Source organism: Klebsiella grimontii (assembly GCF_042137965.1).
GTDB lineage: Bacteria > Pseudomonadota > Gammaproteobacteria > Enterobacterales > Enterobacteriaceae > Klebsiella > Klebsiella grimontii.
On the sequence record NZ_CP169721.1, the window covers coordinates 1020771 to 1075854 of the forward strand.

General features: G+C 60.2%; 59 protein-coding genes, 3 tRNA genes and 1 riboswitch (2 of these 63 only partly in view). Of the genes, 31 read left to right on the forward strand and 31 right to left on the reverse strand.

Annotated features, from left to right (window positions below; all coding sequences use genetic code 11):
* The 19 genes in view from pduV to pduA are tightly spaced (at most 19 nt apart) and all read right to left on the reverse strand, a layout consistent with a single transcriptional unit that may run on beyond the window.
* On the reverse strand, positions 1-150 hold the beginning of the coding sequence (gene pduV, locus ACE3MN_RS04920) for a propanediol utilization protein PduV (protein ID WP_049087291.1). 303 nt of this gene lie to the left of the window's left edge; only the first 150 of its 453 coding nucleotides appear in the window; its start codon is at positions 148-150; the stop codon falls past the left edge of the window.
* A gap of 4 nt (positions 151-154) precedes the next feature.
* A complete protein-coding gene (gene pduU / locus ACE3MN_RS04925) occupies positions 155-505 on the reverse strand; it encodes a propanediol utilization microcompartment protein PduU (protein WP_000441103.1) in 351 nt (116 codons plus the stop codon).
* A complete protein-coding gene (pduT, locus tag ACE3MN_RS04930) occupies positions 505-1059 on the reverse strand; it encodes a propanediol utilization microcompartment protein PduT (RefSeq protein WP_004124543.1) in 555 nt (184 codons plus the stop codon). Before pduT ends, pduU begins: the two co-directional genes overlap by 1 nt.
* Positions 1060-1061: 2 nt before the next feature.
* Positions 1062-2417 (reverse strand): cobalamin reductase PduS, encoded by a 1356-nt coding sequence (gene pduS / locus ACE3MN_RS04935; RefSeq protein ID WP_049131153.1) that lies wholly within the window; start codon positions 2415-2417, stop codon positions 1062-1064.
* The gene (gene pduQ, locus ACE3MN_RS04940) at positions 2414-3526 is read right to left on the reverse strand and encodes a 1-propanol dehydrogenase PduQ (RefSeq protein WP_049131152.1); all 1113 of its coding nucleotides are present in this window, start codon (positions 3524-3526) and stop codon (positions 2414-2416) included. Before pduQ ends, pduS begins: the two co-directional genes overlap by 4 nt.
* 11 nt (positions 3527-3537) lie before the next feature.
* Positions 3538-4929, reverse strand: coding sequence for a CoA-acylating propionaldehyde dehydrogenase PduP (pduP, locus tag ACE3MN_RS04945; RefSeq protein ID WP_004133639.1), 1392 nt, complete (start codon positions 4927-4929; stop codon positions 3538-3540).
* Positions 4926-5936: a two-domain cob(I)yrinic acid a,c-diamide adenosyltransferase PduO gene (gene pduO, locus ACE3MN_RS04950; protein WP_064343162.1), complete on the reverse strand. Its 1011-nt coding sequence runs from the start codon at positions 5934-5936 to the stop codon at positions 4926-4928. The genes pduP and pduO overlap by 4 nt, the downstream gene beginning before the upstream one ends.
* Before the next feature lie 9 nt (positions 5937-5945).
* Positions 5946-6221: a propanediol utilization microcompartment protein PduN gene (pduN, locus tag ACE3MN_RS04955; RefSeq protein ID WP_004133641.1), complete on the reverse strand. Its 276-nt coding sequence runs from the start codon at positions 6219-6221 to the stop codon at positions 5946-5948.
* Positions 6222-6224: 3 nt separating this feature from the next.
* Positions 6225-6716, reverse strand: a complete 492-nt coding sequence (gene pduM, locus ACE3MN_RS04960) for a microcompartment protein PduM (protein WP_049090122.1) — start codon at positions 6714-6716, stop codon at positions 6225-6227.
* Positions 6713-7345: a phosphate propanoyltransferase gene (locus tag ACE3MN_RS04965; RefSeq protein WP_049090121.1), complete on the reverse strand. Its 633-nt coding sequence runs from the start codon at positions 7343-7345 to the stop codon at positions 6713-6715. Before ACE3MN_RS04965 ends, pduM begins: the two co-directional genes overlap by 4 nt.
* Positions 7345-7827, reverse strand: a complete 483-nt coding sequence (locus tag ACE3MN_RS04970; protein WP_098067190.1) for a BMC domain-containing protein — start codon at positions 7825-7827, stop codon at positions 7345-7347. Before ACE3MN_RS04970 ends, ACE3MN_RS04965 begins: the two co-directional genes overlap by 1 nt.
* A gap of 3 nt (positions 7828-7830) precedes the next feature.
* Positions 7831-8106 (reverse strand): propanediol utilization microcompartment protein PduJ, encoded by a 276-nt coding sequence (gene pduJ, locus ACE3MN_RS04975; RefSeq protein WP_001057755.1) that lies wholly within the window; start codon positions 8104-8106, stop codon positions 7831-7833.
* Between the two features lie 19 nt (positions 8107-8125).
* Positions 8126-8476, reverse strand: a complete 351-nt coding sequence (gene pduH, locus ACE3MN_RS04980; RefSeq protein ID WP_049090120.1) for a propanediol dehydratase reactivase beta subunit PduH — start codon at positions 8474-8476, stop codon at positions 8126-8128.
* Entirely contained in the window at positions 8466-10298 is a 1833-nt protein-coding gene (gene pduG / locus ACE3MN_RS04985; RefSeq protein ID WP_049090119.1) for a propanediol dehydratase reactivase alpha subunit PduG, read from the reverse strand. Before pduG ends, pduH begins: the two co-directional genes overlap by 11 nt.
* Positions 10299-10313: 15 nt before the next feature.
* On the reverse strand, positions 10314-10835 hold the full coding sequence (pduE, locus tag ACE3MN_RS04990; protein WP_004133648.1) for a propanediol dehydratase small subunit PduE: 522 nt from the start codon (positions 10833-10835) through the stop codon (positions 10314-10316).
* Between the two features lie 14 nt (positions 10836-10849).
* Positions 10850-11509, reverse strand: a complete 660-nt coding sequence (gene pduD, locus ACE3MN_RS04995; RefSeq protein WP_004124509.1) for a propanediol dehydratase medium subunit PduD — start codon at positions 11507-11509, stop codon at positions 10850-10852.
* Between the two features lie 10 nt (positions 11510-11519).
* Positions 11520-13184, reverse strand: coding sequence for a propanediol dehydratase large subunit PduC (pduC, locus tag ACE3MN_RS05000; protein ID WP_004124506.1), 1665 nt, complete (start codon positions 13182-13184; stop codon positions 11520-11522).
* A gap of 18 nt (positions 13185-13202) precedes the next feature.
* Positions 13203-14015, reverse strand: coding sequence for a propanediol utilization microcompartment protein PduB (gene pduB, locus ACE3MN_RS05005; protein WP_004133650.1), 813 nt, complete (start codon positions 14013-14015; stop codon positions 13203-13205).
* A complete protein-coding gene (pduA, locus tag ACE3MN_RS05010; RefSeq protein WP_001183618.1) occupies positions 14012-14296 on the reverse strand; it encodes a propanediol utilization microcompartment protein PduA in 285 nt (94 codons plus the stop codon). The genes pduB and pduA overlap by 4 nt, the downstream gene beginning before the upstream one ends.
* A 524-nt stretch (positions 14297-14820) precedes the next feature.
* On the opposite strand from pduA, the gene pduF reads away from it, so the two are divergent.
* The 21 genes from pduF (at position 14821) to cobT (ending at position 33049) form a co-directional block, all read left to right on the forward strand.
* Complete coding sequence (gene pduF / locus ACE3MN_RS05015) at positions 14821-15621, forward strand: propanediol diffusion facilitator PduF (protein WP_004105118.1); 801 nt, start codon at positions 14821-14823, stop codon at positions 15619-15621.
* A gap of 188 nt (positions 15622-15809) precedes the next feature.
* Positions 15810-16721 (forward strand): transcriptional regulator PocR, encoded by a 912-nt coding sequence (pocR, locus tag ACE3MN_RS05020; RefSeq protein ID WP_004133653.1) that lies wholly within the window; start codon positions 15810-15812, stop codon positions 16719-16721.
* Between the two features lie 287 nt (positions 16722-17008).
* Positions 17009-17177, forward strand: a riboswitch (cobalamin riboswitch).
* Between the two features lie 87 nt (positions 17178-17264).
* Entirely contained in the window at positions 17265-18644 is a 1380-nt protein-coding gene (locus ACE3MN_RS05025) for a cobyrinate a,c-diamide synthase (protein WP_049085269.1), read from the forward strand.
* The gene (gene cbiB / locus ACE3MN_RS05030; protein ID WP_082237685.1) at positions 18641-19600 is read left to right on the forward strand and encodes an adenosylcobinamide-phosphate synthase CbiB; all 960 of its coding nucleotides are present in this window, start codon (positions 18641-18643) and stop codon (positions 19598-19600) included. Before ACE3MN_RS05025 ends, cbiB begins: the two co-directional genes overlap by 4 nt.
* A 10-nt stretch (positions 19601-19610) precedes the next feature.
* Positions 19611-20243 (forward strand): cobalt-precorrin-8 methylmutase, encoded by a 633-nt coding sequence (locus tag ACE3MN_RS05035; protein ID WP_004133657.1) that lies wholly within the window; start codon positions 19611-19613, stop codon positions 20241-20243.
* Positions 20240-21379 carry a cobalt-precorrin-5B (C(1))-methyltransferase CbiD gene (gene cbiD, locus ACE3MN_RS05040; protein ID WP_024358529.1) on the forward strand — a complete coding sequence of 380 codons (1140 nt, stop codon included), beginning with the start codon at positions 20240-20242 and terminating at the stop codon, positions 21377-21379. Before ACE3MN_RS05035 ends, cbiD begins: the two co-directional genes overlap by 4 nt.
* On the forward strand, positions 21373-21978 hold the full coding sequence (locus tag ACE3MN_RS05045) for a cobalt-precorrin-7 (C(5))-methyltransferase (protein ID WP_004133663.1): 606 nt from the start codon (positions 21373-21375) through the stop codon (positions 21976-21978). Before cbiD ends, ACE3MN_RS05045 begins: the two co-directional genes overlap by 7 nt.
* Positions 21968-22537 carry a decarboxylating cobalt-precorrin-6B (C(15))-methyltransferase gene (locus ACE3MN_RS05050; protein ID WP_004133665.1) on the forward strand — a complete coding sequence of 190 codons (570 nt, stop codon included), beginning with the start codon at positions 21968-21970 and terminating at the stop codon, positions 22535-22537. Before ACE3MN_RS05045 ends, ACE3MN_RS05050 begins: the two co-directional genes overlap by 11 nt.
* A complete protein-coding gene (locus ACE3MN_RS05055) occupies positions 22530-23303 on the forward strand; it encodes a cobalt-precorrin-4 methyltransferase (RefSeq protein ID WP_004124472.1) in 774 nt (257 codons plus the stop codon). The genes ACE3MN_RS05050 and ACE3MN_RS05055 overlap by 8 nt, the downstream gene beginning before the upstream one ends.
* The gene (cbiG, locus tag ACE3MN_RS05060; protein ID WP_004133670.1) at positions 23284-24339 is read left to right on the forward strand and encodes a cobalt-precorrin 5A hydrolase; all 1056 of its coding nucleotides are present in this window, start codon (positions 23284-23286) and stop codon (positions 24337-24339) included. The genes ACE3MN_RS05055 and cbiG overlap by 20 nt, the downstream gene beginning before the upstream one ends.
* Positions 24339-25064 carry a precorrin-3B C(17)-methyltransferase gene (locus ACE3MN_RS05065; protein ID WP_004124467.1) on the forward strand — a complete coding sequence of 242 codons (726 nt, stop codon included), beginning with the start codon at positions 24339-24341 and terminating at the stop codon, positions 25062-25064. The genes cbiG and ACE3MN_RS05065 overlap by 1 nt, the downstream gene beginning before the upstream one ends.
* A complete protein-coding gene (locus ACE3MN_RS05070) occupies positions 25061-25840 on the forward strand; it encodes a cobalt-precorrin-6A reductase (protein ID WP_102650041.1) in 780 nt (259 codons plus the stop codon). The genes ACE3MN_RS05065 and ACE3MN_RS05070 overlap by 4 nt, the downstream gene beginning before the upstream one ends.
* Before the next feature lie 10 nt (positions 25841-25850).
* Positions 25851-26645, forward strand: a complete 795-nt coding sequence (gene cbiK / locus ACE3MN_RS05075) for a sirohydrochlorin cobaltochelatase (protein ID WP_004133681.1) — start codon at positions 25851-25853, stop codon at positions 26643-26645.
* Positions 26642-27355: a cobalt-factor II C(20)-methyltransferase gene (locus ACE3MN_RS05080; RefSeq protein ID WP_101868246.1), complete on the forward strand. Its 714-nt coding sequence runs from the start codon at positions 26642-26644 to the stop codon at positions 27353-27355. Before cbiK ends, ACE3MN_RS05080 begins: the two co-directional genes overlap by 4 nt.
* Positions 27352-28089, forward strand: a complete 738-nt coding sequence (gene cbiM / locus ACE3MN_RS05085; protein ID WP_004124457.1) for a cobalt ECF transporter S component CbiM — start codon at positions 27352-27354, stop codon at positions 28087-28089. Before ACE3MN_RS05080 ends, cbiM begins: the two co-directional genes overlap by 4 nt.
* A gap of 1 nt (position 28090) precedes the next feature.
* The gene (locus ACE3MN_RS05090) at positions 28091-28372 is read left to right on the forward strand and encodes an energy-coupling factor ABC transporter substrate-binding protein (protein ID WP_004133685.1); all 282 of its coding nucleotides are present in this window, start codon (positions 28091-28093) and stop codon (positions 28370-28372) included.
* A complete protein-coding gene (locus ACE3MN_RS05095) occupies positions 28359-29036 on the forward strand; it encodes an energy-coupling factor ABC transporter transmembrane protein (RefSeq protein WP_024358525.1) in 678 nt (225 codons plus the stop codon). Before ACE3MN_RS05090 ends, ACE3MN_RS05095 begins: the two co-directional genes overlap by 14 nt.
* Positions 29037-29044: 8 nt before the next feature.
* On the forward strand, positions 29045-29860 hold the full coding sequence (locus ACE3MN_RS05100; RefSeq protein WP_024358524.1) for an energy-coupling factor ABC transporter ATP-binding protein: 816 nt from the start codon (positions 29045-29047) through the stop codon (positions 29858-29860).
* On the forward strand, positions 29857-31380 hold the full coding sequence (locus tag ACE3MN_RS05105) for a cobyric acid synthase (RefSeq protein ID WP_082237688.1): 1524 nt from the start codon (positions 29857-29859) through the stop codon (positions 31378-31380). Before ACE3MN_RS05100 ends, ACE3MN_RS05105 begins: the two co-directional genes overlap by 4 nt.
* Positions 31374-31919, forward strand: coding sequence for a bifunctional adenosylcobinamide kinase/adenosylcobinamide-phosphate guanylyltransferase (gene cobU, locus ACE3MN_RS05110; protein WP_102650040.1), 546 nt, complete (start codon positions 31374-31376; stop codon positions 31917-31919). Before ACE3MN_RS05105 ends, cobU begins: the two co-directional genes overlap by 7 nt.
* Positions 31920-31993: 74 nt before the next feature.
* Positions 31994-33049 carry a nicotinate-nucleotide--dimethylbenzimidazole phosphoribosyltransferase gene (gene cobT / locus ACE3MN_RS05115; protein WP_024358521.1) on the forward strand — a complete coding sequence of 352 codons (1056 nt, stop codon included), beginning with the start codon at positions 31994-31996 and terminating at the stop codon, positions 33047-33049.
* A 100-nt stretch (positions 33050-33149) separates the two neighbouring features.
* Here cobT and ACE3MN_RS05120 read toward each other — a convergent pair.
* From ACE3MN_RS05120 to ACE3MN_RS05130, 3 genes are all read right to left on the reverse strand, one after another.
* Positions 33150-33226: transfer RNA gene (locus tag ACE3MN_RS05120), tRNA-Met, on the reverse strand.
* Between the two features lie 44 nt (positions 33227-33270).
* Positions 33271-33347, reverse strand: a tRNA-Met gene (locus ACE3MN_RS05125).
* A 47-nt stretch (positions 33348-33394) separates the two neighbouring features.
* A tRNA-Met gene (locus ACE3MN_RS05130) sits at positions 33395-33471 on the reverse strand.
* Positions 33472-33682: 211 nt separating this feature from the next.
* Between ACE3MN_RS05130 and mltA the strand changes: the two genes are divergently transcribed.
* Positions 33683-34780, forward strand: a complete 1098-nt coding sequence (gene mltA / locus ACE3MN_RS05135) for a murein transglycosylase A (RefSeq protein ID WP_004124438.1) — start codon at positions 33683-33685, stop codon at positions 34778-34780.
* Positions 34781-34885: 105 nt separating this feature from the next.
* Positions 34886-35695, forward strand: a complete 810-nt coding sequence (tcdA, locus tag ACE3MN_RS05140) for a tRNA cyclic N6-threonylcarbamoyladenosine(37) synthase TcdA (RefSeq protein ID WP_004133704.1) — start codon at positions 34886-34888, stop codon at positions 35693-35695.
* 139 nt (positions 35696-35834) lie between these two features.
* On the opposite strand, the gene csdE is transcribed toward tcdA, so the two are convergent.
* Both csdE and csdA read right to left on the reverse strand, forming a co-directional pair.
* Positions 35835-36275, reverse strand: coding sequence for a cysteine desulfurase sulfur acceptor subunit CsdE (csdE, locus tag ACE3MN_RS05145; RefSeq protein ID WP_004132798.1), 441 nt, complete (start codon positions 36273-36275; stop codon positions 35835-35837).
* Positions 36275-37480 (reverse strand): cysteine desulfurase CsdA, encoded by a 1206-nt coding sequence (gene csdA, locus ACE3MN_RS05150; protein ID WP_004132800.1) that lies wholly within the window; start codon positions 37478-37480, stop codon positions 36275-36277. The genes csdE and csdA overlap by 1 nt, the downstream gene beginning before the upstream one ends.
* Positions 37481-37678: 198 nt before the next feature.
* Here csdA and ACE3MN_RS05155 point away from each other — a divergent pair, with 198 nt between their 5' ends.
* The 4 genes from ACE3MN_RS05155 (at position 37679) to rlmM (ending at position 40682) form a co-directional block, all read left to right on the forward strand.
* A complete protein-coding gene (locus tag ACE3MN_RS05155) occupies positions 37679-37903 on the forward strand; it encodes a YgdI/YgdR family lipoprotein (protein ID WP_004132801.1) in 225 nt (74 codons plus the stop codon).
* A 353-nt stretch (positions 37904-38256) separates the two neighbouring features.
* Positions 38257-39174 carry a glycine cleavage system transcriptional regulator GcvA gene (gene gcvA, locus ACE3MN_RS05160; protein WP_004114967.1) on the forward strand — a complete coding sequence of 306 codons (918 nt, stop codon included), beginning with the start codon at positions 38257-38259 and terminating at the stop codon, positions 39172-39174.
* Positions 39175-39193: 19 nt separating this feature from the next.
* A complete protein-coding gene (locus ACE3MN_RS05165; RefSeq protein ID WP_004105073.1) occupies positions 39194-39589 on the forward strand; it encodes a DUF423 domain-containing protein in 396 nt (131 codons plus the stop codon).
* On the forward strand, positions 39582-40682 hold the full coding sequence (rlmM, locus tag ACE3MN_RS05170; protein ID WP_004124420.1) for a 23S rRNA (cytidine(2498)-2'-O)-methyltransferase RlmM: 1101 nt from the start codon (positions 39582-39584) through the stop codon (positions 40680-40682). Before ACE3MN_RS05165 ends, rlmM begins: the two co-directional genes overlap by 8 nt.
* A gap of 61 nt (positions 40683-40743) precedes the next feature.
* Here rlmM and fucR read toward each other — a convergent pair whose 3' ends face one another.
* From fucR to fucP, 5 genes are all read right to left on the reverse strand, one after another.
* Positions 40744-41454 (reverse strand): L-fucose operon activator, encoded by a 711-nt coding sequence (gene fucR / locus ACE3MN_RS05175; RefSeq protein ID WP_102650039.1) that lies wholly within the window; start codon positions 41452-41454, stop codon positions 40744-40746.
* 57 nt (positions 41455-41511) lie between these two features.
* Positions 41512-41934, reverse strand: a complete 423-nt coding sequence (gene fucU / locus ACE3MN_RS05180) for an L-fucose mutarotase (RefSeq protein WP_024358518.1) — start codon at positions 41932-41934, stop codon at positions 41512-41514.
* A gap of 1 nt (position 41935) precedes the next feature.
* Complete coding sequence (gene fucK / locus ACE3MN_RS05185) at positions 41936-43354, reverse strand: L-fuculokinase (protein ID WP_004870061.1); 1419 nt, start codon at positions 43352-43354, stop codon at positions 41936-41938.
* A gap of 93 nt (positions 43355-43447) precedes the next feature.
* Entirely contained in the window at positions 43448-45223 is a 1776-nt protein-coding gene (fucI, locus tag ACE3MN_RS05190; RefSeq protein WP_004870066.1) for an L-fucose isomerase, read from the reverse strand.
* A 31-nt stretch (positions 45224-45254) separates the two neighbouring features.
* Positions 45255-46565 carry an L-fucose:H+ symporter permease gene (fucP, locus tag ACE3MN_RS05195; RefSeq protein ID WP_004870069.1) on the reverse strand — a complete coding sequence of 437 codons (1311 nt, stop codon included), beginning with the start codon at positions 46563-46565 and terminating at the stop codon, positions 45255-45257.
* Positions 46566-47124: 559 nt separating this feature from the next.
* On the opposite strand from fucP, the gene fucA reads away from it, so the two are divergent.
* Complete coding sequence (gene fucA / locus ACE3MN_RS05200) at positions 47125-47772, forward strand: L-fuculose-phosphate aldolase (RefSeq protein WP_004124398.1); 648 nt, start codon at positions 47125-47127, stop codon at positions 47770-47772.
* A gap of 220 nt (positions 47773-47992) precedes the next feature.
* Here the strand turns inward: fucA and xni are convergent, their stop codons facing one another.
* Positions 47993-48748, reverse strand: a complete 756-nt coding sequence (gene xni / locus ACE3MN_RS05205) for a flap endonuclease Xni (RefSeq protein ID WP_004124395.1) — start codon at positions 48746-48748, stop codon at positions 47993-47995.
* 97 nt (positions 48749-48845) lie between these two features.
* Positions 48846-50789: an aliphatic sulfonate ABC transporter substrate-binding protein gene (locus tag ACE3MN_RS05210; protein ID WP_375364279.1), complete on the reverse strand. Its 1944-nt coding sequence runs from the start codon at positions 50787-50789 to the stop codon at positions 48846-48848.
* A gap of 271 nt (positions 50790-51060) precedes the next feature.
* Between ACE3MN_RS05210 and ssuD the strand changes: the two genes are divergently transcribed.
* The 3 genes from ssuD to ACE3MN_RS05225 form a co-directional block, all read left to right on the forward strand.
* Positions 51061-52233 (forward strand): FMNH2-dependent alkanesulfonate monooxygenase, encoded by a 1173-nt coding sequence (gene ssuD / locus ACE3MN_RS05215; protein WP_004870076.1) that lies wholly within the window; start codon positions 51061-51063, stop codon positions 52231-52233.
* A gap of 41 nt (positions 52234-52274) precedes the next feature.
* Positions 52275-53672 (forward strand): FAD/NAD(P)-binding protein, encoded by a 1398-nt coding sequence (locus tag ACE3MN_RS05220; RefSeq protein WP_102650038.1) that lies wholly within the window; start codon positions 52275-52277, stop codon positions 53670-53672.
* Between the two features lie 73 nt (positions 53673-53745).
* On the forward strand, positions 53746-55084 hold the 5' portion of the coding sequence (locus tag ACE3MN_RS05225) for an LLM class flavin-dependent oxidoreductase (RefSeq protein WP_024358514.1). Its footprint extends 68 nt past the window's final position; the window shows 1339 of its 1407 coding nt (coding positions 1-1339); its start codon is at positions 53746-53748; its stop codon lies off the right edge, out of view.

Consider the following 55084-nt stretch of genomic DNA (forward strand, 5'->3'; position numbering starts at 1 on the left):
GTTCTCCAGATATTCCCCCGGCGTATCGATGGCCATCGGCGACCATTCAATGGCCTGGGTTTTCTTATAATGGAGCGCTTCGCCGCGCAGGCTCTGGGTTAGCGAGGTCTTGCCGCACTGACTCGGGCCGATAAACATCAGACGCTTCATCGCGCTACGTCCGGGTTATTGAGCAGGTAGTAAACTGCATCATCTCGCCCAGGGTGCGCGTCACCTGCTTGAGGGCATATTCCACGGCGGAAACGTCGCCGGTCAGCACCACGGCGCCGGTAAAACGGTCGAGAAAACCGATCTCCACCGCGCCGGATTTGGTGGCGATATCGCAGGCGATAATCGACGCCTCGCTGGGTGTAATGGTGAGGATGCCAATGGCGGAAACCGCATCCTGCAGACCGAGCTTCTTAAAGAGATCTTTCCCTGGATTGGCAATCAGGTGCGCGAGGGTGACCTGTTTCCCCGGCACGTACTCCTGAATCATGCGATCCGTTGTCGGCTGTCTTTCCATTATCCCTCCACCATCTGTCGCCACATCGCTTCATGCGGGCGCGGGATCACCGAACGATAAACCAGCAGCCCTTTTTCGCCTGCGCTTTCGCTGGCAACCGTAACCGCGTTATTGACGTCGGAAACGTCGCCCGCCACCACCATGTAGCATTTACCGCCGATGCCGAAGGCCATATGCACCCGCACCAGGGTGACGTTTGAGCCTTTTACCGCCCGATCGGCGGCGCTGATGCAGGCCGCAACGCTCCAGGTTTCAACGATGCCGACCGCCTGGCGCTTGTCCACGCTGTTCAGGCCGCTGATGGCCGGCAGTACGCTGGGGTGAATATTCGCCAGCACCAGGCTGTCGACGAGCATTTCGCCGGCCTGCGACGCGCCGGTTTCAATGGCCTGTTGGATAGCGCCGATATCCCCGCCGAGCATCAGCAAAAACTTACCCGGACAGATAGTCTTGCTGACCAGCAGATTGACGTTGGCGCTTTTCAGCATCGCATCGCCGAGCTCCATTCCTTTGGCAATGCTGGTGAGTTCTAAAATTCCTATAGCCTGAGACATGGTTAACCTCTTACCACCGTGATGGCCTGTTCGCTGATGGCCGCAACCACGCCGTCGATGCTGGCGTGAATCGGCGCGCCTAACGCGCCTGCCGGGATATCGGCAACGCATTGCCCGCGCGTGACGCTTTCTCCCACTGCAACGTTGGCTACCGCGCTGGCGCCGATATGCTGGCGCAGCAGCAACGTTACGGTTTCGACCGCCGGTTCGTCTTCCACCAGCGGCGCCTCCTGATACCAGGGGCTTAGCCCCAGTTTGGCGATCAGCCGCTTCACCGGCACCAGGCGATACTTCGCCATCTCATCGGCCGGATAGAGCGGCCCTTCGTAGCGCTGGTTTTGCGCCCGCAGCTCGCGTTTCAGCATCCGGTTGATGCGCATCGGCGAGATCCCCACCGGGCAGGCCACGCTTTCGCAGACGTTGCATTCCGAGCAGGTGAGGGCGCTCAGCAGCAGCTGCGGCGTGGCGGCCTGGTGAAAGTTCACCGCCCGCACCAGCAGGTGCGGAGAGAGTTCGTGGCCGATCAGATGTCGCGGGCAGAGATCGGTACACAGTCGGCACTGCTCGCAGACGGTGCGGGCGACGGAAAGTACCGTGCGCTCATCCTGCATCCGCCGCTGAATAAGCGGATGGCTTTTCGGCAGCACCAGCAGGCCGCCGGTGGTTTTGGTCACCGGATTATCGAGAGAGGTAATCAGCCCGCCCATCATCGGGCCGCCGTTAATAAAACCGGGGTCGTCGACCGTCGCGCCGCCCGCCAATGCCAGCACTTCGCGCAGCGGCATGCCGATAGGAACGGTGACGGTCAGCGGCCTGGCGACTGCGCCGTTAACGGTCAGCGTTCGGCGGGTGACCGGAAACTGCTGTTCGACCGCGCGGGCAATGTTAAGGACCGTTTGTACGTTATTGACCACCACGCCAACGCTGGCCGGCAGCGCGGCGGGCGCGACCCGGCGGCCGGTCGCTAGCCAGATAGTCAGCACCTCATCGCCCGCCGGATAGACATCCGGCAGAATATGCAGGCGGATACCGGCAGGCAGCAGCGGGGTGAGGGCGTCGATAGCCCGGCGGTACTTCTCTTTCAGGGCGATCACCCCTTCGCGCGCGCCGGTTGCCGTCATTGCGTACTGCACGCCGCGGACAAGGCGCGAAGCCTGCTGCCACATCAGCTGCTGGTCGACCTTGAGCATCGGTTCGCACTCGGCGGCGTTGACCAGGAAAATCTCTACCTGCGCCTGTAGCTTCACGTGGGCGGGAAATCCCGCGCCCCCCGCGCCGACCACGCCCGCCGCGCGAACGCGCTCGCGGATGTCATCGGCGCTCAGGGCCATTTCAACAGCGTTGACGGCGCGACTCATAGCAGTTCCTCCAGCAGTTCCCGAATCTCCTCGGTGCTGGCCGGGCGAGGATTGGTGCGTAGCGTGACGTCAGCCAGCGCGGCCTGCACCATGGCCGGAATACGCGCGGAAAACTCAGAGCGTCCTTCTTTCAGCGCGATCGCCAGTGACGGCAGCGCGCAGCGTTGCTTGAGTCGTTCGATTTGCTGGATCAGGGCATTGATCGCCGTGACGTCGTTGGCCTCTGCCGGGCAAAATCCACAGGCTTTGGCCAACCGCGCGTAGCGTTTGCCAGCACGGGGAACAGCGGCGTTAAAGCGGATAACCGTGGTTAACAGCAGCGCGTTGGCCAGGCCGTGCGGCAGATGAAACTGTCCGCCAAGCTGGTGGGCGATGGCGTGGTTAAGCCCCAGCCCCGCCTGGCTGAACGCCATGCCGGCGAGCGTCGAGGCGTTGTGCATTTTCCCGCGCGTCGCCACGCAGTCGCCTTTTTCCACCGCGGTGGGCAGATACTGAAACACCAGTTTGGCGGCTTTTTCCGCCAGCGCGTCGGTAAAGTCGCTGGCGTGCGGAGAGACCCACGCCTCCAGCGCGTGAGTTAACACGTCCATGCCGGTGTTGGCCGTAATCTGCGGCGGCACGCTGACCACCAGTTCCGGATCAAGGATCGCCATATCCGGGTACAGCGCGTTGTTGAACAGCGGGTACTTGATGCCTTTATCCGGGTCGCTAATCACGCAGGCGCTGGTCACTTCTGAACCGGTACCGCTGGTGGTCGGTATCGCCACGCAGGTTTCGATGCTGATGCCGCTCTGCTGGCTGAACCAGACGATAGCTTTCGCCGCATCCATTGCCGATCCGCCGCCGAAGCCGATGACCACCTGCGGTTGCAGGGCCTGCATTTGCGCAATGCCCTGTACCACGGTGTGGATAGTGGGGTCCGGGGTTATCTCGCTAAAGACGCTAATGCGGTTATCTGCGGGCAACGCGTTGCGCAGGGTCTCCAGCAGCGGCGAGCGCGCAAGAAAGCCATCGCAGATAATCCAGATGTGCTTGTTGGTAAAGCGCTTGAGCGCCGCCAGGCTCCCCTGACCGCTGTACAACCGCGTTTGTAGTGAGAAAGTCTTCATCGCGACCTCGGTTAGCGAATGGAAAAGCCGTTGGTCAGCACGCAGCGACGGGAACGGGCAAACGTACGCGCCGAGGTTGTTCCTTCTCCGGTTGGCGTGGCGATAGTAAAGGTGGTAAAGCCTTCTCCACCGACGCCGATCCCGGCATAAGAGGGGCCGTTCTTAACGAATATCGAGGTTTGCAGAGTGCGGGCCGCGAGGTTCAGGCGCGAGACGTTTTGCGAGTGCATAATGGCGGTATGGTGCAGGCCTTCTTCAACCTTCAGCGCCAGCGCCAGCGCGCTATCGAAATCGCTGACTTTGACCACCGGCAGCATCGGCATCAGCTGTTCGCTGGTGACCCACGGATCGTCAGCGTTGACGATAGCGATCAGCAGGCGCGGCGCTTTCGCCGGAACGGCGATCCCGGCGGCTTCCAGCATCGCCGATGGGCTTTTGCCGACCAGCTTCTTATTGGCCAGGCCTTCAGGCAGGCAGGCGGCGCGGAGTTTATCGGTATCGGCCGGGCTCAGCAGCAGCGCGCCGAAGGCTTGCATTTGTTGCACCAGACGTTCGGCGACGCTCTCCACCACAATCAGGCTCTTCTCGGCAATGCAGGGCAGGTTGTAATCGAACGAGGCGCCGTTGATGATATCCTCCGCCGCTTTGACCAGATCCGCCGTTTCATCGACGATGCAGGGCGGGTTGCCCGCGCCGGCGCCAATCACTTTTTTACCGCTCTTCATGCCCATTGCCACAATGCCGGGGCCGCCGGTAATAGCGAGGACCGCAATGCGCGGATGGGCCATCATCTGCTGGGTGGCTTCAAACGTCGGTTCCGCCACGGTGACCACCAGGTTGCGAATGCCGCAGCAGCGGAAGGCAATCTCTTCAATCAGGCTGATGAGCTTGAGTGAGACCTTTTTCGCCCCCGGATGCGGGCTGAAGTAGACGCTGTTGCCCGCCGCCAGCATGCTGATGCTGTTGTTGATGATGGTCTCCGTTGGGTTGGTGCTCGGCGCGACCGACCCGATTACGCCAAACGGCGAATATTCAAACAGCACCATTCCGCCGTCGCCGGTCAGCGCGGTGGTGGTGAGATCTTCCACGCCGGGGGTGTTGTCCAGCGCAGCCTTGTTTTTCAGGTATTTGTCTTCTTTGTTGCCCATGCCCGTTTCATTGGCGCTCTCTTCCGCCAGCGCGGCCAGCAGCGGCGTCAGCTCCTGGCGCATTGCGCTGATGATGGCGCTGCGGGTTTTCAGCGGGCACTGCTGATAACGTAAGAACGCCTGGTGCGCAGCGTCGATAGCCTCGCTGACGGACTGAAATATCCCTTTGCCCTGCGGCTGCTCCGGCGTTTGCGCCGGGGTTAACTGTTCGCTAAGAATGGTGCGAATAAGGGTTTCGAGTTCAGAAGTATTCATTGATGAGTTCCCACGTTAATGGCCGCGATGGCGGTCCGTGCTATGTCCATGTCCTGCTCAACGCTGCCGCCGCTGATGCCAAGACCCCCGATTAATAAGCCGTCGCGCCACAGGGCGTAACCGCCGCCAAAGGTGACCACTTTTCCCTGCAAATGCGTTTCGAGGCCATAAAGCGCGGCGCCCGGCTGAACCACATCGTTCAGCTCATGGGTCGCCGTTTTCATCGCCACCGCGGTCCAGGCCTTTTTCGGCGCCAGTTCGCTGCTGACCAGCAGGGCGTCCGGCATCCGCCAGGTCACGGTTTCGGTGCCGTGGGCGTCAACGATGCTGATCACCACCGGCACCTGTAGCTGCTGCGCGCGCTCGACGGCGGCGCGGGTGAGCTGGTGTAGATCGTGGAATGAGAGGGCCACGGGCGTCGTCTCCTTGCTGCGGCTCGGCTGGCTGGCGGCCAGATAGCGCCGGCTTATTTCACGGATAAGGTTGTTCTGGTGCGCGTCGCTATCTTCGGCGCGGGCCAGGGCGTACAGGCAGTCTGATAAGCGATTGATGTAGCGCATCAGCACCTGGCGCACGTTGACTTCCGCCGCCAGCTCCACCAGGCGGCGTTCGGCCCGGCGGGCCAGCGTGCGGGCAAAATGCAGGCGGCTCGCGGCTTCGCAGCGGCCGGGTAAAATAAAGCTGTGCAGCGGTTCAACGCGGGCCATGGCCCGATCGATGGCGGCTTCCAGGGCGGAAATCTCTTCGCTGCTGATGTAGCGCTGTTTAGGCGACGGCCGTTCGCTGTCGCTGGCCAGTTCCGCGCTAAACCAGAAAATTTGCTGCTGGATGGCCTCGAGCAGGGCGCGGTGGTTTTCATCCGCGGCGGCGCAGGCGCACAGGCTCAGCGCGGCGTTCAGCTCGTCCAGCGTGCCGTAGGCTTCAACCCGCGGGTGGGTTTTGCTCACCCGCTGGCCGGTAAAGAGTGAGGTGGTGCCAGCGTCACCCGTTCGGGTATAAATCGCCATAGTCGCTCCTTAACGTGAAAGCGTATCGACAATGCCGACAACGGCGAGGTCGATGGCCTCGTTTGGTCCGGAAAAAACGTGCCTGGCGCTGGAGCCGCCGCTGAGCAGAACCAGCTCGCCGACGCCTGCGCCGACGGAGTCCACGGCGACTTCATCGCCGGAGGTGGGCGAGGCGGGAAGTTCGCCATCGGCGCTGACCCGCCGCACCAACAGAAGCTTTTTCCCGACCAGGGAAGGCGATTTTTGCGTGGAGACAACCGCGCCCGTGACTCGTGCCAGATGCATGATTTACTCCTGCTTAATTAATTGAATATTCCGCGCGCGCGCCGCGTCGCGCGCCAGGGCGGTCACGAGGCATTTGCGCTGAATAACCAGACGCCCCTGACCCAGCGGCGCGACGTCGCGATAGCTGAGCACCGAACCTGCGTGCAGAACCAGCGGCAGCCCGCGTTCATCGGCAAAGGTCAGCGGCAGGCGAGCCAGTTTTTTAACCGGGATAACCGGCAGCAGCTGGCCGTGCAGGGTGAGCTGCACGCGGATGCCGAAAGCCAGCGCGTCGTGAATGTTGCTGGCGGCGGCATCGTCGGTGTCCGCCTCCGCCAACTGGTTCAGCAGCGGCAGGTCGACGAGCAGAACGCGCAGCGACGCGTGCTGGCAGAACAGACTCCGGCAGTCGGCATCACGTAGCTGCGCCACGCTCAACGTCGCCGTGCTTTCGGCGCGCCGCTGCAGCCGGGAGACGATCGTCTCCACAATGCGCTGCAGAAGTTCGCCGTTCATCGCGGGCCTACCAGCCGGGCAAAGGCCTGCGGGCTATCGGCTCCAGCGGCGTTAGCCTCATCGGTATCAATGTGCATTTCGAGGCGCATGTCCGGCGAAACGCGAACCGCCACGTTGTTGAAGATCAGCCCGCGATCGTCGCCTTCAATGGCCACCGACACTCTGTCGCCGTGGGCGACCCGCAGGATCAGCGCATCGAGCGGCGACATATGAATATGCCGTTGTGCGACGATAACCCCTGACGTCAGCTCCAGCTCGCCAAAAGGGCTGACCAGGCGGATGCCCGGCGTGCCCTTCAGGTTGCCGGACATTCTCAGCGGCGCCGCAACGCCCAGGGTTCTGGCATCGGTACGCGAGATTTCCACCTGGCTTACCGAGCGCAGTGGGCCGAGCAGGCGTACATTTTTCAGCTGCCCCTTTGGCCCCACCAGAGTGACGGTTTGCTCCGCGGCGTACTGTCCCGGCTGCAGCAGCGCTTTTTTCTCGCTGATAGGATGGCCGGGGAACAGGCGTTCGTAATCCGCCGCGGACAGATGGATATGACGATTTGAAACCCCCAGCGGGATGGGCCGCAGGCGCATCTCGTCGAGAACTTTACTGACCGTTGATTCCAGAAGCTGTTTATCCATTACGCCTCACCTCGCTTGCCGGGATGAATGCAAAGCGAGCGCGGCTCGCCTTTCTGGCGCGGACATTTCGGGTCCAGACACAGGTTGCAGCTAACCAGCCCCTGTTCCTGCGGGAGCTCTTCTGCTGGCGCTTCAGAAACGACATCCGTCGTTTCTGACTCTTCAGGCTCAGGTTGCATGACGGAGAGCGGGGGCGTCTGCGCGCGCAGGATCCCTTCTCCTGGCCTGGCGATGACTTTGTGGGCCACCAGGCCGTTTCGCTGTTCGGCAAACTGCGCACCGGTGGTGATAGCCGCCTGCACGGAGGCCACATCACCGGTAATTTTAATCACCGTCCAGCCTGAACCATTGGTCTTTTCGAGGGCGACCAGCGTGATAGAAGCGGATTTCGCCATGATATCGGCGCAGCTGATAGCCAGTGCCAGACCACAAACTTCAAGTAATCCCAGTGATTGCTTCACGCGGTGCTCCTTATTCGCCATCAATCAGGCTGATTTCGGTAAAATGGCCTCAACGTCGCTGTGCGGACGCGGGATCACGTGGCAGGATTTCACTTCACCCACCACGCTTGCCGCCGCGCTGCCCGCGTCCACCGCCGCTTTAACCGCGCCGACGTCGCCGCGAACCATCACGGTCACCAGACCCGAGCCAATTTTTTCGTAGCCAACCAGCTGCACGTTGGCGGATTTCACCATGGCGTCGGCGGCTTCAATAGCGCCCACCAACCCTTTTGTTTCAACCAGTCCCAGTGCGTTATTCATTCTGCCGTTCTCCTGTTGCTTAGCGATTCAGATCCCGGAAAGGGATCCCTTTGACCAGCCGTGCCGCGTTATTTCCGGTGTTACGATGGGCCTGACTGTCCTGATGATGCATCAGCGTAAAAAGCGGCGCCGATGCGGGTAAATTCTTGTAGTGCACGACCAGCGTATGGCGGTCGCAGGCGATGCCCACCAGCAGCGGCGAGCTGCGCGCCGCCTGCCAGGCGCTGTCCACGACTTCTCCGGCCGGATGATGCTGAAGCAGGAAAGGGATGCCTTCCTCTTCAATGCCCAGCAGCACTTCGCGCCACAGGCCGTCGCAGCTGGCGATGGCGGTAATGACGATGGCCGGGGCGCTGTGATTACTGTCCATGCGCGAACTCCTTGTGCCAGGAGAGAATCAGCCCGGTGGCCACCGCGTTTCTCGGGCCTTCGCTGCCGCGAATATTTCCGCGCCCGGCAACCAGGCGGTAGTGCGCCAGCGCATCGGTGACCAGCTGCGGGACTTCGAAATCCAGCGACGAACCGCCCACCAGCACCACGAACGGAATATCGCGAATGTTGCCGGTGGGGCTGACCTGACGCAGCGCGCGCAGGGCGTTGGTGACAAAGACCCGCTCTTTGGCGCTACGGCGAATGGCACGCACTTTTTCCAGCGCTAAGTCGCCGGGCAGCGGCACCAGTTCGTCCGGCTTTACCACGCAGACGCGGGCGAAGACGGCCGGGGGCAGCGGCGTAGAGAAAAACTGCACGCTGCCGTCCTCGTGGCGCAAATGGAACAGGCTTTCCACCTTAGCCAGCGGGAACTTCTTGATCTCTTCCGCCAGATAGCGGTCCTCCAGCCCCAGCTCACGGGCAATGATCATCGTCACCATATCGCCTGCTCCGGCGAGGTGGGTGGCGATGATTTCGCCTTTAGGGTTGATGATGGAGGCATCGGTGGAGCCCGCGCCGAGGTCGAGGATCGCCAGCGGTCGGGTGGTGCCCGGCGTGGTCAGCGCGCCCAGGATGGCGGCTTCGGCCTCGGCGCCGCCGATCTGCACGTCGATATTGAGCTTCTGCTCAATCTCGCGGGCGATCATCGCCATCTGCAGGCGATCCGATTTCACCATCGAGGCGATGCCGACGGCCTGCTCCAGCGAGAACTCCCCAGCCAGTCCGCCGGTGACGCTCACCGGTACCGAGGTATCGACGGCCAGCAGATCCTGAATGAAAATCTCGCTGCTCGGCTTGTTGGTCAGCTCGGCCATGGTCTGGCGCACGTGCTCCAGCATGCCGCCGATATTGGTGCCGGACTCACCGGTGACGTTATCGAGCCTGCCGCAGCCGTCGACCGCTTTCATGATGGCCTCGGCGCCGGCGGCGACATCCACGCGCACGCTGCGCCCCTGGGCCAGCAGCGCCAGGTTACCGGCGGGGATCGCCCGCGCTTTAACGTCGCCGGATGGCGTTTTGACCACCACGGCGGAACGATTGCCAATCAGCGCCCGGGCCATCGGGACGATGTTTTTGGTCTCCTCGGCGTTGAGGTTGAATACGGTGGCGATACCGTAAGGGTTGGAGAGGGTTTCGATAACCTTCCCCGGGACGGCGACCTCAATCGCCGCCAGCATTCCCAGCGGAATGCGGTCGATGTACAGCACTTCGTCAACGATCGGCAGCGGTTTTTCCAGCCGGTTGCTGACCAGCACGCCATCGTCGCGTTGCAAAATGACGCCGGTAATCTGATACCCGGCGCGCAGGGAGGCGTTGATAACGTTCGCGATATCGGCAAAATCGAAGGCCGATGACACCACCAGGATATAGGGGGCCTCCGCCGGGCGGGTTAACAGCTCCTGCGGCGTAATAGTGATGCCAACGCCAAGCCCCACGCCGCCGGGCGTTTTCGGGTTATGGCCGATCATGGTCGATTCGGTGATGATGGTTTCGGTAATGGTTTCCATCGCCACATCGCCAATCACCGGCGTGGCTTCGTTAATGCGAATGAGCGAAATATCGCCGACGCCGATCCCGGCGCGCTTTGCCACGAGGGCAAGCGCTTCCTGGATCCCGAACACGTTACGCAACGTGCCTTTGATCCCGGTGGTTTCCGCTAGCGCGCTATGCGTAATCGTCAGCGCGCCAGCCTCATCCAGAGTCGCCAGGGCGACTTCCGTCGATGAGTTGCCGATATCAATGCCAGCTATATATCGCATCACCGCCCCCTGTAGTTAATCGTCGCCTTTGAGTTTTTTACGCTCGACGTACAGCGTTGCCGCTTCGCGAACGAAAGCTGCGCAAATCTTCGCCTGATAGCGGCTTTCGAGATCGTCGGCGATAGCGAGCAGCTCCTCTTTCGTTGAACGGTAGGGGCGAAGGGCGTTGTAGATTTCAAGAATGCGATCGTCCGGTACCGCGGTCAGCTCGGCGGCGCGTTCGAAGTTCATCGCCAGCCGGTCGCGACCCGCGTCTTTGGCGATCGACGCCTGTAAGCGCAGGGTTTCCGGGGTAATACGCATATCCTGAGCGGTGACTTTATTGCTCAGCACGTTTTCCAGCGTAAAGTCGTCCAGCGTTTTATTGGTGGCGGTTTTCACCCATTCCGGGTGCTTGTTCGCCAGCGGGTAGTCGCTGACCCTGGCGCTACGGGATGCGCCGCCAGCCGCCGGAGCCGCCGCTGGCGCCTCGCCCTGCAGGCTGTTCATGCGGCTCAATACGTCGCGAACCATCGATTCAATTGCGTCGGTATTCATGGAGTTATCCTTTATCAAAGCGCCACGCGCAGTTCCTGCGGGTTTTTACCCGTCACCACGTACTTGGTCTCTTTAATGTGCAAAATGGCCGATTTCGCCTGGTACTTCGGCCGCGCCATCTGGTCATTCAGCGTCGGGACCGGCTGCGGCGATTCGCGTTTCGCATAGCGGGCGGCGTTCTTACCAATCTGACGGTAGGTGTCCAGGGTCAGCAGCGGCGCCTGTGGGAACAGCTCCAGGTTGGAGAGCGGCGGCAGCCCCTGCTGGTGGATAACCGTTGTGCCTTTCGACTGGATGCCGATAGAGATGCCGGAGCCGCTCAGGCGATTGCCCTCAACGGCGACGAAGGCCACGTCGGAGGATTTAAAGCAGCGAATCACGCGCGCTTTAATGCCTTCTTCTTCAATACCAGCAATCACTTCGCGCAGAATGCTTTTGTGCGGGATGCCGACGATATTGACGGTCTGCGCCAGGCCGAACGCCGGGCCGACGGCGATAATCACTTCGTCCTGCTGGGTTCCCTGGCGTGCTTCGCCCACTTCGGTCAGGAAACCGTCGCCAGCAGGCGCAGCGGAGGCCGCCGGCGCATTAAACGAGACCGGTTTATCGCTGCCCTTCATTTCGCTAAGCACGTCTTCAATTATCTGGCGCAGCAATTTTTCATTAATTTCCATTTCTCACCCCTTAATCAATCTCGTTGGGATCAAGAGCGCCAGGGATGTTTTTAATCTCTTCCCAGCGTTCGCCCTGCAGGCGATAGCCCGTTGCCGGACCGGCATAATCGTTAACGTCGTTGACGGCTGACAGCACCTGTCCGTCGCCGACGATAATCGCGGAGGTATGCAGATAGTCCCCGGTCAGCTTGGCCTTCTGGATGTTGAGCATGTCCTGGGCCACGTCGGTAAACCCGCCCTGCGCCAGCGCTTTCACCACTTCCAGACCGTTGCGGTTTTGATTGATGATTTCCTGGGCGAACTTGATGTCTTCGACGATATTGCGCTCCGGCATATCTTTCGAACCGTGGGCGTAGGTCGCGGCTTCAACTTCTTCATCGGTAATCGGCGGCAGCCCCATTCCGGCAAATACGGCCTGCAGCGCGCGGGCGGCTTTGTTACGGATGGCGATGACGTCCTCTTCACGCACCGGACGCAGACCGCCGTCCACCTTCAGGTCGCGCTGGATAACGTTGTAGTCGTCAAAGTCTTCGGCATCTTCGTTGGAGCCAGCGAACATGTTGTCGTAGTTCGGCACCGCGGAATAACCGGAAGAGATGAAGTCGGTTCCCGGCAGGAACTGCATCAGCAGACGTGCGGTGCGACGCATATCGGAGTGGGTAAAGGTCTGGTCGTTACTGGAGGCGCATTCCAGATCCAGCGACGAGCAGATCAGGTTTTCCGCCAGCACCGCGCGAATGCCTGACGGCACCGCGGACGGCACGCCGATGCAGCTTACCGAGCCGTTTTGCAGCCCCTGAACGCCGGCGGCTTTGGTGATGTAGATGCAGCGCGCTTCCAGATAAAGCATGGATTTGCCTTCGGCGTAGCCCATCTGCACTTCCGAGCCGGAGCCGGAGGTGAAGCGCATTTTCAGGCCGCGAGAGGCGTAGGACGAGGCCAGGAAGCCCTTCGACCACGGCGTGTCGTCGCCATCGGTAAAGACCGGCTCGGTGCCGTAGACGGAGATGGTTTCGGCGTAGCAGGTATGGCCCAGCATGCCAAGCTTCAGCTCGGTGGCTTCTTCCAGCGAGCACTGAGTCAGCACGCCCGGACGGCCTACCTGCGAGCCCACCAGCAGCGCGATGGCGTTGAACGGCGCATAGCGCGCTACCGCAACGGTGGTTTCCTGTTCGTCAAATCCGCGCCATGCGCCTTCGGCGGCGTCGGCGGCAATTTGTACCGGGTTATCTTTGACGTTGGTGACGTGGGCCTGCTGGGACGGGGTGCGGCGGGCGCGCATTTTCTGCATCGCCATCATCATCTCGACCACGTTCATATGCGAAACCACTTCGACGATTTTCGCCGGCGTCATCGCGGTGGTCAGCGGGACGATTTCGCTGCGTTTGACGTTCGGATCGCACAGCATATTGGCCAGCTTGACCGAATCCATCGCCATCACTTCTTCAGCGCGGTTCAGATTGATGCCGTAGCGGGCGATAAAGTGGTCGATCAGGTCGAATTCGCTTACCGGTTTCCCGTCCAGCTCGGTTACCGCGCCGTTAACGATTTTAATCGACGGTTTCGGGTCGTTCGGGCTTTCCATTGCGATAAAGCCTTCTTCGATCCACTCCTTAACGAAGCCGTCCTGATTCACAGGGCGTTTCGCCAGTGCTTCAAATCTTTTCGATCTCATGAATCAGCCTCGTGGGTATCAGATGTAGGACGGGCGATCGTTTTTCGGTTCAGCACCGAGGGTCGCAAGAACGGTTTTGCCGATTTCGCGCGCCGAGATGACCGCCTGGCGGACCGCGCCGGAGTCGCCGGAAATCACCAGAATGGCTTCGTTACTGAAGCTGGTGCCGTGCGCCGGGGAGCTATAGGCCACGACTTCAACGTTGGCTGACTTCAGCGCGGTATCGGCCATCAGCACGCCAACGGAGGCCGGAGCGCCAACGATGATGCCGCAGGCGCGGCCAATCGGCGCGCCGAACGCTTTTTCCAGGGCGTAGCTGGCGCGAGCGGTGTACTGCAGCTCGATATGCCCGGCTTCGTTGCCGTAAACATCGCCGAAGGTGCGGTCGAGCTCTTTCAGCGCGACTTCGATACCGCGCTTAACGTCGGAAACGTCGTTGCCGCCTAAAATAATCAGCGAACCGTGGCCCGCGCCGCCTTTGGTATCGCGCGGAAGCTCAATGCTGACCACTTCGGTGTTGGTGGCCTTCACCGCTTCATCCGCCGCCATAATGTGCGGGCCAGCGCCGGTGCGGGCGCCGAGAATGCCGATGGAGCGATAGCGTTTTTCCAGCTTCATCGCGTCCAGCAGGGCGGTATCGACGTTGGCGATCACCAGGCCCAGGGTGTCGCCAATGGCGGTCCCGACAAATTCCGTTAAACTGCAGCTTTTTTCTGCCATAGCCGTCTCTCGTATTGGATGGTTTTCAGTAGGGATGGCCTGTTGTTCCGGCGTTGCCACACGGGCAATCACCTGAGCCATGATCTGTTCAACCAGCTCATTGCTGCTCATTGGCTAATTCCCTTCGGTAAGATTTTTTCTACATCGGTGTGAGGGCGTGGGATGACGTGTACGGCTTTCACTTCTCCCACGTTACGTGCGGCGGCGGCACCGGCATCGGTGGCCGCTTTTACCGCGCCAACGTCGCCGCGCACGATGACGGTGACCAGCCCGGAGCCAATTTTTTCATAGCCCACTAACATCACATTGGCTGACTTCACCATTGCATCAGCGGCCTCTATGGCTGCGGTTAAGCCTTTGGTTTCTACCATTCCTAGTGCTTCTTGTTGCATAAAGACCTCGCATGGAGTGTTCCGATAGTTGGGACTATAAGAAGATGCGAGGAAAAAGAATGGCTGACTTGAATTTGATGATGAAAAAATAGTGGGTGTTGGATAATATAAAATTGTCGTTTATAAATTTAATATGATGATTTTATTACCTATTTTTATTTTGTCCTATGTGATTATCTTGTTTTGTATATTCCATATTTACAAATTTGTTCATGACGGATTAAATTTTATCTGCTATGCGAGGAAAACGAATTTGTGATGTTTGTTGGAAAAAGAGGAGTTGGTTTTAGCAATATTTTTGCATGCCAAAGGGACCGGTTAATTACAGAATCTACGCGTCAGCGTAGCTTTTCCGGCTTATTCCATGACAATAATTTGTTATTGATGCCCGAATTTTCCGGGGCCGCCGTCGGCAGGTTGCCAACAATTTGTGGAGCGGAGTTCATATAGTGATGCTCGTTGTACTCTACTGCCAGCAGGAGGTTGGCTGGTCAGGACACGAACTCTGCTAAGAAGGTGTCACCATGAATGATTCGTTAAAAGCGCAATGTACCGCCGAGTTTCTGGGCACCGGGCTATTTTTGTTTTTCGGCATCGGCTGCCTGAGCGCGTTGAAAGTGGCGGGCGCGAGCCTCGGGCTATGGGAAATATGCATTATCTGGGGGCTGGGGATCTCGCTTGCCGTCTATCTGACGTCGGGAATATCCGGCGGCCATCTCAACCCGGCGGTGACCGTGGCTTTATGGCTATTTGCCTGCTTTCCCGGACGTAAAGTTTTCCCCTATATCGTTTCACAGGTCGCAGGCGCCTTTGGCGGCGCGGTGCTGGCCTATGTGCTGTACAGCACTATGTTTACCGAGTTTGAATCCGCCCACCATATCGCTCGCGGCAGCGTAGAGAGCCTGCAGCTGGCGAGTATTTTCAGCACCTACCCGGCGGCGTCGCTGAGCATCTGGCACGCGGCGCTGGTTGAAGTGGTGATCACCTCCATGCTGATGGGGATGATTATGGCGCTGACCGACGACGGCAACGGCGTACCGAAAGGGCCGCTGGCCCCGCTGCTGATCGGCCTGCTGGTGGCGGTGATTGGCGCCTCAACCGGGCCGCTGACCGGCTTCGCGATGAATCCGGCGCGTGATTTTGGACCGAAGCTGTTTACTTGGATGGCGGGCTGGGGCGATATCGCGATGACCGGCGGAAGGGATATTCCGTATTTTATCGTACCGATTATTGCGCCGCTGATCGGCGCCTGCCTCGGCGCGGCGATCTATCGTTATCTGATCGGGAATAACTTACCGTGTAATACCTGTAAATTAGAGGATTAATGTATCGGCTGAAATAGCTAAAAAATTTCATGAACCGGTATCACGAACTGGCCAAAAACGTCTCCCACGGATGGGAGACTTTTGCTATCGTAATATTCTTTTATCGTTGGCGGTAAATGATGATGAAAGGAAGTGAATATTAAAGAAATGTTTTATTTATAACAAAAAATTAACTGAGAGGTTTTATCATGATTTCTGCGAGCACACTGAACTCAGAACTCATTAATAAAATCGCACAGGATTTTGCGCAGGCCACCAGTCTGGCGGTTGTGGTTGTCAATATTCACGGTGATGAAATATCCGAACTGTTTAATTTCACCCCTTTCTGCCAGCTGATGCGCCAGCATCCCCAGCACAGCACCCGCTGCCGAATGAGCGACCGCTGCGGCGGCCTCGAGGCCTCGAAAACCGATGCGCTCTGTATCTACCGCTGCCACGCCGGGTTAACCGATTTTTCCATTCCGCTGGTTATCGCCGGACACCTTGTGGGCTTCGTGCTTTGTGGCCAGGTGCGCTTAAGCAATGACGTTGAGCTGGTGGATATCCTCAACGTCGACGACCGCTGGCAGGCTGACCCCGAGCTGCTTAAAGCGTTCCGCGACGTGCCGGAGATGGACTACTCAAGAGTGATTGCCTCTGCGGATTTACTGAAGCTGATCGTCGAGAACTGCCTGAAAAAGCAGCTTAATTTTGTAGTGATTAAAGACAATCCGCAGCAGCCTGAACCCGCGCGCGCCAGCCGGGCGGTGAGTCCTCACGACAGTAAAATGAAGAAGGCGCTGCGCTACATTGACGCCCATTTATCCGACGAGCTGCGCCTGGAAGACGTCGCCGCCCACGTTTATCTCAGCCCCTACTATTTCAGTAAGCTGTTCAAAAAATATCAGGGAATCGGCTTTAACGCGTGGGTGAACCATCAGCGGATGGTGAGCGCCAAAGAGCTGCTTTGCCACAGCGACTGGAGCATCGCCAGCATCGCGCGAAATTTAGGATTTTCGCAAACCAGCTATTTTTGCAAAGTTTTTCGCCAGGCTTATCAGGTGACTCCGCAGGCCTATCGCCAGCAAATTAACGCCAGATCACAAACTGAGTCAATTTAAATGACAATATTTTGTTATTGCCGATTTTTGATATGTCCGCGTATCTGGCTCATTATAAAATGAAAATATCTCATTCAGAGCAATAAATTGTCATAGCGCAACAAAATAATAATGAGTGAGCGATAAGCTGCACCAGTTTTTATTTATTTGATGGGATAGAGTGATACCTGAAACGATTTTCAGAGCGCCATCGGCGTAATGAAGCATCCTTTGCAAACGACGGGAGTCATCCAGCTTCCGTAAGATGTACATGAAAGCATTCGAGCCGGGCAGTCCCGCTCGAATCACGACGGACTAAACCGACAGGCGCCAGGGAAGGGGGTGTGAATCCCCCGCAGCCCCCGCTGCTGTGATGCTGACGAACCCATATTTAGCCACTGATCCGCTTACCGGATTGGGAAGGATGGGGGAGGACGACGCTAAGCCAGAAGACCTGCCTGTCGGTAATAATCAACAACTTCGGTGGGAAGTGGGTTGCTCAGATGCGTACAGTCGAAAGACTGGGAATGCACGCAGCCCTACCACCCGGCACAGGATCGGGGTATGGCAGCCAGGCAGCACGCATTTATTCTCGCAGGTACCGGCAGCGGTTGTGGTAAAACCACCGTTACGCTTGGCCTGCTCAGCCTGTTGAAGCAGCGCGGCATGCGGGTGCAGCCGTACAAAGTCGGCCCGGACTACCTCGACACCGGCTGGCACACTGCCGTCAGCGGCGTCGCTTCATGCAACCTCGACGGCTTTATGCTCCCGGAACCGGTGCTTAACGCGCTGTTTTGCGAACGGATGCAGCGGGCGGATATCGCGGTTATTGAAGGCGTAATGGGGCTGTATGACGGCTTCGGCGCCGACCCCGGCTACTGCAGCACCGCCGCGATGGCCAAACAGCTCGGCTGTCCGGTTATTCTGCTAGTGGATGGCAAAGCGGTTTCCACCTCTATCGCCGCCACGGTGATGGGATTTCAGCACTTCGACCCCAGCCTGAACATCGCGGGCGTTATCGTCAATCGCGTCAACAGCGAAACCCATTATCAGCTTCTCAAAGGCGCCATTGAACGCTACTGCGGGCTGCCGGTGCTCGGCTACGTACCGCGAGTGGAAGGGGTGGCGTTACCCGAACGCCATCTGGGGCTGGTTACCGCCCGCGAGTCGCTGGTGAACCAGCAGCCGTGGCGCGATTTTGCCCACATGCTGGCGCAAACCCTGGATATTGAAAGACTTCTTACCCTCAGCCAGCTCAGTTCATTACCCGCCGGGGAGTGGCCGCCGCTGCCGCGCTCTGATGCTGGCGCAGGCCTGACGCTGGCGCTGGCCGACGACGAAGCCTTCAACTTTTACTACCCGGATAACCTCACGCTGCTGGAGCGCTGCGGGGTGAATATCGTGCGCTTCAGCCCGCTGCACGATAGCGAGCTTCCTCCGTGCCAGATGATTTGGCTCGGCGGCGGCTATCCGGAAATTCACGCCGCCGCGCTGGCGGCCAATACGCCGATGCTGGCGCAGCTGCAGGAGGCGCACCGACGTGGCGTGGCGATTTACGCCGAATGCGGCGGTCTGATGTATCTCGGCAGCACCCTTGAAGATGCCAGCGGTGAGATCTATCCGATGGCCAACCTTATTCCCGGCCATAGCAAAATGGGCAAACGGCTGACCCGCTTTGGCTACTGCGAGGCGCGGGCGATGCGGCAAACTCTGCTGGCGGCGCCCGGCGAAACCCTGCGCGGGCACGAGTTTCACTACTCGGATTTTACCCCCGAGTCCCCGGCGGTCCTGGCCTGCCGCAAAGTCCGCGACGGCATCACCCTTCAGCAGTGGTCGGGCGGCTGGCAGGTGGGCAACACGTTCGCCAGCTATCTGCACCTGCACTTTGCGCAGCGTCCCATGATGCTTAACCACTGGCTGGCTGCGGCAAGGAGCGCGCTATGACGCTGCTGGCCTGGGGCGTTGCCTGGCTCCTTGATTTTATTATCGGCGATCCGCAGAGCTGGCCGCACCCGGTGCGTTGGATTGGTAACCTGATCGCCGCCGTTCAGCGCGGCGTGCGCCACTACTGTCACAGCGATGTGGCCCTGCGCCTCGGCGGCGCGGTGATGTGGCTGGTGGTGGTCGGGCTGACGTGGGGCGTCTCCTGGGGCGTGCTGACCCTGGCGCAGGCGGTCCATCCGTGGCTTGGCTGGCTGGTTGAAGTATGGATGATTTTCACCGTGCTGGCCGGACGCTGTCTGGCGCAGTCGGCGCGGGACGTAGAGCATCCGCTGCGCGCGGGCGATCTGGCGGAGAGCCGTATCAAACTGTCGTGGATCGTCGGGCGCGACACGTCGCAGCTTGAAGCGCGGCAGATTAACCGCGCGGTGGTGGAGACGGTGGCGGAGAACACCGTCGACGGCATTATCGCGCCGCTCTTCTTTCTGCTGCTGGGCGGCGCGCCGCTGGCGATGGCCTATAAAGCGGTCAATACCCTGGACTCGATGGTTGGCTATAAGCACGAAAAATATCGCGCGATCGGCATGGTCAGCGCCCGCCTCGATGATGTCGCCAACTTTATCCCCGCGCGCCTGAGCTGGCTGCTTATTAGCCTCGCCGCTCTCCTCTGCGGTGAAGCGGGCGGCCGCGCGCTGCGCATCGGCTGGCGCGACCGCTACAACCACAGCAGTCCGAACTGCGGCTGGTCGGAAGCGGCGGTCGCCGGGGCGCTCGGCATCCGGCTTGGCGGCCCTAACGATTATTTTGGTCAGCGCGTGGAGAAGCCGTGGATCGGCGACGCGACGCGCGATATTTCCGTAGACGATATTCCCCGAACGATTCGACTGATGTGGGTGTCTTCGACCCTGGCGCTGGCGCTGTTTATGGCGGTCCGGTACTGGCTGGTCGGCGCAGCCTGAGGACAAATGAATGCACTATATCCAGCAACCGCAGGCGATTGAGGCGAAAAGCTTCGACATTATTGGCGACATTATTGCGCAGACCCGCCCGGACTACCGCTTTGCCAGCCCGCTGCACGAAGCCATTATCAAGCGGGTGATCCACACCACCGCCGATTTTGACTGGCTGGATATTCTGTGGTTTTCGCCCGACGTTCTTCCGCGCTTGAGCGCCGCCCTGAGCCAGCCCTGCACGCTTTATACCGATACCACCATGGCGCTCTCCGGGATCAATAAAACCCTGCTGGCGAAATTCGGCGGCGAGTGCCGCTGCTATATCAGCGATCCGCGGGTGGTGGCGGAGGCCAAAGCGCAGGGGATGACCCGCTCGATGGCGGCGGTCGATATCGCGGTCGCCGAAGAGGGCGAGAAGGTGTTTGTTTTCGGCAATGCGCCCACCGCGCTGTTTCGTTTGCTGGAGCATGACGTCGCGGTCAACGGCGTGATTGGCGTGCCGGTCGGTTTTGTCGGCGCGGCGGAGTCGAAAGAGGCCCTGACGCAGAGTGGCCTGCCGGGTATCGCCGCGCTGGGTCGTAAAGGCGGCAGCAACGTCGCCGCCGCCATCGTCAACGCCATTTTGTACCACTTACAGGGGGCGCGATGAGCGAGCAATCCTTTGACGCCCCGGTGTGGCATAACGGCAAGGCGCTGCGCAAAGGCTATACCACCGGATCCTGCGCGACGGCGGCAGCCAAGGTCGCAGCGCTGATGGTGATGCGCCAGCATCTGATTCATCAGGTCTCCATTGTTACCCCTTCCGGCGTCACCCTGTGCCTTAACGTCGAGTCGCCGCACGTCGAAGGGCAGCAGGCGATCGCCGCCATTCGTAAAGACGGCGGCGACGATGTTGACGCCACCCACGGGATGCTGATTTTTGCCCGCGTGACGCTCGACGATTCCGGCGAGATTACCCTGCGCGGCGGCGAAGGCGTCGGCACGGTCACCCGCAAAGGCATCGGCCTGCCCATCGGCAGCCCGGCGATTAACCGCACTCCGCGCCATACCATTGAGTCGGCGGTGCGCGAAGCGATAGGCCCGTCGCGCGGGGCCGAAGTCGAGATTTTCGCCCCGGAGGGCGAGGCGCGGGCGCAGAAAACCTATAACTCGCGGCTCGGGATTCTGGGCGGCATCTCGATTATCGGTACCACCGGTATCGTGACGCCGATGTCGGAGGAGAGCTGGAAGCGTTCGCTGTCGCTGGAGCTGGAAATTAAGCGCGCGGCGGGGCTGGAGCGGGTGGTGCTGGTGCCGGGCAACCACGGCGAGCGCTTCGTCCGCGAGCAGATGGGCATCGATTCGCAGGTGGTGGTCACCATGAGCAACTTCGTCGGCTACATGATTGAAGAGGCCGTGCGCCTCGGGTTCCGCCAGATTGTGCTGATCGGCCACCCTGGCAAGCTGATTAAAGTCGCCGCCGGGATCTTCCACACCCACAGCCATATCGCCGATGCGCGGATGGAAACCCTGGTCGCGCATCTGGCGCTGCTGGGCGCGCCGCTGGCGCTTTTGCAGTTGGTGAGCGAATGCGATACCACCGAAGCGGCGATGGAGCACATCGACGCGTACGGTTTTCAGCATATCTATCACCATCTTGCCGAACGCATCTGCCTGCGGGTGATGCAGATGCTGCGCTTTACCAAAGCGCCGCCCGTCTGCGACGCCATCATGTTCTCCTTTGATAACAAGGTCCTCGGCAGCAATCGGCCGATCGCCGAGATTGCGCGGGAGATGTCATGTTAACGGTGGTTGGCATGGGCCCGTCGGGCCTGCATCTGATGACGCCGGCGGCGCGGGACGCGGTCGCCAGTGCGGACGCGCTGGTGGGCGGCAAGCGGCATTTGCAGCAGTTCCCTGAGTTTGACGGCGAACGGTTTGCGCTGGGGGCCAATATCGCCGAACTGCTGGTCTGGCTCGGCGAGCGTGACGCGCAGAAGGTGGTGGTGCTGGCCTCCGGCGACCCGCTCTTTTACGGCATCGGTACGCGGCTGATAGCCCACTTTGGCATCGATCGCGTGCGCATTATTCCCGGCATCAGCGCGGTGCAGTATCTCTGCGCGAAGGCCGGTATCGATATGAACGATATCTGGCTGACCAGCAGCCACGGGCGAGACGTCTGTTTTGATGAGCTGGCGCGCCAGCGCAAGGTGGCGATGGTGACCGACGGGCGCTGCGGGCCGCGGGAAATCGCCGCCCAGCTGGCGGCGCGGGGAAAAGGGTATCGCTGGATGGTGATTGGCGAAAATCTGGCGATGGATAACGAGCGGATCCGCTGGCTACCGGTCAGTGAGGTCGACGGTGAATATGAGATGAACGCGGTGGTGATCCTCGATGAAAGATGAGCTTTTTCTGCGCGGCGAGAAGGTGCCGATGACCAAAGAGGCGGTTCGCGCGCTGGCGCTGGCCAAACTTGAACTGCACCGGGCAAGCCACCTGATTGATATCGGCGCCGGTACCGGCAGCGTGTCAATTGAGGCGGCGCTGCAGTATCCCTCGCTGCAGGTGACGGCGGTCGAACGCAACCCCGCGGCCCTGCAGCTGCTGGACGAAAACCGCCAGCATTTCGCCTGCGGCAACATTGAGATCCTGCCCGGCGAAGCGCCGATGGTGATCACCGAACGCGCCGATGCCATTTTTATGGGCGGCAGCGGAGGCCGCCTCGACGCGCTCATTGACTGGTCGTGGCAGCAGCTCTACCCCGGCGGTCGTCTGGTGATGACCTTTATCCTCCAGGAGAACCTGAACGCCGCTCTCGACTATCTGCGGCTGAAGGGAATCGAACAGGTTGATTGCCTGCAGCTGAACGTTTCAGCGCTGACAACGCTTGGCAGCGGCCACTATTTCAAACCGAATAATCCCGTTTTTGTTATCGCCTGTCAGAAGGAAGAAAACCATGGCTGAGACATTTGATCCCCGTAGTGTGTGGTTCGTTGGCGCAGGGCCGGGCGACCGTGAGCTGATTACCCTCAAGGGCTACCGCTTGCTCCAGCAGGCCCAGGTGGTGATCTACGCCGGGTCGCTGATAAACACCGAGCTGCTGGAGTATTGTCCGCCTGGCGCTGAGTGCCACGACAGCGCCGAACTGCATCTGGAGCAAATTCTCGACCTGATGGAAGCCGGGGTTAACGCCGGGAAAACGGTGGTGCGTTTACAGACCGGAGACGTGTCGCTGTACGGCTCGGTACGCGAGCAGGGCGAAGAGCTGACTAAACGCGGCATCGACTGGCAGGTGGTGCCGGGCGTCAGCGCGTTTCTGGGCGCCGCGGCGGAGCTGGGCGTCGAATACACCGTCCCGGAAGTCTCCCAGAGCCTGATTATTACCCGCCTCGAAGGGCGCACGCCGGTGCCGGAGCGCGAGCAGCTTGAGTCGTTTGCCAGCCACCAGACCTCGATGGCGATTTACCTCTCCGTGCAGCGTATTCATCGGGTAGCGGAGCGCCTGATTGAAGGCGGTTACCCGGCAACCACGCCGGTAGCGGTGATCTATAAAGCGACCTGGCCGGAAAGCCAGACCGTACGCGGCACCCTGGCGGATATCGGCGACAAGGTGCGCGAGGCGGGGATCCGCAAAACGGCGCTCATTCTGGTCGGGAATTTCCTGGGCTCTGAGTATCACTACTCAAAACTCTACGCGGCGGACTTTAGCCATGAATACCGTAAAGCCTGAATCAATCGCGCTTTTTTGCCTGACCCCAGGCGGCGTCCGGCTGGCGAAACGGCTGGCGGCGATGCTGCCGTTAACCTGTTTTACCAGCGAGAAGCTGCTGGAGGAGGGGTTTCTTCCCTTTGAAAACGGTTTTGCCAGCGCCGCGCGCGAGGCCTTCAGCAGCTATTCGGCGCTGATCTTCATCGGCGCCACCGGGATCGCGGTACGCGTGCTGGCCCCGCTGGTGAATGACAAGTTCAGCGACCCGGCGGTGGTGGTGATTGACGAGCGCGGCCAGCACGTTATTAGCCTGCTTTCCGGCCACGCGGGGGGCGCAAATGCCCTGAGCCGCTATCTGGCCGGGATGCTCGGCGCCGATCCGGTGATCACCACCGCCACCGACGTCAACGAGATGGCGGCGCTGGATACCCTGGCGTTCCAGCTTAATGCCCGAATGGTCGACTTCCGCGCGGCGGTGAAAACCGTCAACCAGATGTTGGTCAGCCATCAGCGCGTCGGCCTGTGGTGGGACGACGAGCTGGATGAAGACGTCAGCCGCTGCGACCGGCGTGGATTTATCACCGTGACCGATTTGCACCAGCTTCCTGAGCTGGACGCGCTGGTCTGCGTCACCCTGCGCAACGAACTGCCGGCGATCGCCGTGCCGCACTGGAAGCTGGTACCGCAGCGGGTGGTCGCCGGAATTGGCTGCCGTCGCGATACGCCATTCCCGCTGTTAGCGACGCTACTGGCGCGCCAGCTTGAGGCGCAGCGCCTCGATCCGCTGGCGCTGAAAGCCATCGGCAGCGTCACGCTGAAGAAGCACGAGCAGGGGCTGATTCAGCTGGCCTCCTGCTGCCGCGTGCCGTTTGAAACCTTTACCGCTGATGCGCTGCGCGAGCATGAGCATCACTTTCCCGCTTCATCGTTCGTCAGAAACACCGTCGGCGTGGGGAGCGTATCCGGCCCGGCGGCCTGGCTGCTGAGCCATGGGCAACTGTTGGGCGAAACCCTGCGCGAACAGGGCGTCACTATTACTTTGGGAGTTTCACACTGATGTTAAGCGTAATCGGAATCGGCCCTGGCTCGCAGTCAATGATGACCATGGAGGCCATTGAGGCGCTGCAGGCGGCGGAAATCGTCGTTGGCTATAAAACCTACACCCACCTGGTGAAAGCCTTTACCGGCGATAAGCAGGTGATCAAAACCGGGATGTGCAAAGAGATTGAACGCTGCCAGGCGGCGATTGAGCTGGCGCAGGCCGGGCATAACGTGGCGCTGATCAGCAGCGGCGATGCCGGTATTTACGGCATGGCCGGACTGGTGCTTGAGCTGGTCAGCAAGCAGAAGCTGGATGTGGAAGTTCGCCTGATCCCGGGGATGACTGCCAGCATCGCCGCCGCCTCGCTGCTGGGCGCGCCGCTGATGCACGACTTCTGCCATATCAGCCTCAGCGACCTGCTGACCCCGTGGCCGGTGATTGAAAAGCGCATTGTCGCCGCCGGGGAAGCCGACTTCGTGATCTGTTTTTACAACCCGCGCAGCCGCGGCCGCGAAGGGCATCTGGCGCGCGCTTTTGAGCTGCTGTCGGCCAGCAAAAGCGCGCAAACCCCGGTGGGGGTAGTGAAGTCCGCCGGACGTAAAAAGCAGGAGAAATGGCTGACCACCTTAGGGGAAATGGATTTTGAACCGGTCGATATGACCAGCCTGGTGATCGTCGGCAATAAAGCGACCTATATCCAGGATGGCCTGATGATCACCCCGCGGGGCTACGTGCTGTGAGTGAGGTGCTGGTGATCGGCGGAACCAGCGACGCGCGGGCGCTGTGCCAGCAGCTTGACGCGGCGCAGGTTCGCTACACCCTGTCGGTGGCGACGCCAACCGGCCAGCAGCTGGCGGGCGATATTCGCGGGCAGGTGCGCTGCGGGCGTCTTGAGCCGGAGGAGATGATCGCCTGGCTGAAGGCCAACCGGACCCGCTGGGTGATTGATGCTTCGCACCCCTACGCCGAAGCGGTAAGCCGCAATATCGTCCAGGCCTGCGAAACCGCCGGCGTGCTGCTGAGCCGCTATCAGCGCCCTGAACAGCTGAGCGGCCTGACGCATCCGCTGCTCTATACCGTGGAGAGCATTGAACAGGCCTGCGAGGTCGCGCGGCGCTTCGGTCCGCGCGTGCTGCTCACCACGGGCAGCAAAGATCTGGCGCGCTGGCGGGCGGGATTAGGCGAAAAAACGCTGCTGGCCCGGGTGTTGCCGGTAGCCGATGTCATCGCGCAGTGCGCCGCGCTGGGGTTCGGCGTTGGCGAGATCTTCGCCCTGTGTGGGCCGTTCAGCGCCGAGTTCAACGCCGCTTTCTACCGCCAGTGCCGGGCCGATGTGTTGATCACCAAGGCCTCCGGCGCCGAGGGCGGCTATCAGGAAAAAGTACAACCCTGTCTGGATGCCGGTATCCCCTGCATCGTGATTACGCGCCCGGCGCCGCTGGTGACCGGTGAAGAATTACTGGAAAGTCAGGCTGCCTTTGCCCGGCGCTTAGCGCGCTGGCTGGCCGCTGCTTAAGGAGTCAGAAATGAAAAAAGCGCTTCTGGTGGTCAGTTTTGGCACCAGCTATCCCGACACCTGTGAAAAAAACATCGTCGCCTGTGAGCGCGAGCTGGCGGCCAGCTGCCCGGACCGCGACACGTTTCGCGCCTTTACCTCCGGGATGATTATCCGCAAGCTCAAACAGCGCGACGGCATTGAGATTGATACCCCGCTGCAGGCGTTGCAGAAGCTGGCCGAGCAGGGCTACCAGGATGTGGCGATTCAGTCGCTGCACATTATCAACGGCGATGAGTATGAAAAGATCGTCCGCGAAGTGCAAAGCCTGCGCCCGCTGTTCCTCCGCCTGACGCTGGGGGCGCCGCTGCTGAGCAGCCATAACGATTACGTCCAGCTGATGCAGGCGCTGCGCCAGCAGATGCCGCCGCTTGCCGCCGATGAAACGGTAGTTTTTATGGGACACGGCGCCAGCCATCACGCTTTCGCCGCCTACGCCTGCCTGGACCATATGATGACGGCGAAGGGGTTTCCGGCGCGGGTCGGCGCGGTCGAGAGCTATCCGGAGGTCGATATTCTTATCGACAGCCTGCGCCAGCAGGGGGTGAAGGGCGTGCACCTGATGCCGCTGATGCTGGTGGCCGGCGATCACGCCATTAACGATATGGCCTCGGACGAAGAGGATTCCTGGAAAACGCTGTTCAACGCCGCCGGTATCACGGCGACGCCGTGGCTGAACGGACTGGGAGAGAATCCGGCGGTGCGCGCGATGTTTGTCGCCCACCTGCGGCAGGCGCTGAGCCTGGCGATGGAGGAGGCGGCATGAGCGGCAAACTGTATGCCCTGAGCACCGGCCCCGGTGCCGCCGATCTGATCACCGTGCGCGCGGCGCGGGTGCTGGACACGCTGGACATTCTCTACGCGCCCGCCGGACGTAAAGGCGGCGACAGCCTCGCGCTCTCCATCGTGCGCGAATATATCGGCGAACAGACCGAAGTGCGCTGCTGCCATTTCCCGATGAGCGCCGACAGCGCGGAAAAAGAGGCGGTGTGGGACGAGGTCGCCGCCGCGCTGGTTCAGGAAGTGGAAGCGGGCAAGCAGGTCGGTTTTATTACCCTCGGCGACGCCATGCTGTTCAGCACCTGGGTGTTCTTACTCCAGCGCATCGGCTGCCCGGAGTGGCTGGAGATTGTGCCCGGCGTCACCTCTTTCGCCGCCATTGCCGCGCGTTCAAAAACGCCGCTGGCCATGGAACAGCAGTCGCTGGCGGTGATCTCCTGCACCGCGCCGGAAACGGAAATCGAGCAGGCGCTGCGCCAGCATGAAAGCCTGGTGCTGATGAAAGTCTACGGGCGCTTTCCCCGCATTAAAGCGCTGCTGGCGAAAAACGGCCTGCTGGATGCCGCGCTGATGATGTCCGAAGCCACGCTGCCGGGCGAGCAGTGCTGGCGTCATTTGGCTGAAGTCAGCGACGACCAGCCGCTGCCCTATTTCTCGACCATTCTGGTCAACAAACAGTGGGAGTATGCAGAATGAAACTTGAACAACAGCTAAAACAGCTGTCTTTCAGCGGCTTAGCTGCGGCGCTATTGCTGATAGTGGTGCCCGAAAAGGCTTTCGCGATGCACATCATGGAGGGGTTTTTACCGCCGATGTGGGCCCTGGCGTGGTGGCTGCTGTTTTTACCCTGCCTGTGGTACGGGCTGGTTCGCCTGCGCCGTATCGTGCAGGAAGATAATAACCAGAAGGTGCTGCTGGCGCTGTGCGGGGCGTTTATTTTTGTCCTCTCGGCGCTGAAAATTCCTTCCGTCACCGGCAGCTGTTCGCACCCGACCGGCGTCGGCCTGGCGGTGATTCTCTTCGGGCCGGGCGTGGTGGCGATCCTTGGCGCCATCGTGCTGCTGTTCCAGGCGCTGCTGCTGGCGCACGGCGGGCTGACGACGCTCGGCGCGAACGGCATGTCGATGGCGGTCATCGGGCCGGTGGTCGGCTATATGGTATGGAAAATGGCCTGCCGCGCGGGCATTCGTCGCGATGTCGGGGTGTTTCTCTGCGCCATGCTGGCGGATCTGGTGACCTACTTTGTCACCTCGGTCCAGCTCGGCGTGGCCTTCCCGGATCCGACTGCCGGCGCGACCGGCTCGATCGTCAAGTTTATGGGGATCTTCTGCCTGACCCAGATCCCGATCGCCATTGCTGAAGGGCTGTTAACTGTCATGATCTACGACCAGTTGACCAAACGTCAGCTAATTACCGCACAGGGGCATTAACATGAAAAAGACGCTGATATTGTTAGCCATGGTGGTGGCGCTGGTGATCCTGCCATTCTTTGTCGATCACGGCGGCGAGTTTGGCGGCTCGGACGGCGAGGCGGAGAGCCAGATTCAGGTGGTCGCGCCGCATTATGAGCCGTGGTTCCAGCCGCTGTATGAACCGGCAAGCGGGGAGATTGAGAGCCTGCTGTTTACGCTCCAGGGCTCTCTTGGCGCGGCGGTGATATTCTATATTCTGGGCTACAGCAAAGGCAGACAGCGCCGTGATGACCGGGTTTGACCGACTCAGCTACCAGAGCCGCTGGTTTCACGTCGCGCCGGAGCGCAAGTTCCTGTTCTGGCTGCTGCTGATGGGGCTGGCCTTTACCCTGCCACCGCTGGGGCAGGGTATCGAAATGGCGCTGATTGCCGCCTTAACCTGCTGGCTGCTGCGGGTCTCGCCGTGGCGCTGGTGCCGCTGGATGGCGCTGCCGTTTGGCTTCCTGCTGATCGGGGTGTTGACCATTCTGTTTAGCGTCAGCCGCGATCCGCAGGATCTGCTGGTGAGCCTGCCGCTGGGCAGCGTCCGGCTGGGCATCACGTCGGAGGGGCTGACGACCGCCAATCAGACCTTCTGGCGCAGCCTGGCGGCGCTGGCGTCCACCTTCTGGCTGGTGCTGAATCTGCCGTTCCCGCAGCTTATTGTGCTGCTCAAGCGCGGGCGGGTGCCGCGGCTGCTGACCGAACAGATCCTGCTGACCTGGCGCTTTATTTTTATTCTGTTAGACGAAGCGCTGGCGATTCACCGTGCGCAAACATTACGTTTTGGCTACCGTAGCGTGCCGAAGGGCTATCGTTCGCTGGCCATGCTGGTAGGACTGCTGTTTACCCGGGTGATGATCCGCTACCAGCAGATGAGCACCACGCTGGATATCAAACTGTATCAGGGTGATTTTCACCTCTAAGGATAAGTATGCTTGCCACGACCGATCTCTGGTTTCGCTATCAGGACGAGCCGGTGCTGAAGGGGCTGACGCTGGATTTTTCCCATCACGCGGTGACCGGACTGGTGGGGGCGAACGGCTGCGGAAAATCGACGCTGTTTATGAATCTGAGCGGTCTGCTGCGCCCGCAGAGCGGGGCGGTGCTGTGGCAAGGAAAACCGCTGGACTACAGCAAGCGCGGCCTGCTGGCGCTGCGCCAGCAGGTGGCGACCGTTTTTCAGGACCCGGACCAGCAAATCTTCTATACCGATATCGACAGCGATATTGCCTTTAGCCTGCGTAACCTGGGGGTTGCGGAAGAGGAAATCGCCCGGCGGGTGGACGATGCGCTGACTCTCGTCGATGCCCAGGGGTTTCGTCACCAGCCGATTCAGTGCCTGAGCCACGGGCAGAAAAAGCGCGTGGCGATAGCCGGGGCGCTGGTGCTGCAGGCGCGCTACTTACTGCTCGACGAGCCGACTGCGGGGCTCGATCCCTCGGGGCGCGCGCAGATGATCGACATCATTAAGCGCATTGCCGATCGGGGCAACCACGTGGCGATCTCCAGCCACGATATCGATCTGATCTATGAAGTTAGCGATGCGGTTTACGTGTTACGCCGCGGCGAAGTGCTGGCGCACGGCGAACCCGGCGAGGTGTTTGCCCGCAGCGAACTGATGGCCCAGGCCGGGCTTACCCAGCCGTGGCTGGTGAAGCTGCACGCGCAGCTCGGGCTGCCGCTGTGTAAAACCGAAGAAGAATTTTTTACGCGGATGCGAAGCAACGCGATGAAGGAGGCGTCATGACGCTGGCAATTATGTTACAGGGCACCGCTTCTGACGTCGGTAAAAGCGTGCTGGTCGCGGGGCTGTGCCGTATTTTTTATCAGGACGGTCAGCGCACCGCGCCGTTTAAATCGCAGAATATGGCGCTCAATTCCGGTATTACGCCGGATGGCAAAGAGATGGGCCGGGCGCAGATTTTCCAGGCCGAAGCGGCGGGGATTACGCCGGATGTGCGCATGAACCCGGTGCTGCTCAAGCCGACCAGCGACCGCAAAGCGCAGGTGGTGCTGATGGGCAAGGTGGCGACCGATATGGACGCGGTGAGCTATCACGAATATAAGCCGCGCCTGCGCGAACAGATCCTCTCGGTCTATAACAGCCTGGCCGCCGAACATGATGTGCTGGTGCTGGAAGGGGCGGGCAGCCCGGCGGAGATCAACCTGCGCGATCGCGACATCGTCAATATGGGCATGGCCGAGATGGCGCAGTGCCCGGTGATCCTCGTGGCGGATATCGATCGCGGCGGCGTATTCGCCTCTATCTACGGCACCCTCGCGCTGCTGCACGACCACGAGCGCGCGCGGGTCAAGGGGGTGATTATCAACAAATTTCGCGGCGACGTGGCGCTGCTCTACTCCGGGATCGAGCAGATAGAAGCGCTCACCGGCGTCCCGGTGCTCGGTGTGATGCCGTGGCTGGACGTCGATCTCGAAGATGAGGACGGCGTGGCGCTGCAAAAAGGTAAATATCTGCGCACCGACAGGCGCGACATTGAGATTGCCGTGGTTCAGCTGCCGCACATCGCCAATTTTACCGATTTCAACGCGCTGGCGGCGCAGCCGGACGTCCGCGTCCGCTACGTTCGCCAGCCGCAGGAGCTGGCGGGCGTGGATATGATTATCCTGCCGGGCAGTAAAAACACGCTCGGCGATCTGCGCTGGCTGCGCGAAAGCGGTATGGCGCACGCGGTTCTGCAGGCCCGGCGTCATGGCGTACCGGTGCTGGGGATCTGCGGCGGCTACCAGATGCTCGGCGAAACCATTATTGATGAGGTGGAGTCGGGGCTTGGCACGCAGCCGGGGCTGGGGTTGCTCAATACCGTCACCCACTTTGCGCAGCACAAAACCACGACCCAGGTGACGGCGACCCTGGCCCCAGGGCTGCCGGCGTGGCTGGCGGCAACGGCGGGGCTGGCCGTACGCGGCTATGAGATCCATATGGGCGAAACCGAGCTTCGCGACGGCTGCCGTTCGCTGATGCAACTCCATAAAAACGGGCTGAGCGTAGCGGACGGCGCGGTCAGCGATGACGGCCTGGCGTTTGGCACCTATCTGCACGGCCTGTTTGATAGCGATGAATTTACCCGCGCGCTGGTTAACGGCCTGCGCCAGCGTAAAGGGCTGGCGGCGCTGGATAGCGATTTCGAATATGCGCAGTATAAATCCCGCCAGTTCGATCTGCTGGCCGACGCGATGCGCCAGCATATCGATATAGAAAAAATCTACGCCATCATGCGCCAGCATCAGGAGTCCATATGCTGACTTTAGTCACCGGCGGGGCGCGCAGCGGTAAAAGCCGTCATGCCGAAGCGCTGATTGCCCATGCGCCGCAGGTACTGTACATCGCCACCTCGCAGATCTTTGATGACGAGATGGCGGCGAGGATCCAGCACCACCGCGACGGCAGGCCCGCACACTGGCGCACCGCCGAGCGCTGGCAGCAGCTTGATGAGCTGATAACGCCGGATATCGCCCCGCAAGAGGCGATTTTGCTGGAATGCATCACCACCATGGTGACCAACCTGCTGTTTGCGCTGGGCGGCGACAGCGCACCGGACGGCTGGGATTATGCGGCGATGGAATGGGCGATCGACGCCGAAATCGACGTCCTGATCGCCGCCTGCCAGCGCTGTCCGGCCCGCGTGGTGCTGGTGACCAACGAAGTGGGGATGGGGATTGTGCCGGAGAATCGTCTGGCCCGCCATTTCCGCGACATCGCCGGGCGCGTCAACCAGCGTCTTGCGGCGGCGGCGGACGACGTCTGGCTGGTGGTGTCGGGCATCGGTGTGAAAATCAAGTAAATCAGGCGCTCCGTACCGGGAGTTATTCTTCCTGCTGGCTCTGCCCTGAGCCAGCCAACATGACGAGAACCTCTATGCAAAGCTTAACCTCTCTACTGGGTGCGATCCCTGCGCCTGATGAAAACGCGATGGTGCGCGCCCGGCTTCATATTGACGGCCTGCTGAAGCCGCCCGGAAGCCTTGGACGCCTTGAAGATCTTGCCGTACAGCTGGCGGGCATGCCCGGCCTTGACGGCGTCCCGCAGGTGAAAAAGAAGGCGCTGCTGGTGATGTGCGCCGACCACGGCGTGTGGGACGAAGGGGTCGCCATCTCGCCGAAAGCGGTCACCGCGATTCAGGCGGCGAATATGACGCTAGGCAAAACCGGCGTTTGCGTACTGGCGGCGCAGGCGGGCGCGAAGGTGCACGTCATTGACGTCGGGATCGATGCCGAGCTTATTCCGGGCGTTATCAACATGCGCGTGGCGCGCGGCTGCGGCAATATCGCCGTCGGTCCGGCAATGCGCCGCGGCCAGGCGGAAGAGCTGCTGCTGGAGGTGATGCGCTATACCCGAGGGCTGGCGCAGGATGGCGTGACGCTGTTCGGCGTCGGGGAGCTCGGGATGGCGAATACCACCCCGGCGGCGGCGATTGTCAGCGTCCTGACCGGCAGCGATGCCCAGGAGGTGGTGGGGATTGGCGCTAATCTGCCGTTGGCGAAAGTCGCTAACAAAGTGGAGGTGGTGCGTCGGGCAATTGCCGTCAATCGACCCGACCCGAATGATGGCCTGGACGTGCTGGCGAAAGTGGGCGGTTTTGATTTATTGGGGATGACGGGCGTGATGCTGGGCGCGGCCTCCTGCGGCCTGCCGGTGGTGCTCGACGGCTTCCTCTCCTACGCGGCGGCGCTGGCGGCGTGCCGAATTGCGCCGGAAGTGAAACCCTATCTAATCCCGTCCCACTATTCGGCGGAGAAGGGCGCGCGTACGGCGCTGATGCATCTCGAACTGGAGCCCTACCTGAATATGGGGATGCGTCTGGGCGAAGGCAGCGGCGCGGCGCTGGCGATGCCGATCGTGGAAGCGGCCTGCGCGATGTACCACGAGATGGGCATGCTGGCGGCGAGCAATATTGTTTTGCCGAAGGGCTGAGAAAGGCATTAGGGAGCGGCGCTGCGCCGTTCCCTGAATCAGGCATAAGATTTTGCGGAGCGCAGAAACAAAAAAACACCCTTGAGGGTGTTTATGATGTTGGTTGCGGGGGCCGGATTTGAACCGACGACCTTCGGGTTATGAGCCCGACGAGCTACCAGGCTGCTCCACCCCGCGTCCGTCTTTACTCTTCATCGAGTAAACTTGCATCAGATTTTAATTGGTTGCGGGGGCCGGATTTGAACCGACGACCTTCGGGTTATGAGCCCGACGAGCTACCAGGCTGCTCCACCCCGCGTCCGTCATTACTCTTCCATCGAGTAACGTTACTTCTCTGATTTTAATTGGTTGCGGGGGCCAGATTTGAACTGACGACCTTCGGGTTATGAGCCCGACGAGCTACCAGGCTGCTCCACCCCGCGTCCGTGGAAGCGCACTATACTCCGCTAACGTTTTGATGCAACCCTTTTTGACAGAAATCGTCGATTTTGTAAAAAATGGTGCATACAGAAGCACTTCCCGCCTGTTTTTTGCGCAAAACTGCCTTTGCGGTGCCTAAGCGCATTTCATTAGCCCTGGCGGTTTGTTATCTTCATCACGCACCCGGGCTTAGCAGCATAAAGAAGAGATACCATGAAAGGACGTTGGGCAAAATATGCAGTAACAGGCGCGATGCTGGCAATGCTGGCCGCCTGTTCCTCAAAACCGACCGATCGCGGTCAGCAGTATAATGAAGGTAAACTCACCCAGCCGTTTTCACTGGTTAACCAACCTGATGCGGTCGGCTCGCCGATTAACGCCGGCGACTTCTCCGAGCAGGTGAGGCAGATTCGTAGCGCCTCTCCGCGTCTCTATACCAGCCAGAGCAACGTCTACAATGCGATTCAGGAGTGGCTGCGTTCCGGCGGCGACACCCGCACGCTGAGCCAGTTTGGTATCGACGCCTGGCAGATGCAGGGGACGGATAACTACGGTAACGTTCAGTTTACCGGCTACTACACGCCGGTGGTGCAGGCGCGTCATACTCGCCAGGGCGAGTTCCAGTACCCGATTTACCGGATGCCGCCGAAGCGCGGCAAGCTGCCGTCCCGCGCCAGCATCTACGCCGGCGCTCTGAGCGACAACTACATCCTGGCCTATAGCAACTCGCTGATGGATAACTTCATCATGGACGTGCAGGGCAGCGGCTACATTGACTTTGGCGACGGTTCGCCGCTGAACTTCTTCAGCTATGCCGGGAAAAACGGCTGGCCCTATTACAGCATCGGTAAAGTGCTGATCGACCGCGGCGAAGTGAAGCGCGAAGATATGTCGATGCAGGCGATCCGCGAATGGGGCGAAAAGCACAGCGAGGCGGAAGTCCGAGAACTGCTGGAGCAGAACCCGTCGTTCGTCTTCTTTAAACCGCAGTCCTTCGCGCCGGTGAAAGGCGCCAGCGCGGTGCCGCTGATTGGCCGCGCGTCGGTGGCCTCCGACCGTTCCATTGTTCCTGCTGGCACCACGCTGCTGGCGGAAGTACCGCTGCTGGACAATAACGGCAAGTTCAACGGCCAGTACGAGCTGCGTTTAATGGTGGCCCTCGACGTTGGCGGCGCGATTAAAGGCCAGCACTTCGATATTTACCAGGGCATTGGTCCGGATGCCGGACACCGTGCCGGCTGGTATAACCACTATGGCCGCGTATGGGTGCTGAAAAACGCGCCGGGCGCGGGCAACGTCTTTAGCGGCTAGTATTCACGTTCTTTTCCCCGGTCGCGTTGCGCTTACCGGGGCTACGGTAGCCCGGGTAAGGCGCTTGCGCCGCGGCCCGGGAATATCCACTTATTCTGAGGTTTTATGTCTGTTGTAATCAGCGATGCCTGGCGCCAGCGTTTTGGCGGCACGGCGCGTTTATATGGTGAAAAGGCGCTGCAATGTTTTGCCGACGCGCACGTCTGCGTGGTCGGCATCGGCGGCGTGGGCTCCTGGGCGGCGGAAGCGCTGGCGAGAACCGGGATTGGCGCGATTACCCTTATCGATATGGATGACGTCTGCGTGACCAACACCAACCGTCAGATCCACGCGCTTGGCGGTAACGTTGGCCTGGCGAAAGCCGAGGTGATGGCGGAGCGCATTCGCCTGATCAACCCCGAGTGCCGGGTCACGGTGGTGGACGATTTCGTCACCCCGGAAAACGTCGCCGAGTATCTTGGCGTTGGCTTTAGCTACGTGATTGACGCCATCGACAGCGTGCGCCCGAAAGCGGCGCTAATCGCTTACTGTCGTCGCCATAAGGTTCCGCTGGTGACCACCGGCGGCGCGGGCGGGCAAATCGATCCGACGCAAATTCAGGTCGCCGATCTGGCGAAAACCATCCAGGATCCGCTGGCGGCAAAGCTGCGCGAGCGTTTGAAGAGCCAGTTCGGGGTGGTGAAGAACAGCAAAGGTAAGCTCGGCGTGGATTGCGTGTTTTCCACCGAAGCGCTGGTTTATCCGCAGGCGGACGGCAGCGTGTGCGCGATGAAAAGCACCGCTGAGGGGCCGAAGCGAATGGATTGCGCATCCGGCTTTGGCGCCGCGACGATGGTAACCGCGACCTTTGGTTTTGTCGCCGTCTCCCACGCGCTGAAGAAAATGCTGGCGAAGGCGGAGCGGCTGACGGCGTAGGCCCTCATTGCGGCAAGACGGTAGCCCGGACAGGTGCGCAGCACCGCCTCCGGGATTGTTCACGGGCGCCATCGCAAAAATGTCTTTCCGCAGCAGGCGCTTTCCCCGGAGGCGGCGCGTTGCGCCTGTCCGGGCTACTTCAAAGAGCGTAAACCTCGCGGGCGGCGGCGAGCACCGCTTCGCTCAGGGCGTTGAGTCCCTGACTGCGCGAGGCGCTCAGCTGGCCGCGCAGCCCCAGCGCATCAAACAGCGCCAGCGGATCCTGCGCCAGCAGCTCGGCGGCGCTTTTACCTTCAACGGCGGCCAACAGCACCGCCAGCATGCCGCGCACGATACGGCCTTCGCTATCGCCGAAGAAATGCAGCTTGCCCTCGGCATCAACGGAATATCCCAGCCAGACGCGGTTTTCACACCCGGCAATCTCTTTGGCTCGCGCTTTCAGGTCGTCCGGCAGCGCGGGAAGCTGCTTGCCCAGTAAAATCAGCTGACGGTATTTATCCTCCCACTGGCTGAGCGGGGTAAACGTCTGGCGTAAAGTCTCTTCGGTGATGCGGGTTCCAAAAGGGTGAGAAGTCGTCATTAGTCCACCAGAATTTCCAGAGCGCGGTCAACGGCGTGCACCAGCGCGTAAACATCGTCTTGCGTATTATAAGGCGCGAAGGAGGCCCGCAGAGTGCCGCTGACGCCAAGCGCCGCCAGCAGTGGTTGAGCGCAGTGCTGACCGGCGCGCAGCGCGATACCCGATTCCGCCAGCAGCGTCACCATATCGCTATGGTGAACGCCGTCAAAATCAAACGCCAGCAGGCTGGCGTCCTGACAGCGGAACGAGCGAAAGCCCGGACGTTTCGCCAGCTCGTCTTCCGCCAGCGTGGCCAGGCCGCGGCACCAGTTTTCCGCCTGCGCGATATCCGTCTCCTCCAGCCACTCCAGCGCCGCGCTCAGGCCAATCACCCCGGCGATATTTGGCGTCCCGGCCTCGAAGCGCCAGGGGACGGGCTGGGTTTTGAAGCCGTCGAAGGTGACTTCGGTAATCATTTTTCCCCCGCCGAACCACGGCGACATCTCCGCCAGCCGTTCGCGTTTGCCATACAGCGCGCCGATGCCGGTCGGCCCGTAGAGCTTATGGCCGGAAAAAGCATAAAAGTCGATATCCAGCGCCTGGACGTCCGCCGGGAAATGCACCGCCCCCTGCGCGCCGTCGACCATTACCACCATCCCGGCAGCGTGGGCCTGGCGAATCGCCAGCGCCAGGTCCGGGCAGCCGCCGGTGACGTTGGACATCTGGCCAATCGCCAGCACCCGGCTGCGCGGCGTGATGAGCGCGCCAAGCGCCGCCACGTCCGGCAGACGGTTGCCCGCCAGCGGCAGCTTCACCACCCGCGCGCCGGTTTGCTCTGCAACCATTAACCACGGCACCAGGTTGGCGTGATGTTCCGCTTCGCTGACGATAATCTCATCGCCGGGTTTCAGCCGCGGGCGCACGTAGCTCTGCGCCACCATATTAATGGCTTCGGTGGTGCCGCGCGTCCAGACGATATCTTCGCCGGATGGGGCATTAAGCAGCGCCGCCACGCGTTCGCGCGCGTTTTCATAGCGTTCGGTTAGCTGCCGGGCGGCGGCGAACTGGCTGCGGTGGACGTTGCCGGCGCTGAGGCGATAGAACTGGTCGCTGGCCTCAATGACCGCCAGCGGTTTGAGCGTTGTCGCGGCGCTATCAAGATAGACGCCGGCGTCGGCCAGCGCCGGGAACTGGGCGCGAAATTGGACGGGGTTGAATGCGTTCATGAGATTCCTCGTATCGATACCAGGATCGTCGCGCAAATCGGCGGGTGATACAAGGTTTGTGCTAACGACTGGAATTTTCTGAATATGACTTCGGGGGGGTAAAAGATGGTTATGCTGAATAGTGTTGGGTTTGCGTTTTAACCTGGTACAGAACGAATCATAAACAGTATAAATAGTCGAAAGGAGAGAAAGATGAAAATGAATAAGACTGCCGCAATTATTTCTGCCTGTGTGCTGACCCTCGGCCTGAGCGCCTGCTCCTCTAACTACGTGATGCATACCAACGATGGGCGCACCATCGTGACCGACGGAAAACCGCAAACGGATAATGATACTGGCATGATTTCGTACAAAGATGCCTGGGGTAACAAGCAGCAGATCAACCGTTCTGATGTAAAACAGCTGGGAGAGCTGGATAAGTAATTGGTTTTTAGCAGGCAAAAAAAAGCACCGCGCAGTGCGGTGCTACATTAAATCACTATGGACAGACAGGGTAAATGTACAGGAAGTGAAAAGGGGTAGCTTCGCTACCATGGTCCGCAAACCCGGACCAATTGCAAACACAACAACACAACATCACAACCGTAAGCCAAAAGCTTGTTGGAACACGCATTCCAAAAAAAGCTCTTCGTTCCGGCTCAGGAAGTGCCGCCACTATAGGTATTTGCTGGTAGAAGCTCAACGGACAAATTATAATAGCTCAGATAAAAAAAACTAATAGGTTAACTATTGTTTCCTGTTTGTTAAATTGCCTTAACATCTAAGCCAGAATAACTATGTCCAAGCGTTTGCCACCTCTGAATGCATTACGTGTTTTTGATGCTGCCGCCCGTCATCTTAGCTTCACTCGCGCCGCCGATGAGCTTTTTGTGACGCAGGCCGCAGTCAGCCACCAAATCAAGTCCCTGGAGGATTTCCTCGGCCTCAAGCTGTTCCGTCGACGCAATCGTTCTCTTCTTTTGACAGAGGAGGGGCAGAGCTATTTTCAGGATATTAAAGAGATTTTCTCGCAGCTCACCGAGGCGACCCGCAAGCTTCAGGCGCGAAGCGCAAAAGGGGCCTTAACCGTCAGTATGCTCCCCAGTTTTGCCATTCAGTGGCTGGTGCCGAGACTCACAAGCTTTAACTCAGCTTATCCGGGAATCGACGTCAGAATCCAGGCCGTGGACCGTCAGGAAGATAAGCTGGCCGACGATGTCGACGTGGCGATTTTTTACGGCCGCGGCAACTGGCCGGGGCTGCGGGTGGAAAAACTGTACGCCGAATATCTGCTCCCGGTGTGTTCCCCGCTGTTGCTCACCGGTGATAAAGCGTTGAAAACGCCTGCCGATCTGGCGCAACATACCCTGCTGCACGACGCTTCCCGCCGCGACTGGCAAACTTATACCCGTCAGTTGGGTCTAAACCATATCAATGTTCAACAGGGACCTATCTTTAGCCACAGCGCAATGGTGCTGCAGGCGGCAATCCATGGACAGGGGGTCGCGCTGGCCAACAATGTGATGGCGCAGTCCGAGATTGAGGCAGGCCGTTTGGTCTGTCCGTTTAATGATGTTCTGGTCAGTAAGAATGCGTTTTATCTCGTTTGTCATGACAGTCAGGCAGAACTGGGTAAAATAGCCGCCTTCCGCCAGTGGATTCTGGCAAAAGCGGCTAATGAACAAGAAAAATTTCGCTTTCGTTATGAACAATAAATCATCGTAGGGTAAACACATGACCAGCCGTTTTATGCTGATTTTCGCCGCGATAAGCGGTTTTATCTTTGTGGCTTTGGGCGCTTTTGGCGCGCACGTTTTAAGTAAAACGATGGGCGTTGCGGAAATGGGCTGGATCCACACCGGCCTGCAGTATCAGGCATTCCATACGCTGGCGATCTTTGGCCTGGCGGTGGCGATGCAGCGCCGCATCAGCATCTGGTTTTACTGGAGCAGCGTCTTTATGGCGCTCGGTACCGTTCTTTTTAGCGGCAGCCTCTACTGTCTGGCGCTCTCGCATTTACGCCTGTGGGCGTTCGTTACGCCGGTCGGGGGCGTCTGCTTCCTCGCCGGTTGGGTATTAATGTTAATTGGTGCAATTCGTCTGAAACGTAAGGGCGTTGTTCATGAATAAAGTTGTCCTCTATTGTCGCCCTGGGTTTGAGAAAGAGTGCGCAGCAGAAATTACCGATAAGGCCTCGCGCCTTGAGGTGTTTGGTTTTGCCCGAGTCAAAGACGACTCCGGCTATGTGATTTTTGAGTGCTATCAGGCCGAAGACGGCGAAAAGCTGGTGCGCGAACTGCCGTTCAGCTCGCTGGTGTTTGCCCGCCAGATGTTTGTGGTTGGCGAACTGCTGCGTGACCTGCCGCCGGAAGACCGGATTTCCCCGATCGTCGGTATGCTGCAGGGCGTGGTGGAGAAGGGCGGCGAGCTGCGCGTGGAAGTGGCCGATACCAACGAAAGCAAAGAGCTGATGAAGTTCTGCCGCAAGTTTACGGTACCGCTGCGCGCGGCGCTGCGCGAGGCGGGCGTGCTGACCAACTATGAAACGCCAAAACGTCCGGTGGTCCACGTATTCTTTATCGCGCCGGGCTGCTGCTACACCGGCTATTCGTTGTCTAACAACAACTCGCCGTTCTATATGGGCATTCCGCGCCTCAAGTTCCCGTCCGATGCGCCAAGCCGTTCGACTCTCAAGCTGGAAGAGGCGTTTCACGTCTTTATCCCGGCGGATGAGTGGGATGAGCGCCTGGCGAACGGTATGTACGCGGTGGATCTCGGCGCCTGCCCCGGCGGCTGGACCTATCAGCTGGTGAAACGCAATATGTGGGTCTCCTCGGTGGATAACGGTCCAATGGCGCAAAGCCTGATGGATACCGGGCAGGTGACCTGGCTGCGTGAAGACGGCTTCAAGTATCGCCCGACGCGCAGCAACATCTCGTGGATGGTGTGCGATATGGTGGAGAAGCCGGCGAAAGTGGCGGCGCTGATGGCGCAGTGGCTGGTGAACGGCTGGTGCCGCGAAACCATCTTTAACCTGAAGCTGCCGATGAAAAAACGCTACGAAGAGCTATCGCGCAACCTGGCCTATATCCAGGAACAGCTCGACGAGCACGGTATCAACGCGCAGATCCAGGCACGCCAGCTGTATCACGATCGCGAAGAGGTAACGGTTCACGTTCGCCGCCTGTGGGCTGCCGTCGGCGGTCGCCGCGACGAACGCTAGTTTGCCCGCTTTTGTAGGCCGGATAAGGTGTTAAGCCGCTATCCGGCGCTGCAAATAGCCGTTATGACTGCGACACGTCCGAAACAATATGCGTCACATCATCCAGATGGCCGATCCGCGCCTCTCCTGAGCGATTAAACTTGCTCTTATCAATCAGCAATAACGATTGCGACGCCCGCTTAAGCAGCAGCGATTTGAACTCGGCGTTCACCGTGTTTGAGTCCCAGAGCGCGCCCTCGCTGTCGATGCCTTCGCAGGAAAAAATGAACAGGTCGATCTCCAGCGCTTTGAGCTGCGAGATAAGCGACGCGCTGACGTAGCAGCCATATTTTCGCTGGAGCGTACCGCCGGAGCAGGTGAGCTGAATATTCTCGCGCTTGCTCAGCTCCTGGCAAATCGGCTGGCTGTTGGTAAAGACGTGAAGGTCGATATCGGGCAGCTGGCGGGCCAGATACCAGCAGGTGGAGCTGGCGTCGAAGGCGATCGTCATTCCAGCTTCTATCCACGCAAGGGCTTCGCGGGCGATATCCGCTTTGTGCGCGTAGTGGCTTTTCAGACGGATATGAAAAGGATCGCCGCTGTCCCGGCTTTGCCGGTGAATGACTTTTGCCCGGCCGTGGTTACGCAGCACTTTCCCCTGGGACTGGAGCTCGCTGAGATCGCGGCGGATGGTTTCTCGGCTGACGTTGAGCTGTAGCGATAAGGCTTCGGTGGTCAGGCTGTTATGGTTAATGAGCAGGTCTAGTATCGCTTGCTGTCGTGCCGCTTTCATTTTTCTCACCCTGGCGTTCGCTGAGCGCCCGCATCAGACGGGCGCTCCGGCATGAGATTACGGCGTTACTCCTTTTTTTAAAAGAATATTCCCGTACTTAGCGCGCTCACCTGTGATAACGATCGCAAAGGCTTTTTGCGCCCGCTCGTAGAAAGCAAAGCGGTCGATGCGGGCGATCTCCGGGCAGGGCGCGGGGCGGGAAAGCGCCTCGCGGTAGCGCGTTTCCACCTGCGGGTCGAGGGAGTCGCCCGCCACGGCGGCCATCATCACCAGCGGCGGAGCGTAGCTGTCTAACTCAAACAGCGGAATAATCGCCTGCAGCAGGTCGCTGACCAGCAGGCCGTCGGCGCGAATCACCTGGGGCCCCATGCTGTGCGCCGGGAAGTGGGCATCGGAAAAAATAATCTCATCGCCGTGCCCCATTTCCGCCAGCACCTTCAGTAGCTCCGGTGATATTAACGGGGAAATCGTTTTTAGCATCTCATACTCCCTCAATCAGTTCGGGTTCGGTTTGCGGGTAAAAATAGCGATACTGATAGCTCACTTGCGCTCGGGCCTGCTCCGGGCTGCTGAATTCACCGACGCCATACCAGCCAAACATGGCGGCGCCGGCGACGGTGGTTTCGGCGTCATCCAGTACTTTAATCGGGATATCCAGCCTGTTGGCTTTGATCTGATTCCACAGCGCGTTGCGGCTGCCGCCGCCGACCAGCAGCAGTTCGCTGGCGTTAAAGTGACCGATTTTTTGCAGCGTTTGTAGGTTGTTCGCCAGCTGTTCGGCTAATCCCTCCAGCGCGGCGAGGTAGAAGTGACCGCGAGTGGTATTCAACGTGATGCCCTGCCAGCCCGCGTTTGGGCTGGATAGCAGGTCGCACTGCATCTTCACCTTCTGAGCGCCGTCGGGGAGGGCACGGGCCTCGTCAATCAACGTTTGCCACGGCGTTTCAGGCGTCCACAGCAGCTGGCGTACCCATTCCAGCACGCCGGAGGCCAGCCACTGCATGCCCGGGTTATAGCGTCCCGGCTGGCTATCCAGCTCGCAGGTGGAGCCCGCATAGTGGCTGAGCAGCGGCGTGTTCACCTGGGCGCTGCGCACCATCAGGATTTCCCAGGTGCCGGACGACAGCACAGGTTCATCCTGCTCCGCGCCCGCGCCAAACAGCGCGAACTGGGTATCGTGCCCGGCGGAGATGACCGGAATGCCGACGGCTAAACCCAGCATCTTCGCGGCATCGCTTTGCAGCGTGCCGATCTGCTGGCCCGCTTCAACGAGCCGGGGAAACAGGCGGCGCGGCAGCCCCGTCGCCTGCAGGATCTGCGTGCTGAAATCCCGCTGATGGATATCCAGCATCTGGCTGGTGCCCGCCATGGTGATATCGGTTGTGAATTCCCCGGTCAGACGCTGGTTGAGAAGCGAGGAGATGAACAGCCAGGCGCGGGCTTTCTCCAGCAGCTGCGGGTGGTTCTCTTTCAGCCAGATCAGCTTATACAGGGTGTTGAAGGCAAATGCGCCGACGCCAGAGATCTGCTGGAGCTGCTGCGCGGGCATAAAACGGCTGATATTGTCCATCACCGCCGCGGTGCGCGGACATTTCCAGCTGATGACCGGATAGAGCAGCTTGCCCTGTTCATCCACCAGCGCGCCGTCGACGCCGAAGGTGGTGACCGTGATGCCGCGAACCGTGCAGGATGAGAGCGGGTCGCTAATCTGCCGGCAGCACTCGGCGAAGCGTTGCAGGATCGCCTCCAGCGACCACTGGTGCCAGGCGCTGTTCTCCACGGCGATATCGCTGGCGTTGGTCGTTGCGGCGCGGGCGATAATGTTCCCCCGGCGGTCAACCGCAATCGCCCGCACGTTGGTGGCGCCGCAGTCGAGGACCAGGATGACGTCTTTTTTCATCGTTAACTCCATAAACGTCGCCGGATGGCGCCGCGCTTATCCGGCCTACGGTTCTGTAGGCCCGGTAAGCCTGCGCCACCGGGCAAAGCCGTATTAACGCTTATACAGCGGGCCGTAGTTCTGGCAGGCGCGGTAATCCTGGCCTTCGCTATCCATCCCGTGGGCAGACCAGCTGGAGGGGCGGTAGATTTTCGCCTCTTCTACGTTATGCATGCAGACCGGGATCCGCAGCATCGACGCCAGGGTGATAAAGTCGGCGCCGACGTGCCCGATGGTCAGCACGCCGTGGTTAGCGCCCCAGTTCGCCATCACCGAGTAGACGTCGGAGAACGGGCCTTTACCGGTCAGACGCGGCGCAAACCAGGTGGTTGGCCAGGTGGAGTTGGTGCGGGCATCGAGCTGGTCATGCATCGCTTTCGGCAGCTCTACGCTCCAGCCTTCGGCGATTTGCAGTACCGGGCCAAGACCTTTGATGATATTCACGCGGGTCATGGTGAACGGCACGCCGCCTTCGGTCAGGAAGCGGGAGGAGAAGCCGCCGCCGCGGAAATATTCATGAATCGCCGGACACCATTCGGTGGCCGCCAGGCAGGCGTCGGCCTCCTGCTGGCTGATTTCCCAGTGCGGTTTCATGGTTGGCTTGCCGTCAGCATCGCGCTGTTTGCAGGCGCCGTCGAGCGCCGCCGAACCGGAGTTGATCAGGTGGATAATGCCGTGCTCCGCCAGCCCGGTGAGCGGTTGGCCGGTGACGCGCTCTACCGCTTCCGGCGACCAGTAGGTGCGCACGTCGGCAAATACCTGGGCGGTGCCGGTCAACTGGTGGCCCATCAGCATCGCCACGCCGTTGAGGCTGTCGTTTTCGGTGGCGACGACAAAGGGTTCGCGTACGCCGTTCCAGTCGAACGAGCTATTGAGCAGCGCTTCGGCGGTATCGCCGTTGGGGTATTGATCGGTCCAGTGGCGCTGGCCCTGAAAACCCGCGGCAATGGCGTTGTAGCCCAGCGACTCTTCGACCAGCCCTTTTTCCGCCAGCTTGCTGTTGCCCTGCATCATGTCGCGGATGCACATCGCCATCAGCAGGCTCTCTTTCAGCACCGCGCGGCTCTGTTCGGCGTTGCGCTTATACTGCTGCGCGTTCTGGTCTTCGCCGTAGCGGAAGTTTTTATCCGCCCACGCCAGCGCCATTTCCAGCTCGCTTTCATCATAGATTTTCTGGTCGATGCGGCGGCGCAGTTCGGTCATGTCCACCGCCTGCACCTTCATGCCGAGCCAGGACTCGAAGAAGTTGTGATCGACGATAGAACCGGCGATACCCATCGACACGCCGCCGACGGAAAGATAGCTTTTGCCCTTCATGCTGGCGACCGCTAAGCCGGCGCGGGCAAAGCGCAGCAGTTTTTCTTCGACATCCGGCGGAATGGTGGTGTCGTCGGCGTCCTGTACGTCGTGGCCATAAATGGAGAATGCCGGAATACCCTTCTGGCTATGCGCCGCCAGCGCCGCCGCAAGGTAAACCGCGCCGGGGCGCTCAGTGCCATTAAAGCCCCAGATGGCTTTTGGCCGCAGCGGATCCATATCGATAGTTTCGCTGCCGTAGCACCAGCACGGAGTGACGGTAATGGTGACGCCGACGTTCTGGCTGCTGAATTTCTCTTCGCAGGCGGCGGACTCCGCCATACCCGCGATGCAGCTGTCGGCGATGACGCACTCAATCTGCGCGCCGCAGGCGTGACGCAGTTTTTCCGCGATCAGCGCGGCGGTGGCTTTCGCCATGTTCATGGTTTGCTCTTCCAGCGACTCGCGTACCCCCATGCGGCGTCCATCGATCACCGGGCGGATGCCAATTTTCGGTAAGCTGATTTTTTTCATTACAGATTCCTCACGTTATTCGGATAAATGTTTAGTTAGCTGCCGTTTGCGAACGGAAACGGGCGAAGATGAAGATGACGGCAAAGCACAGCGCCGGGACCAGTTCGGCGGTGGGAATGTTGCCGGCGGCGTCGCTGACAAAGCCCATCACTGGAGTGACGATCCCGCCGCCAATAATGGTCATGACGATAAAAGAGGAGCCGTATTTGGTGTCCTGCCCCAGGTTTTTGATGCCCAGCGAGAAGATGGTCGGATACTGAATGGACATAAAAGCGCTGCACAGCGTCAGAGCCAGCAGACCCACGTGGCCGCCGGTGAAAGCGGAAATCAGGCACAGGATCATGGAAAGCAGGGCGTAGGCCGCCAGCACTTTATGCGGCGCGAAGCGGCTGATGAGCCAGGTACCGGAGAAGCGACCGATAAAGAAGCACACCATGGTGCCGGTCAGATAGTTGGCGGCGAAACCGGGCGTCATGCCGGGGATCTCTTCGATAGCGTAGCGAATCAGATAGCTCCAGCAGGCGGTTTGCGCGCCGACGTAGCAGAACTGCGCCAGCACCGCCCAGCGCCAGTGGCGAACGCGGACCAGGCGAGCAAGGGAAGCGGAGAAGGAACTCTGGGTGGCGTCACTATGGTCGTCGCTCTGCAGGGCTGGAAATTTGGTTAACATAATCAACAGAGCGACCAGTAAGACAACCGCGACGATGATCATATAGGGGGTTTGCACCGAGAGCACCAGGCTGTGCTTATAGGCGCTAAGCTGCTCCGGAGCCATTTTATCGAGCACATCCTGCGATTGATGCGGCACATTAGACAAAATAAGACTTTGCCCAAAAACCACTGCAATAATGGCGCCAAAGGAGTTAAAGGTCTGTGCCAGATTAAGCCGGAAGTGACCGCCGCTTTCTGGGCCTAAAACGGTAACAAACGGGTTTGCCGCGGTTTCTAAACACCCTAAGCCCGCAGCAATAATAAACAGGCCAATCAGAAATAAGGTGTAATTCATGACCTCGGCGGCGGGCCAGAATAGCGCGGCGCCAAAAGCATATAAGAACAGTCCGGTAATAATGCCGGCTTTATAACTTAACTTTTTCATCAAAATCCCGGCCGGAATAGGGATGACGAAATAGCCGAAATAAAAGGCGGATTGAATCAGCCCGGCCTGAAAATTAGTCAGCGTAAAGGCTTGTTGAAATTGTGGTAATAAAATATCGTTGAGATTATTTGCGACCGCCCAAAGAAAAAATAACGAGCACAGCAGGGCGAAGGGAATAATGTAGCGCTTGCTTTTCCCTGTCTCTACCGCACGAAAACTCTGCGTTTGTATTGTTGTGTTTCCCATAGCATCCTCATTGGTTCAGAAGCGTGTTCAGCGGCCGGTTTATACCCACCAGACCACAATAATCAGGTGAGCTCTTGCGGCGACGTCAACAGTGAAATAAACATCACGGAATGAACTCATGAAGGCATTTTCAAATTAAAAACGCCTTTTAATATGATGGCGGTCACATTTAGTATCCACTCGGTGCTTTTATGTGATTATCATCACTTTAATAATCAGAAAAACATGACCGTTTGAGAAAGTTAATTCTAAAACCCACAGGTTGAATGCCCGATTTAATTTATAATAAGGAAAACGGTCAGTTGTTAAAACTATCAGCAAAATGCCCGTTTTTAAATCTATTAGTAAGAACGGGCATTTTTCATCAGGCAAAAACGAGAGAGCGCTTTTTTTTACCCTGAAATAAGTGAGGGGTATCACAGAACCGGTGAATGTAAATTCCTTTCTGATTATTCGGGATGAAGATGATGGGCAATTATTCGAGTTATTCAACAGCGTCGCGCGTCTTATCCGGCGAGCCGTCTGTTGTCGTATTGCGCATGATAAAGAGAGGTAAAGAATGGAACGAAATAGACTGGCCCGGCAGATTATTGATACCTGCCTGGAAATGACCCGGCTGGGGTTAAATCAGGGGACCGCCGGCAACGTGAGCGTGCGTTATCAAGGGGGAATGCTGATCACGCCGACGGGTATTCCTTACGAGAAGCTGACGGAGGCGCACATTGTGTATATTGATGCCGAAGGTCAGCATGAGCAGGGCAAACTGCCGTCCAGCGAGTGGCGTTTTCATCTGGCGGCCTATCAGACCCGCCCTGACGCTCACGCGGTGGTGCATAATCACGCGGTTCACTGCACGGCGGTGTCGATTCTCAACCGCCCCATTCCCGCCATTCACTATATGATTGCGGCGGCGGGGGGCAACTCTATCCCCTGCGCGCCCTACGCCACGTTCGGTACCCGCGAGCTGTCTGAGCATGTGGCCGTGGCGCTGAAAAACCGCAAAGCGACGCTGCTGCAGCACCATGGCCTGATCGCCTGTGAAGAGAACCTGGAGAAAGCCCTGTGGCTGGCGCATGAAGTCGAGGTGCTGGCGCAGCTCTATCTCAGCACCCTGGCGATTATCGATCCGGTGCCGGTTCTTGATGACGAGGCCATCGCTGTTGTGCTGGAGAAATTCAAAACCTACGGATTACGTATCGAAGAGTGATGCCGTAAGCGAAGGTTTCTGCCGACGGCTTGCGGGAAATTCAGCGACTCTGCGCTCGGCTCCCGGGGGCGGCGCTTGACGCGCCTTGCCCGGGCTACGGGTTTCCCGCCGGCTGCGATCCGGTAGCCCGGACTACGAGCTCACCGCCGTCTACGGAGCGGTAGCCCGGACAGATGCGCAGCATCGCCTCCGGGAAGCCGTGCGCTCTCTGGACCCAACGCTACCGGGCCAGCCGCAGCTGCTGCAGATTGCCGTCCAGCTGTAAATCGGTTTGCAGGCGCGCGATTTCCCGGCAGGTGAAGGCCATCTCTTGCTGTTCTTCCAGCTTCTTGCGCCACTTCTCCGGCACGTCCGCCAGCCGCGCGTAGATTCCTTCCAGATCCTGAAAATCGGTTAACAGCTGGGCGGCGCTTTTTGGGCCAATCCCCGCCACGCCGGGAACCTTTGAGCTGCTGATGCCCGCCAGCCCCCAGTAGTCAGGCAGCTGTTCCGGCGTCACGCCGAACTCTTTGGCGATAAACGGCGCGTCGAGCCAGCGCTTCTGGAAATAGTCGCGGATGCGAATCGTCGGCGACAGCAGCTGGCAGTAGCCTTTGTCGGTTGAAACGATGGTTGCCTGATGGCCGGCCTGCGCCACTTTGACCGCCAGGGTCGCGGCGAGATCGTCAGCTTCGCTGCCGCTGAGCGCCCAGCAGCGAAACCCGCGCTGCTCAAACGCCGCCCGCAGCGCCGGCATTTCCGCTTCGAGGGTCTCCGGCATCGGCGCGCGCCCGGCTTTATAATCGGGCAGGCGCTGATGCCGCCAGCCGTGGCCGCGGTCTTCATCATCAAATACCGCCACCACGTGGGTCGGCTGGCTATGAACCACCAGCTGTTCGAGCGCATGCAGGCAGGTATCGACGCAGGGTGACCCCTGCACCGCATGGATGCGGCGAATCAGATTAAGTGCGTCGACGATTAGCAAATGAACGGCCACGGATCCCCCTTATTCTCAACGTCTTTTAGGGTAACACCACCGCGCGGATGAGGCTATTGGCGCCAGGGAAATCAGGAAGATGCCTCGCAGTTTCCGGCTAACCAACGTGCATCAGCGGGCGGGGATCGCTATGAGTGGCCTCGCCGTACCAGACCGCCTCGCGCACCGATACCGGTTTGTGGATAAGGCCCAGCGCGTAAAAACGATCGGCGATACTTTGCTGGGCGCGAATCACGTTGAGATCCATCGGCCGCGGGCGATGGCTGCGGCGCGCCAGGGCTCGGGCCAGAGAAGCGGCGTTAAGCCCCAGCTCGGCGGAGAGCAGTCCGACGGCTTCCTGCCGATGCTGGTCGATAAACTGTCCGGTTTGCGTCAGTTCGGCCAGCAGGCGCTGCATGATATCGCTATTGCGGCTGGCGTAGTCGCGGCGCGACAGGTAGAACTGGTGGTTATTGACGCGCCCCTCGCCGCTGGCGACAACCCGTAGTTCACCGCTATATTCCGCGTCGCTGAGCAGCGGATCCCACATCATCCAGGCGTCCACCGCCAGGTAATCGCTGGCGGTCAGCGGGTACTTCGGCGGAATGTAGACCACTTTGACGTCGTTTAACGCCAGCCCGGCCTCTTCCAGGATATGTAGCAGCAGCCAGTGCACGTTAGAGCCTTTATTCAGCGCGATACGCTTGCCGCGCAGGTCGCTAAGGGTGCGAATATCGCTGTGCTGCGGGACGACCATCGCCACGCTTTGCGGCGCGGGCGGTTCCCAGGCGACGTAGACCAGCTCGCTGTTAGTGGCCTGCGCGAAAACCGGCGGCGCTTCGCCGGTGGTGCCAAAATCGATTTCATCGCAGGCCAGCGCGTGCAGCAGCTGCGGCCCGGCGGGGAACTCGCTCCACAGTACGCTGACGCCGCGGCTGGCAAAGGCTTGCTCAAGACTTTGCCGCGCTTTCAGGATGCCAAGATTGCCAAAGCGCTGGAAGCCGATGCGCAGTTCCCGGTCACGAGAGACCTTTTTGACCGCCGCGCTGTAGAGGGGCTCCTGACGGCGGCGGCTTTTGATGATGCCCAAATTTGCCAACTGCGTGCGCAGCGCGTGGCGGCTGATACCGAGCAGCGCTGCGGCCTGGCTTTGATTATCGTCACTGTGGGCCATCGCGCCGCGTATCAACGCCCCGGTGACCCTTTCCCACAGCGGTTCGCCCGGCAGGGAAAGCTGACGACGAATAAAATCGTCGAGTTCATTATCGCCAACTGCCGAGGGCTCGTTGTTCAGCGTCGTCAGCCGCAGCTGGGCGGGGCCGATCTCCTCTTCTTTACTCAGCAATACCGCGTTATGCAGAGTGTTCTCCAGCTCGCGAATATTGCCCGGCCAGGGGTACTCCATCAGCCTTGCCAGCGTCTCCGGGGCCAGACTGCGAATCGGACGACCCAGACGGCGGGCGTAGAGCGAGAGAAAATGGTCCGCCAGCACCGGAATATCCTGGCGACGCTGGCGCAGCGGCGGCAGCGGCACGATGGCGATATTCAGCCGGTAGTAGAGGTCTTCGCGGAAACGACGCTCGCGGATGGCCTGCATCAGATCCACGTGGGTGGCGGCGATTACCCGCACATCGACCTTAACGGCCTTGCGTGAGCCGACGCGGGTGATTTCGCGCTCCTGCAGGACGCGCAGCAGTTTCACCTGGAGCGCCAGGCTAAGCTCGCCGATTTCATCGAGCAGCAGCGTGCCGCCTTCCGCCGCCTCGAACCAGCCGGGATGGCTTTGTACCGCGCCGGTAAACGCCCCTTTTTCATGGCCGAACAGCTCCGCTTCCGCCAGGCTCTCGCTGAGCGCGCCGCAGTTGACGGCCAGGAACGGCCGTTGGCGGCGCGGGCTATGGTGATGCAGATAGCGGGCGACAACCTCTTTACCGGTGCCGGTTTCGCCGACGATCAGCACGGTCGCCTCGGTGGGGGCCAGTTTATCCAGCAGGCTCTGAAACGCTTTTGACGCCGGGTCGATCAGCGTGGGCGTTGAGGATGGAAATTCAGGATTCAGCATGGTTGACCTCCGACTTTTAATGCCCTGAACTTATCCTGTGCCGGGGTTGGAAACCAGAGGGCTAGCCCGTCGCGCTGTTGCAAAAGCCGCAGCCCGGACGCACTGTCTGCTGCATTTGCAACAGCGGTATACGGTTCTGTTTTATCTAACTGACTGATTTTGTTTTGTTAATTTTTCGTTCACCATTGGCACGATTATCGCTAACACTCATATAACCAAATTAAAACAACTCTTCGATAAATATCGGATATGGTTATATAGGAAATCGATAATGACGCAAAAAGCCGACGATAAAATCAACGTGTTCTGGTTTCTGCCCACCCACGGCGATGGCCGCTACCTGGGCACCGCGGAGGGCGGGCGACCGGTTGATTTGCCTTACCTGCAGCAGGTGGCGCTGGCGGCCGACAGCCTGGGCTACTACGGTGTGCTGATCCCGACGGGAAAAAGCTGCGAGGACTCCTGGCTGGTGGCCTCGGCGCTGGCGCCGCTGACCCGTCGCCTGCGCTATCTGGTGGCCGTTCGTCCGGGCCTGCAGCCGCCGACGCTGGCGGCGAGGATGGCGACGACGCTCGACCGTCTGTCGGGCGGTCGGCTGCTGATTAACGTCGTCACCGGCGGCGATCCGGTGGAAAACAAAGGCGACGGTATTTTCCTCAGCCACGGCGAACGCTATCAGGTCACCCGCGAATTTCTCGACGTCTACTCGCGCCTGCTGAAAGGCGAAAAGGTGGACTATCACGGCGAGCATATCCACGTGGAAGGCGCGGAAGTGCTGTTTCCGCCGGTACAGGAAAACGGTCCGCCGCTGTTTTTTGGCGGCTCCTCTGAGGAAGCCATCGACGTTGCCGCCGATCAAATCGATACCTATCTGACCTGGGGAGAGCCGCCGGCGCTGGTGGCCGAAAAGCTGGCGGTAGTGCGCGAGCGCGCCGCCGCCCGGGGCCGCACGTTGCAGTACGGGATTCGTCTGCATGTGATTGTTCGCGAAACCGAAGAGGAGGCGTGGGCCGCCGCCGATCGGCTGATTTCTCACCTTGATGACGAGACCATCGCCCAGGCGCAGAAAATTTTTGCCCGTATGGACTCCACCGGCCAGGCGCGCATGAGCTCGCTGCATAAAGGATCGCGCGACAATCTGCGCATTGCGCCGAACCTGTGGGCGGGCGTAGGGCTGGTGCGCGGCGGGGCGGGAACGGCGCTGGTCGGCAATCCGCAGCAGGTGGCAGAGCGCATTCGTGAATATCAGGCGCTCGGTATCACCAATTTTATCTTCTCCGGCTACCCGCATCTGGAAGAAGCCCATCGTTTCGCTGACCTGGTCATGCCGCTATTGCCGCTGGCAGGCCACGATCAGCCGAAGGCGCGTAGCGTCAATACCGGCCCGTTCGGCGAAACTATCGGCGGCGATAAGCGTCCGGTGAAACAGGTCAGCGCAAGCTGAGGAGGCGCGTATGTTACTGCGGTTTCTGAAGGCGGTGGGCTATGCAAACTGAACCGCACGTGGCGATCGTCGGCGGCGGATTTAGCGGCGCGGCGGTGGCTATTCATCTCCTGCGCCTGGCGCCGGCTGGCGTGCGGGTCACGCTGCTGGAGCCGCGCGAGGTGCCCGGCGCGGGCGTGGCCTACTCCACGACCGAACCGAGCCATCGGATTAACGTTCCCGCGGCGCGGATGCAGCTTGCCGGGGAAGAGGAGGGCGCGTTCGACCGCTGGTACCGCAGCCAGCCTGCTTTTGCTGATGATCCGCAGGCTCTGCTGGAAGACGGCGCTGTCTATCCGCAGCGCGGCCAGTTTGGCCGCTACGTCGCCCAGCGTTTCGCCGAGGAGGCGAGCGCCAGCGGCGGGCGTCTGACGCATCTGCGCGAGCAGGCGCTAAGGTTTAAAGATGGCGAGATTATCACCGATGGCGGTCATCGGCTGCCGGCCGATCTGCTGGTGCTGGCCATCAGCCATCCGCCGCCCTCGCTGCCGTCGCTGGCGACGCCGTTCGCGACCCATCCGGCGCTCATCGCTAACCCCTGGCGAACGGGCGTGCTGGACGCTATCGCGCCGCAGGCGAGCGTCGCGGTCATGGGCACCGGCCTGACGATGGCGGATACCATCGCGACGCTGACGCGGCTGGGACATCGGGGGCCGATAACGGCATTTTCACGCCGCGGGCTCCTCTCCCGCAGCAACCTGAGCGGCAGCGCTGACCCTTGGGAAGGCGAGTATGCCCACGGATCGCTGCGCCAGCGGCTGCGGCAAATCCGCCGGGATATCGACCGCGCCGCGGAGCGGGGGCAGGCCTGGCAGGTGGTGCTGGACGCGGTGCGTAATCAGGGGCAGGAGATCTGGCAGGCGCTGTCGGTGGCCGATCGTCAGCGCTTCCTGCGTCATTTACGCAGCTACTGGGACGTTCACCGCTATCGTATCGCTCCCCAGGTCGCCGGGATTCTTGAGCAGCGCCAGCGCGACGGCAGCCTGCGGGTGCTGGCGGCCAGGCTGACGGCGCTGGCAGACGACGCGCAAAAATTGACGCTAACCCTCTCGCCCCGGGGCGGTGAAGCGCAGTGGGTGAGCGTTGACCATTTTATTTTAACTACCGGCCCGGCGCACGGGGCCCTCACCAACAGCCAGCCGCTGCTGCGCCAGCTGAGCCAGGAGGGGCTGATTCGCGCCGACGCGTTTGGCCTCGGACTGGACGTCGATCGCCGCTCGCGGGCGATTGGCCGGGAAGGGCGGGCCGCGCCCAATCTGCTGGTCTCCGGACCTGCCGCGCGGGCCCATTTCGGTGAACTGATGGGGCTACCGCAGGTGGCCGACCATGCCGCCGCCGTAGCCGCCGAAGCATTGCTGGCGCTGGGCATTAAACAATCCGCCCGATGTCCGGCGTTCTGAACGCCTTTTATCCCCTGATTCCCTTAATGATTATGCGCGCGTCCCGACAGCGGGGCGCGCCGTGGAGAGCGCTATGTCATCACAACGTGAAATTCGTCTGAACGCTTTTGATATGAACTGCGTCGGCCATCAGTCGCCGGGGCTGTGGGCCCATCCGCGCGACCGCTCCTGGCAGTATAAAGACCTTGAGTATTGGGTCGACCTGGCGCGTCTGCTGGAGCGCGGCAAGTTTGACGGGCTGTTTATCGCCGACGTGCTGGGCGTCTATGACGTGCTGAACGGCAACGGCGATGCGGCGCTCCGCCAGGCGGCGCAGGTGCCGGTCAACGATCCGCTGGCGCTGATCACGCCGATGGCGCTGGTGACGGAGCATCTCGGATTCGGCCTGACCGCTTCGCTCTCCTTTGAACATCCCTATCCGTTCGCTCGCCGCCTGTCGACGCTCGACCATCTGACAAAGGGGCGAGTGGGCTGGAATATCGTGACCTCCTATCTGGAGAGCGGGGCGCGTAATATTGGCCAGAAAGCGCAGACCGACCACGACGCCCGCTACGACTACGCCGATGAGTATCTGGAGGTGGTTTATAAATTGCTGGAAGGGAGTTGGGAGGATGGCGCGGTGCTGCGCGACAGGGAACGTAAGATCTTCAGCGATCCGCGAAAAATTCATCCGATTAACCATCAGGGCAACTTCTTTTCGGTGCCGGGGATCCACCTCTGCGAGCCATCGCCGCAGCGTACGCCGGTGCTCTATCAGGCGGGCGCCTCCAGCCGCGGCAAGCAGTTCGCCGCCGGCCACGCCGAGTGCGTATTTGTCGGCGCGCCGTCGAAAGTACTGCTGAAAAAGACGGTGGCGGATATTCGTCGTCGCGCCGAGGAGGCCGGGCGCGATCCGCGTAGCATCCTGATCTTCAATATGCAGACGGTCATCGTCGGCGAAACCGACCGTGAAGCCCAGGCGAAGTGGCAGGAGTATAAACCGTACGTTAGCTACGAAGGGGCGCTGGCGCTGCTCTCCGGCTGGACCGGCATCGACCTTGGTCAGTATCAGCCGGATCAGGTGCTGGAGTATCTGCATACCAACGCGATTCAGTCGATGGTGGAGGCGTTTTCCACCGCCGATCCGAATAGCCAGTGGACCGTGCAGAAGCTGGCGGACTGGGCGGGAATCGGCGGCTTCGGCCCGCTGGTGGTCGGCAGCCCGCAAACGGTCGCCGATGAGCTGCAGTCCTGGGTCGAGGAGACCGACGTCGATGGCTTTAACCTCGCCTATGCGGTGACCCACGAAACCTTCCGCGACGTGGTGGATTTGCTGGTCCCGGAGCTGCAAAAGCGCGGCGTGTTTAAGCAGGAGTATCGCGAAGGAACCCTGCGTGAGAAGCTGTTTGGCGCTGGCGCGCGGCTGGCTGCGC

Bases quoted from the DNA above. Each gene is read 5' to 3' on its own strand.
- pduU (WP_000441103.1), bottom strand. From the start codon at position 505: ATGGAAAGACAGCCGACAACGGATCGCATGATTCAGGAGTACGTGCCG.
- pduT (WP_004124543.1), bottom strand. From the start codon at position 1,059: ATGTCTCAGGCTATAGGAATTTTAGAACTCACCAGCATTGCCAAAGGA.
- pduS (WP_049131153.1), bottom strand. From the start codon at position 2,417: ATGAGTCGCGCCGTCAACGCTGTTGAAATGGCCCTGAGCGCCGATGAC.
- pduQ (WP_049131152.1), bottom strand. From the start codon at position 3,526: ATGAAGACTTTCTCACTACAAACGCGGTTGTACAGCGGTCAGGGGAGC.
- pduP (WP_004133639.1), bottom strand. From the start codon at position 4,929: ATGAATACTTCTGAACTCGAAACCCTTATTCGCACCATTCTTAGCGAA.
- pduO (WP_064343162.1), bottom strand. From the start codon at position 5,936: ATGGCGATTTATACCCGAACGGGTGACGCTGGCACCACCTCACTCTTT.
- pduN (WP_004133641.1), bottom strand. From the start codon at position 6,221: ATGCATCTGGCACGAGTCACGGGCGCGGTTGTCTCCACGCAAAAATCG.
- pduM (WP_049090122.1), bottom strand. From the start codon at position 6,716: ATGAACGGCGAACTTCTGCAGCGCATTGTGGAGACGATCGTCTCCCGG.
- ACE3MN_RS04965 (WP_049090121.1), bottom strand. From the start codon at position 7,345: ATGGATAAACAGCTTCTGGAATCAACGGTCAGTAAAGTTCTCGACGAG.
- ACE3MN_RS04970 (WP_098067190.1), bottom strand. From the start codon at position 7,827: ATGGCGAATAAGGAGCACCGCGTGAAGCAATCACTGGGATTACTTGAA.
- pduJ (WP_001057755.1), bottom strand. From the start codon at position 8,106: ATGAATAACGCACTGGGACTGGTTGAAACAAAAGGGTTGGTGGGCGCT.
- pduH (WP_049090120.1), bottom strand. From the start codon at position 8,476: ATGGACAGTAATCACAGCGCCCCGGCCATCGTCATTACCGCCATCGCC.
- pduG (WP_049090119.1), bottom strand. From the start codon at position 10,298: ATGCGATATATAGCTGGCATTGATATCGGCAACTCATCGACGGAAGTC.
- pduE (WP_004133648.1), bottom strand. From the start codon at position 10,835: ATGAATACCGACGCAATTGAATCGATGGTTCGCGACGTATTGAGCCGC.
- pduD (WP_004124509.1), bottom strand. From the start codon at position 11,509: ATGGAAATTAATGAAAAATTGCTGCGCCAGATAATTGAAGACGTGCTT.
- pduC (WP_004124506.1), bottom strand. From the start codon at position 13,184: ATGAGATCGAAAAGATTTGAAGCACTGGCGAAACGCCCTGTGAATCAG.
- pduB (WP_004133650.1), bottom strand. From the start codon at position 14,015: ATGAGCAGCAATGAGCTGGTTGAACAGATCATGGCTCAGGTGATTGCC.
- pduA (WP_001183618.1), bottom strand. From the start codon at position 14,296: ATGCAACAAGAAGCACTAGGAATGGTAGAAACCAAAGGCTTAACCGCA.
- pduF (WP_004105118.1), top strand. From the start codon at position 14,821: ATGAATGATTCGTTAAAAGCGCAATGTACCGCCGAGTTTCTGGGCACC.
- pocR (WP_004133653.1), top strand. From the start codon at position 15,810: ATGATTTCTGCGAGCACACTGAACTCAGAACTCATTAATAAAATCGCA.
- ACE3MN_RS05025 (WP_049085269.1), top strand. From the start codon at position 17,265: ATGGCAGCCAGGCAGCACGCATTTATTCTCGCAGGTACCGGCAGCGGT.
- cbiB (WP_082237685.1), top strand. From the start codon at position 18,641: ATGACGCTGCTGGCCTGGGGCGTTGCCTGGCTCCTTGATTTTATTATC.
- ACE3MN_RS05035 (WP_004133657.1), top strand. From the start codon at position 19,611: ATGCACTATATCCAGCAACCGCAGGCGATTGAGGCGAAAAGCTTCGAC.
- cbiD (WP_024358529.1), top strand. From the start codon at position 20,240: ATGAGCGAGCAATCCTTTGACGCCCCGGTGTGGCATAACGGCAAGGCG.
- ACE3MN_RS05045 (WP_004133663.1), top strand. From the start codon at position 21,373: ATGTTAACGGTGGTTGGCATGGGCCCGTCGGGCCTGCATCTGATGACG.
- ACE3MN_RS05050 (WP_004133665.1), top strand. From the start codon at position 21,968: ATGAAAGATGAGCTTTTTCTGCGCGGCGAGAAGGTGCCGATGACCAAA.
- ACE3MN_RS05055 (WP_004124472.1), top strand. From the start codon at position 22,530: ATGGCTGAGACATTTGATCCCCGTAGTGTGTGGTTCGTTGGCGCAGGG.
- cbiG (WP_004133670.1), top strand. From the start codon at position 23,284: ATGAATACCGTAAAGCCTGAATCAATCGCGCTTTTTTGCCTGACCCCA.
- ACE3MN_RS05065 (WP_004124467.1), top strand. From the start codon at position 24,339: ATGTTAAGCGTAATCGGAATCGGCCCTGGCTCGCAGTCAATGATGACC.
- cbiK (WP_004133681.1), top strand. From the start codon at position 25,851: ATGAAAAAAGCGCTTCTGGTGGTCAGTTTTGGCACCAGCTATCCCGAC.
- ACE3MN_RS05080 (WP_101868246.1), top strand. From the start codon at position 26,642: ATGAGCGGCAAACTGTATGCCCTGAGCACCGGCCCCGGTGCCGCCGAT.
- cbiM (WP_004124457.1), top strand. From the start codon at position 27,352: ATGAAACTTGAACAACAGCTAAAACAGCTGTCTTTCAGCGGCTTAGCT.
- ACE3MN_RS05090 (WP_004133685.1), top strand. From the start codon at position 28,091: ATGAAAAAGACGCTGATATTGTTAGCCATGGTGGTGGCGCTGGTGATC.
- ACE3MN_RS05095 (WP_024358525.1), top strand. From the start codon at position 28,359: ATGACCGGGTTTGACCGACTCAGCTACCAGAGCCGCTGGTTTCACGTC.
- ACE3MN_RS05100 (WP_024358524.1), top strand. From the start codon at position 29,045: ATGCTTGCCACGACCGATCTCTGGTTTCGCTATCAGGACGAGCCGGTG.
- ACE3MN_RS05105 (WP_082237688.1), top strand. From the start codon at position 29,857: ATGACGCTGGCAATTATGTTACAGGGCACCGCTTCTGACGTCGGTAAA.
- cobU (WP_102650040.1), top strand. From the start codon at position 31,374: ATGCTGACTTTAGTCACCGGCGGGGCGCGCAGCGGTAAAAGCCGTCAT.
- cobT (WP_024358521.1), top strand. From the start codon at position 31,994: ATGCAAAGCTTAACCTCTCTACTGGGTGCGATCCCTGCGCCTGATGAA.
- mltA (WP_004124438.1), top strand. From the start codon at position 33,683: ATGAAAGGACGTTGGGCAAAATATGCAGTAACAGGCGCGATGCTGGCA.
- tcdA (WP_004133704.1), top strand. From the start codon at position 34,886: ATGTCTGTTGTAATCAGCGATGCCTGGCGCCAGCGTTTTGGCGGCACG.
- csdE (WP_004132798.1), bottom strand. From the start codon at position 36,275: ATGACGACTTCTCACCCTTTTGGAACCCGCATCACCGAAGAGACTTTA.
- csdA (WP_004132800.1), bottom strand. From the start codon at position 37,480: ATGAACGCATTCAACCCCGTCCAATTTCGCGCCCAGTTCCCGGCGCTG.
- ACE3MN_RS05155 (WP_004132801.1), top strand. From the start codon at position 37,679: ATGAATAAGACTGCCGCAATTATTTCTGCCTGTGTGCTGACCCTCGGC.
- gcvA (WP_004114967.1), top strand. From the start codon at position 38,257: ATGTCCAAGCGTTTGCCACCTCTGAATGCATTACGTGTTTTTGATGCT.
- ACE3MN_RS05165 (WP_004105073.1), top strand. From the start codon at position 39,194: ATGACCAGCCGTTTTATGCTGATTTTCGCCGCGATAAGCGGTTTTATC.
- rlmM (WP_004124420.1), top strand. From the start codon at position 39,582: ATGAATAAAGTTGTCCTCTATTGTCGCCCTGGGTTTGAGAAAGAGTGC.
- fucR (WP_102650039.1), bottom strand. From the start codon at position 41,454: ATGAAAGCGGCACGACAGCAAGCGATACTAGACCTGCTCATTAACCAT.
- fucU (WP_024358518.1), bottom strand. From the start codon at position 41,934: ATGCTAAAAACGATTTCCCCGTTAATATCACCGGAGCTACTGAAGGTG.
- fucK (WP_004870061.1), bottom strand. From the start codon at position 43,354: ATGAAAAAAGACGTCATCCTGGTCCTCGACTGCGGCGCCACCAACGTG.
- fucI (WP_004870066.1), bottom strand. From the start codon at position 45,223: ATGAAAAAAATCAGCTTACCGAAAATTGGCATCCGCCCGGTGATCGAT.
- fucP (WP_004870069.1), bottom strand. From the start codon at position 46,565: ATGGGAAACACAACAATACAAACGCAGAGTTTTCGTGCGGTAGAGACA.
- fucA (WP_004124398.1), top strand. From the start codon at position 47,125: ATGGAACGAAATAGACTGGCCCGGCAGATTATTGATACCTGCCTGGAA.
- ACE3MN_RS05210 (WP_375364279.1), bottom strand. From the start codon at position 50,789: ATGCTGAATCCTGAATTTCCATCCTCAACGCCCACGCTGATCGACCCG.
- ssuD (WP_004870076.1), top strand. From the start codon at position 51,061: ATGACGCAAAAAGCCGACGATAAAATCAACGTGTTCTGGTTTCTGCCC.
- ACE3MN_RS05220 (WP_102650038.1), top strand. From the start codon at position 52,275: ATGCAAACTGAACCGCACGTGGCGATCGTCGGCGGCGGATTTAGCGGC.